Annotated in this window: 43 protein-coding genes (2 of these 43 only partly in view); 20 read left to right on the forward strand and 23 right to left on the reverse strand. The window is 38.1% G+C overall.

Annotated elements, in window-relative coordinates; translation table 11 throughout:
* The 3 genes from pflB to ycaO all read right to left on the reverse strand — a co-directional run.
* Positions 1 to 1,454, reverse strand: the 5' portion of a protein-coding gene (pflB, locus tag HMPREF0693_RS07390) for a formate C-acetyltransferase (protein ID WP_004244576.1). Its footprint begins 829 nt before the window's first position; only the first 1,454 of its 2,283 coding nucleotides appear in the window; it begins with the start codon at positions 1,452 to 1,454; its stop codon lies beyond the left edge, outside the window.
* A 54-nt stretch (positions 1,455 to 1,508) separates the two neighbouring features.
* Positions 1,509 to 2,363 (reverse strand): formate transporter FocA, encoded by an 855-nt coding sequence (focA, locus tag HMPREF0693_RS07395; protein WP_004244577.1) that lies wholly within the window; start codon positions 2,361 to 2,363, stop codon positions 1,509 to 1,511.
* Between the two features lie 670 nt (positions 2,364 to 3,033).
* Positions 3,034 to 4,791 carry a 30S ribosomal protein S12 methylthiotransferase accessory factor YcaO gene (ycaO, locus tag HMPREF0693_RS07400; protein WP_017827047.1) on the reverse strand — a complete coding sequence of 586 codons (1,758 nt, stop codon included), beginning with the start codon at positions 4,789 to 4,791 and terminating at the stop codon, positions 3,034 to 3,036.
* A gap of 227 nt (positions 4,792 to 5,018) precedes the next feature.
* On the opposite strand from ycaO, the gene ansB reads away from it, so the two are divergent.
* Positions 5,019 to 6,056 carry an L-asparaginase 2 gene (gene ansB, locus HMPREF0693_RS07405; protein ID WP_004244579.1) on the forward strand — a complete coding sequence of 346 codons (1,038 nt, stop codon included), beginning with the start codon at positions 5,019 to 5,021 and terminating at the stop codon, positions 6,054 to 6,056.
* A gap of 74 nt (positions 6,057 to 6,130) precedes the next feature.
* Here ansB and HMPREF0693_RS07410 read toward each other — a convergent pair whose 3' ends face one another.
* Together HMPREF0693_RS07410 and HMPREF0693_RS07415 are read right to left on the reverse strand one after the other, a co-directional pair.
* Positions 6,131 to 7,384, reverse strand: a complete 1,254-nt coding sequence (locus tag HMPREF0693_RS07410) for a two-partner secretion domain-containing protein (protein WP_004244580.1) — start codon at positions 7,382 to 7,384, stop codon at positions 6,131 to 6,133.
* A gap of 136 nt (positions 7,385 to 7,520) precedes the next feature.
* Positions 7,521 to 8,951 (reverse strand): MFS transporter, encoded by a 1,431-nt coding sequence (locus HMPREF0693_RS07415; RefSeq protein WP_004244581.1) that lies wholly within the window; start codon positions 8,949 to 8,951, stop codon positions 7,521 to 7,523.
* A gap of 136 nt (positions 8,952 to 9,087) precedes the next feature.
* On the opposite strand from HMPREF0693_RS07415, the gene serC reads away from it, so the two are divergent.
* From serC to kdsB, 11 genes are all read left to right on the forward strand, one after another.
* Positions 9,088 to 10,176, forward strand: coding sequence for a 3-phosphoserine/phosphohydroxythreonine transaminase (serC, locus tag HMPREF0693_RS07420; RefSeq protein WP_004244582.1), 1,089 nt, complete (start codon positions 9,088 to 9,090; stop codon positions 10,174 to 10,176).
* A gap of 196 nt (positions 10,177 to 10,372) precedes the next feature.
* Positions 10,373 to 11,659, forward strand: a complete 1,287-nt coding sequence (gene aroA / locus HMPREF0693_RS07425; RefSeq protein WP_004244584.1) for a 3-phosphoshikimate 1-carboxyvinyltransferase — start codon at positions 10,373 to 10,375, stop codon at positions 11,657 to 11,659.
* Between the two features lie 288 nt (positions 11,660 to 11,947).
* Positions 11,948 to 12,625: a (d)CMP kinase gene (gene cmk / locus HMPREF0693_RS07430; protein WP_004244585.1), complete on the forward strand. Its 678-nt coding sequence runs from the start codon at positions 11,948 to 11,950 to the stop codon at positions 12,623 to 12,625.
* Positions 12,626 to 12,806: 181 nt separating this feature from the next.
* A complete protein-coding gene (rpsA, locus tag HMPREF0693_RS07435; protein WP_004244586.1) occupies positions 12,807 to 14,480 on the forward strand; it encodes a 30S ribosomal protein S1 in 1,674 nt (557 codons plus the stop codon).
* 64 nt (positions 14,481 to 14,544) lie between these two features.
* Entirely contained in the window at positions 14,545 to 14,832 is a 288-nt protein-coding gene (ihfB, locus tag HMPREF0693_RS07440; RefSeq protein WP_004244587.1) for an integration host factor subunit beta, read from the forward strand.
* 431 nt (positions 14,833 to 15,263) lie between these two features.
* The gene (locus HMPREF0693_RS07445; protein ID WP_004244588.1) at positions 15,264 to 17,633 is read left to right on the forward strand and encodes a DNA internalization-related competence protein ComEC/Rec2; all 2,370 of its coding nucleotides are present in this window, start codon (positions 15,264 to 15,266) and stop codon (positions 17,631 to 17,633) included.
* Between the two features lie 36 nt (positions 17,634 to 17,669).
* Complete coding sequence (gene msbA / locus HMPREF0693_RS07450) at positions 17,670 to 19,415, forward strand: lipid A ABC transporter ATP-binding protein/permease MsbA (RefSeq protein WP_004244589.1); 1,746 nt, start codon at positions 17,670 to 17,672, stop codon at positions 19,413 to 19,415.
* Positions 19,412 to 20,413 (forward strand): tetraacyldisaccharide 4'-kinase, encoded by a 1,002-nt coding sequence (gene lpxK / locus HMPREF0693_RS07455; RefSeq protein ID WP_004244590.1) that lies wholly within the window; start codon positions 19,412 to 19,414, stop codon positions 20,411 to 20,413. The genes msbA and lpxK overlap by 4 nt, the downstream gene beginning before the upstream one ends.
* Before the next feature lie 495 nt (positions 20,414 to 20,908).
* Positions 20,909 to 21,124, forward strand: coding sequence for a cold-shock protein (locus tag HMPREF0693_RS07460; RefSeq protein ID WP_004247631.1), 216 nt, complete (start codon positions 20,909 to 20,911; stop codon positions 21,122 to 21,124).
* 414 nt (positions 21,125 to 21,538) lie between these two features.
* Positions 21,539 to 21,718, forward strand: coding sequence for a Trm112 family protein (locus HMPREF0693_RS07465; RefSeq protein ID WP_004244593.1), 180 nt, complete (start codon positions 21,539 to 21,541; stop codon positions 21,716 to 21,718).
* A 4-nt stretch (positions 21,719 to 21,722) separates the two neighbouring features.
* Entirely contained in the window at positions 21,723 to 22,484 is a 762-nt protein-coding gene (kdsB, locus tag HMPREF0693_RS07470) for a 3-deoxy-manno-octulosonate cytidylyltransferase (RefSeq protein ID WP_004244594.1), read from the forward strand.
* 123 nt (positions 22,485 to 22,607) lie between these two features.
* Here kdsB and elyC read toward each other — a convergent pair whose 3' ends face one another.
* The gene (gene elyC / locus HMPREF0693_RS07475) at positions 22,608 to 23,438 is read right to left on the reverse strand and encodes an envelope biogenesis factor ElyC (protein WP_004244595.1); all 831 of its coding nucleotides are present in this window, start codon (positions 23,436 to 23,438) and stop codon (positions 22,608 to 22,610) included.
* Between the two features lie 379 nt (positions 23,439 to 23,817).
* Between elyC and cmoM the strand changes: the two genes are divergently transcribed.
* The 4 genes from cmoM to mukB are packed head-to-tail and all read left to right on the forward strand — an operon-like array spanning position 23,818 to position 31,089.
* Positions 23,818 to 24,591 (forward strand): tRNA uridine 5-oxyacetic acid(34) methyltransferase CmoM, encoded by a 774-nt coding sequence (gene cmoM / locus HMPREF0693_RS07480; protein WP_004244596.1) that lies wholly within the window; start codon positions 23,818 to 23,820, stop codon positions 24,589 to 24,591.
* A gap of 9 nt (positions 24,592 to 24,600) precedes the next feature.
* On the forward strand, positions 24,601 to 25,923 hold the full coding sequence (gene mukF / locus HMPREF0693_RS07485; protein ID WP_004244597.1) for a chromosome partition protein MukF: 1,323 nt from the start codon (positions 24,601 to 24,603) through the stop codon (positions 25,921 to 25,923).
* Positions 25,904 to 26,635, forward strand: a complete 732-nt coding sequence (gene mukE, locus HMPREF0693_RS07490) for a chromosome partition protein MukE (protein ID WP_004244598.1) — start codon at positions 25,904 to 25,906, stop codon at positions 26,633 to 26,635. The genes mukF and mukE overlap by 20 nt, the downstream gene beginning before the upstream one ends.
* A complete protein-coding gene (gene mukB, locus HMPREF0693_RS07495; protein WP_004244600.1) occupies positions 26,632 to 31,089 on the forward strand; it encodes a chromosome partition protein MukB in 4,458 nt (1,485 codons plus the stop codon). Before mukE ends, mukB begins: the two co-directional genes overlap by 4 nt.
* Before the next feature lie 282 nt (positions 31,090 to 31,371).
* On the opposite strand, the gene catA4 is transcribed toward mukB, so the two are convergent.
* Entirely contained in the window at positions 31,372 to 32,025 is a 654-nt protein-coding gene (gene catA4, locus HMPREF0693_RS07500; RefSeq protein WP_004244601.1) for a type A-4 chloramphenicol O-acetyltransferase, read from the reverse strand.
* A gap of 405 nt (positions 32,026 to 32,430) precedes the next feature.
* Here catA4 and aphA point away from each other — a divergent pair, with 405 nt between their 5' ends.
* The 4 genes from aphA (at position 32,431) to HMPREF0693_RS07520 (ending at position 36,782) form a co-directional block, all read left to right on the forward strand.
* Entirely contained in the window at positions 32,431 to 33,144 is a 714-nt protein-coding gene (aphA, locus tag HMPREF0693_RS07505; protein ID WP_004247637.1) for an acid phosphatase AphA, read from the forward strand.
* A 342-nt stretch (positions 33,145 to 33,486) separates the two neighbouring features.
* Positions 33,487 to 35,202 carry a L,D-transpeptidase gene (gene ldtD / locus HMPREF0693_RS07510; protein ID WP_004244603.1) on the forward strand — a complete coding sequence of 572 codons (1,716 nt, stop codon included), beginning with the start codon at positions 33,487 to 33,489 and terminating at the stop codon, positions 35,200 to 35,202.
* 331 nt (positions 35,203 to 35,533) lie between these two features.
* Positions 35,534 to 36,082: a peptidoglycan L,D-endopeptidase MepK gene (gene mepK, locus HMPREF0693_RS07515; RefSeq protein WP_004244605.1), complete on the forward strand. Its 549-nt coding sequence runs from the start codon at positions 35,534 to 35,536 to the stop codon at positions 36,080 to 36,082.
* Between the two features lie 49 nt (positions 36,083 to 36,131).
* A complete protein-coding gene (locus HMPREF0693_RS07520; protein WP_036932274.1) occupies positions 36,132 to 36,782 on the forward strand; it encodes an MBL fold metallo-hydrolase in 651 nt (216 codons plus the stop codon).
* A 92-nt stretch (positions 36,783 to 36,874) separates the two neighbouring features.
* Here HMPREF0693_RS07520 and HMPREF0693_RS07525 read toward each other — a convergent pair whose 3' ends face one another.
* From HMPREF0693_RS07525 to tssC, 16 genes are all read right to left on the reverse strand, one after another.
* Entirely contained in the window at positions 36,875 to 37,348 is a 474-nt protein-coding gene (locus HMPREF0693_RS07525) for an Hcp family type VI secretion system effector (protein WP_004244607.1), read from the reverse strand.
* Positions 37,349 to 37,438: 90 nt separating this feature from the next.
* A complete protein-coding gene (locus tag HMPREF0693_RS07530; protein ID WP_004244608.1) occupies positions 37,439 to 39,175 on the reverse strand; it encodes a type VI secretion system baseplate subunit TssF in 1,737 nt (578 codons plus the stop codon).
* Positions 39,168 to 40,511, reverse strand: coding sequence for a VasL domain-containing protein (locus HMPREF0693_RS07535; RefSeq protein ID WP_223307218.1), 1,344 nt, complete (start codon positions 40,509 to 40,511; stop codon positions 39,168 to 39,170). Before HMPREF0693_RS07535 ends, HMPREF0693_RS07530 begins: the two co-directional genes overlap by 8 nt.
* Positions 40,512 to 40,560: 49 nt before the next feature.
* A complete protein-coding gene (tssM, locus tag HMPREF0693_RS07540) occupies positions 40,561 to 44,109 on the reverse strand; it encodes a type VI secretion system membrane subunit TssM (protein WP_004244610.1) in 3,549 nt (1,182 codons plus the stop codon).
* A gap of 2 nt (positions 44,110 to 44,111) precedes the next feature.
* Positions 44,112 to 45,575 (reverse strand): type VI secretion system protein TssA, encoded by a 1,464-nt coding sequence (tssA, locus tag HMPREF0693_RS07545; protein WP_004244611.1) that lies wholly within the window; start codon positions 45,573 to 45,575, stop codon positions 44,112 to 44,114.
* Between the two features lie 5 nt (positions 45,576 to 45,580).
* Positions 45,581 to 46,231 (reverse strand): type VI secretion system-associated protein VasI, encoded by a 651-nt coding sequence (gene vasI, locus HMPREF0693_RS07550; protein ID WP_004244612.1) that lies wholly within the window; start codon positions 46,229 to 46,231, stop codon positions 45,581 to 45,583.
* 1 nt (position 46,232) lies between these two features.
* Complete coding sequence (locus tag HMPREF0693_RS07555) at positions 46,233 to 47,021, reverse strand: helix-turn-helix domain-containing protein (protein WP_004244614.1); 789 nt, start codon at positions 47,019 to 47,021, stop codon at positions 46,233 to 46,235.
* Between the two features lie 3 nt (positions 47,022 to 47,024).
* A complete protein-coding gene (gene tssH, locus HMPREF0693_RS07560; RefSeq protein ID WP_004244616.1) occupies positions 47,025 to 49,736 on the reverse strand; it encodes a type VI secretion system ATPase TssH in 2,712 nt (903 codons plus the stop codon).
* An 8-nt stretch (positions 49,737 to 49,744) separates the two neighbouring features.
* Entirely contained in the window at positions 49,745 to 50,500 is a 756-nt protein-coding gene (icmH, locus tag HMPREF0693_RS07565) for a type IVB secretion system protein IcmH/DotU (protein WP_004244617.1), read from the reverse strand.
* A complete protein-coding gene (gene tssK, locus HMPREF0693_RS07570) occupies positions 50,493 to 51,851 on the reverse strand; it encodes a type VI secretion system baseplate subunit TssK (RefSeq protein ID WP_026164596.1) in 1,359 nt (452 codons plus the stop codon). Before tssK ends, icmH begins: the two co-directional genes overlap by 8 nt.
* Position 51,852: 1 nt before the next feature.
* On the reverse strand, positions 51,853 to 52,404 hold the full coding sequence (gene tssJ / locus HMPREF0693_RS07575) for a type VI secretion system lipoprotein TssJ (protein WP_004244619.1): 552 nt from the start codon (positions 52,402 to 52,404) through the stop codon (positions 51,853 to 51,855).
* A 1-nt stretch (position 52,405) separates the two neighbouring features.
* Positions 52,406 to 53,674, reverse strand: a complete 1,269-nt coding sequence (gene tagH / locus HMPREF0693_RS07580; RefSeq protein WP_036932298.1) for a type VI secretion system-associated FHA domain protein TagH — start codon at positions 53,672 to 53,674, stop codon at positions 52,406 to 52,408.
* A 4-nt stretch (positions 53,675 to 53,678) separates the two neighbouring features.
* Positions 53,679 to 54,716 carry a type VI secretion system baseplate subunit TssG gene (gene tssG, locus HMPREF0693_RS07585; protein ID WP_004244621.1) on the reverse strand — a complete coding sequence of 346 codons (1,038 nt, stop codon included), beginning with the start codon at positions 54,714 to 54,716 and terminating at the stop codon, positions 53,679 to 53,681.
* Entirely contained in the window at positions 54,680 to 56,455 is a 1,776-nt protein-coding gene (gene tssF / locus HMPREF0693_RS07590; RefSeq protein WP_004244622.1) for a type VI secretion system baseplate subunit TssF, read from the reverse strand. The genes tssG and tssF overlap by 37 nt, the downstream gene beginning before the upstream one ends.
* A gap of 7 nt (positions 56,456 to 56,462) precedes the next feature.
* Positions 56,463 to 56,894 carry a type VI secretion system baseplate subunit TssE gene (gene tssE, locus HMPREF0693_RS07595; RefSeq protein WP_004244624.1) on the reverse strand — a complete coding sequence of 144 codons (432 nt, stop codon included), beginning with the start codon at positions 56,892 to 56,894 and terminating at the stop codon, positions 56,463 to 56,465.
* 5 nt (positions 56,895 to 56,899) lie between these two features.
* Positions 56,900 to 57,671: the 3' portion of a type VI secretion system contractile sheath large subunit gene (gene tssC / locus HMPREF0693_RS07600; protein WP_004247652.1), read on the reverse strand. Its footprint extends 707 nt past the window's final position; 772 of the gene's 1,479 nt are visible here — the last part of the coding sequence; the start codon falls outside the window, past its right edge — the gene reads right to left on this strand; the stop codon is at positions 56,900 to 56,902.

Genomic DNA, 57,671 nt, shown 5'->3' on the forward strand with positions numbered 1-57,671 from the left:
TCCATAAATTGATCCATACGGTTCATCACAGTATCAAAGTCTAACACTTCGTCCATGATAGGTGCGTGTTTTGGACCTACTTGGATTTTCAGTTTCTCATCCACACCACCATTGATGGTATACAGTAAGGTTTTAGCTAAGTTTGCACGAGCACCGAAGAACTGCATTTGTTTACCCACAACCATTGGGCTAACACAACATGCAATTGCATAGTCATCACTGTTGAAGTCAGGACGCATTAAGTCATCATTTTCGTACTGGATTGAAGAAGTATCGATTGAGACTTTAGCTGCATATTTTTTGAAATTAATAGGCAGTTGTTCTGACCATAGGATAGTCATGTTTGGTTCTGGTGAAGGACCCATGGTGTACAGGGTATTTAAGAAACGGAAAGTATTCTTAGTTACCAAAGTACGACCATCTAAACCCATACCACCTAATGATTCTGTTGCCCAGATTGGGTCACCAGAGAATAATTCATCATACTCAGGAGTACGTAAGAAACGAACCATACGTAATTTCATGACTAAGTGGTCAATTAATTCCTGAGCTTGTTCTTCAGTCAACAGACCTGCATCGAGATCACGTTGGATATAGATATCTAAGAAAGTAGATACACGACCGAAGGACATTGCTGCGCCGTTTTGAGATTTAACAGCGGCTAAGTAACCGAAGTAAGTCCATTGTACTGCTTCTTTCGCATTTTGAGCTGGGCGAGAAATATCACAACCATATTTCGCAGCCATTTCTTGGATTTGACCTAATGCAGCGTGCTGCTCTGCGATTTCTTCACGCAGTTGGATAGTCATTTCCAGATCTTCACCTTTTTCCAGTTTTTCTTGTAAAGAGGTGAATTGAGCGAATTTGTCTTTACGTAGGAACTCAATACCGTACAGTGCAACACGACGGTAGTCACCGATGATACGGCCACGACCATAAGCATCTGGCAGACCAGTTAAGATACCTGATTTACGGCATTTTAAGATGTCTGGAGTATAAACATCGAATACACCTTGGTTGTGTGTTTTACGATATTCAGTAAAGATTTTTTTCAGCTCTGGATCTAGCTCACGGTTATAAGCGTGGCAAGAACTTTCAACCATACGGATCCCACCGAATGGGATGATTGCACGTTTTAGAGGTGCATCAGTCTGTAAACCGACGATTTGTTCTAAATCTTTTTCGATATAACCCGCATCGTGTGAAGTGATAGTTGAAGCAACAGAAGTATCAAAATCAACCGGCGCATGAGTGCGGTTTTCAATTTTGATGCCTTCCATAACTTGTTCCCAAAGTGTATCAGTTGCTTTAGTGGAACCTGCTAGGAAAGATTCGTCGCCTTCATATGGAGTATAGTTTTTTTGAATAAAGTCACGAACATTAACATTGTTCTGCCATTCACCTTCAGAAAAACCTTTCCATGCTTCAGCAAATTTTTCATTTAAATCAGACATGATACTTCTACCTTTTTACAATGGAACTTAAGAAATCAGTCATAACTGCACGGATTAATGTTTATCGCCGCGCAGATGCATTAACCAGTATACCAGACCGACTAGGACTGCTCCGCCGATAATATTACCGATAGTGACTGGCAATAAATTATCAACGAGGAAATTTGATACTGTTAGATTTGAAAATTGTTCTGGTGATGCACCTACTGTAGTCCAGAATTCTGCCGGTGCAAAATTCTTAATTACAATACCTAAAGGAATAAGAAACATGTTAGCGATACTGTGCTCAAAGCCACTCGCCACAAACATACCGATAGGTAAAATAAGTGCAAAGAGTTTATCAATTAAAGTTCGACCTGCATAACTCATCCAAACTGCAAGACAAACCATTAAATTAGCTAAAATACCTAAACAAACTGCTTCAATAAAGGTGTGCTCAACTTTATGCTGTGCAGTTTGTAATACATTCAGACCCCATAACCCATTAGCTGCTGCATATTGACCTGCAAACCACATTAAGGCAACAAAGAACAGGGCGCCAATAAAGTTACCAATATAGACATTTATCCAATTAGCGAACATCTTAGCCCAAGAAATACGTCCTGTCGCTTTAGGAATAATGGTGAGTACAGTTGAAGTGAATAAGTCTGCACCACAAACAACCACGAGCATTAAGCCTAAAGAGAAACAAATTCCTCCAACGAGTTTAGCGAGACCAAATGGAACAGATGCGGTGCCTGTAGTCGCTGTAATATAAAAAACAAACGCAATTGAAATAAACATTCCCGCAGTAAAAGCAGATAAGTAAGTTGTTGGGATATGTTTGTTTGCTTTATAACAACATGCATCATCGGCAACTTTTGCCATATCAGCAGGTGATAATAAATTAAAAGGGCTGTCAGCTTTCATACTAACACTCTCTTATATGTTGGAATAATTATAGCACGCAATAATAGTAGCAAAGGGTCTTACTCCTAAAGTTGATATGGATCATAGTCGCTTATGAGAGACGCAATTTTAGTACGTAAAAACCGGCTAAATTAGCTATAATTATTTGATTAATAATAAGAAAAAATTTTTTAAATTTTATCAAAAAATTTTAGCCTGGCTGGATAAACAAAGTAAAAAGTAAATATAACGTATTATTTATTTTTATTAGCGTTAACAGATAAAAATAAAATTTAACGCTCCATTTACTTTTGCGCTAAATATAAACATTACTTTATTTGTGGGTAATCTAATTGATTACGCCAGCCTTAAAACCATTATAAAAATACGGTTTTTAAATTTTTGAGATCTAGGTAAACAATTAGCAATTTAAACTATATTTTTGTGGTTTTTTTAGATTAAAAAGTTAACCTTATCTTTTTGTGTCGTATTTAAAACTTAAAATCGTCACTTTTGACATATTTGACACTTTTGTCATTTGACATAATTGTCATGGTGGCAAAATTGTCGTTATATTTTTTTATATATAATAAAACACTCTACTAATAAGTAGAGTGTTTTGATTTTAAACAAAGCGATTATTAATCAGTTAAAAATAATTATTTAATAAATAACCTTAAATAAAATAATGTTATTTATTCGATTGACGTTTTGCTTGTTGTAATTTTTCATACGCGGCTAATAAAGATTGATGAACAGGCAAATTCGCTAATGATGGAGCTATGGGTTGCAAGCCATAAAAAGGTTGTTTACCTTCAATTGCATTTAATGCAGCTTGCAGTGTTTCCTCGCCATACATACGAGAAAAAGCCTCCATATATTGTGCAGGCTCACGCTCATGCTCTTCACGTAGGAGTAAAAGATTATGCAGGCAACGATAATAATTTTGACGCGCTGGTGTAAATAATGATGCGTTGAAATCTTGTGTCCACTCAACCCAAACTAATGCTTGTTCTAAATCGCCACCAGCGAGTGCTAACATTGATTTTAATTCACCTACACGTAAATGACTCCAACCATTATCTTTACCCGGTGCAATACCAATCATTTCTCTGATACGAGTAAAGTCATCTAAGCCATCTTCATCAAATTGGCCAATAAGTGAGAGGTACTCTTCTTTTGTGCCATGACTTGTTGGTAAAGAAAGAATGGTGTCACGCCAATGGACACCCATAATGTTATTGGCTAGTTGCAGATCTTCAGCAGGATAAATATCGGATAAGCCAGGGACTAAAATACGGCAAGCATAAACCCCTAAATGGTTATAATCCATAATATACACTTCTGCATCACATTGCTGGCACAGTGACATTAATGTGTGGAATTCTTCTTCGGTTGAACCACTGAAATCCCAATCAACAAATGGATAGTCTGCATCTTTTTTAAACAGATCCCAACTAATTAAACCACTAGAGTCGATAAAGTGGGTTTCAAGATTAGTGTGATCACCGACTTCTTCATCATCAAAACTCGGTGGATTGAAAACATCGAGATCTTTAAGGCTACGGCCTTGCAATAACTCAGTAACAGTACGCTCTAATGCCACACCAAAATCGGGATGAGCACCAAAAGAAGCGAAACAAGTCCCATTTTGTGGGTTAAACAGCACGACGCAAATAACGGGGAATTGTCCCCCTAAAGATGCATCAAAACTAAAAATAGGGAAGCCTTCTTTTTCTAATGTCGTAATAGCTTCAATAACAGCAGGATAACGAGCTAAAACTTCATGGGGGATTTTAGGCAAGCTAATTCTTTCGCTGATAATTCTATTTTTGACATAGCGTTCAAACACTTCAGAAAGCCCTTGCACTCGAGCTTCATTTTGCGTATTTCCTGCTGACATACCATTAGATGCATAAAGATTTGCAATGATATTAACAGGTATATATACAGGTGTTTTATCTGATTGGCGAATAAACGGTAAGGCACAAATACCACGTTCTGAATTACTTGATTGTAAATCAACCAGTTCACTGCCACATAGCTCACCTTCAGGATCGTAAAATTGACGTAAACGTGCATCTAATAAGCCTTCAGGTACAGCATCATCATCTGTCAGTGGAAACCATTTTTCATTTGGGTAATGAACAAACTCACCTTCTGCAATATCAGCACCTAGCCAGAAATCAGAAAAGAAATAATTGGTTGAGAGACGTTCAAAATATTCGCCTAATGCTGAAGCCAATGCTGCTTTTTTAGTAGCACCTTTGCCGTTAGTAAAACATAACGGACAATCTTTATCACGAATATGAACAGACCAAACGTTAGGAACAGGATTTAACCATGAAGCTTCTTCAATGTTAAAACCTAACTGAGTTAATTTTTGCTGAAAGCTAGCGATAGAGTCTTCCAGTGCGGCATCTTTGCCGGGAATAAATGTTTGTGACATGGCAGGTTTCATCAATATTTTACGAGTGATAGTTAGGGGCACATGATACTGAAATCGTCGCTAATGCACTAATTATTTCTCGTGTCGGTTGATTTTAAATAACATTCCTTATCATTAATGCACTAATATATTAGTTCTTTTGATAAATTCGTTCTATTTATCACGGAATTACTGATAATAAATCATCATAATTGGACGCGATTTTATAGACTCATAAGGATTAAAAAATGATAAGAAAAACATTGCTAGCCAGCTTATTAACCGTAATTAGTGGTACCGTTTTTGCTTTACCTAATGTGACAATCCTCGCAACTGGGGGAACCATCGCAGGGGGTGGTGACTCTGCCACTTCTTCAAGCTACACCGCAGGAAAATTAGGCATTGATACATTGATTAATGCCGTACCTGAGGCAAAAAAAGTGGCTAACTTAACAGGCGAGCAAGTGGTTAATATTGGTTCGCAAGATATGAACGACCAAGTGTGGTTAAAACTGGCGAATAAAATTAATACGGATTGTGATAAAACAGACGGCTTTGTGATAACCCATGGTACAGATACGATGGAAGAGACCGCCTATTTTCTTGACTTAACCACAGCATGTAAAAAACCGGTGGTGATGGTAGGGGCAATGCGCCCAGCAACAGCATTAGGTGCTGATGGTCCATTAAACCTCTATAATGCCGTGGTGGTGGCAAGTGATAAAGCATCTGAAAATCGTGGTGTATTAGTTACCATGAATAATTCAGTGATCAGTGGTAAAGATGTTGTCAAAATGAATACGACAGAAGTGCAAGCATTCCAGCCGATTAATGCAGGTGCTCAAGGTTATGTTCATGATGGTAAAGTACACTATTACACTGCTGCAACACCGCGCGCTGAGAAAGTTGCCTTTGATGTCAGCAAATTAACCGAATTACCAAAAGTAGGTATTGTTTATAACTATGCTAATGCATCTGATTTACCGGCTAAAGCGTTTATAGATAACCACTTTAAAGGTATTGTTAGTGCAGGTGTCGGCAATGGTAACTTATATTCTGACATCTTAAATACTTTAGCTGATGGTGTAAAAAAAGGTGTTGTTGTGGTTCGTTCAAGTCGTGTTCCGGTTGGATTTACCACACAAAATGGTGAAGTAGATGATGCAAAATATGGCTTTATTGCTTCAGAACGTTTAAATCCACAGAAAGCAAGAGTGTTATTACAGTTATCTTTGACAGAAACACAAGATCCCGCCACGATCCAAGAAAACTTTGAAAAATATTAATTAAATTTTTTGTTTTTTAGTTAAATCAGAAAACCATCTGCTGATAAATAGCAGATGGTTTTCTTTGTTAAATATTATTTAATTTTGCGTAACTTAGTATAAATTTTGATATCTTCTCTATTATTTTGAATATTGCTTATATTCTTATCGCGTGTGTGTAACCGTTCTGTCATGATAATACCATCATTTATCAGATTACTATCCTCACTAATATCTAAAGTTAAGTTTTTCATTTGGCTAATAGTATTTTTGGGTATTAACCCTATGTATGTCTCGCTATAGTTATTGTTATTTTTACCAGTATTAAGCCAATATTGCATGCCAATAGTTCCACTTTCCATATTGTGGAAGAAAGACTTATTTTGCAGATCTAAATATCCGCCTCTGGCGAGAATATATCCATGGTTATTAAATATTGTTTTATTTAGATTAAGTTGTATGGCATTTTTACTACGGTTACTACTTTCTAAACTACCATAATTATAAATAGTAGTATCAGAAGCATTAATAATGATGTTTTTAGAAGAGATTAAACCTTGTTTTTTAGGATCACCATTTTTATCACCTAATATTATCTGATTAGGTAGATTGTTTCTTTTTATATTTGAGCGCATGGCGTATTCTTGTTTTAAGATACTTTCACCTTCTTTAATTATTATATCTCTTTTACCTGAGTAAATACTTATATCTCCTTTAGAAGATATAAAGCCGTTTTCTAATTTAATGTTATTAGATATGATATTAAGTTTATTAAAAGAATGACTAGAACTACGGTCATTTTTGTTACTGAATACAATTTTTCCAATATGTTCAATTGATTTTCCACCCCTATATCCTTTATTTATAGGAGCGATAGCTTTTTCTAAGCGGTAGCCGATTAATTCATCATTATTATTATTGATAACAGGTTTCCCTGTTGTTAACGTTTCTTGTAATGTATTCGAAAAACTACAATTATGGCATTCAATACCATTTGGGTTGGCTATAACAACATGAGCTGCATTGCCAGCTACCGCGATATTCCCCGCTAAGAATGACGTTGCTCCATTAACCACTTCATTAATAATAGTCTCAGCGGCAACCTCTTTATTATTTAAAATAATGCCAGCATCAGTTACATCAAATGTATCATATTTATTATGAGAAATGCCTTTGGGATTTTTTGGTGCTATTAATATTTCTGCTTGTTTAGGATTAATTTCATTAGGTTTAACTATTGTTGAAGAGTCTTGATTAATAGAAATATATTTATAGCTAGTTTGTTCTACGGCCTGGCATATTGATGGTGTGTATATTACACCAATTATTATTGCATTTCTTAATTTCATATGTTTACCCTTGTATATTATTTAGGGCTAATTTAGCGATATTAAAAACATAAATAAAGATAGTCAGGTTTAAAAGGCGTTTATTTATAAAAAATAAAAAGGCTATTTTTTTAATAGCCTTTTGGGTTATATGTTATTAATGTTTTCTTATATTGGAAACAACGATTTTTGCAGTAATAAATGCAATCAGTGGGGTAATAGAAAATACAATAAATAACCAATGGGCTGCATTTTGTGCGCCAGCAATACCTCCGGGGTTGGTTAATCCTGCCATATTTACAACAGTACCTGAAATGGCAGCACCTACAGCGGTTGAAAATAGCTGAATAGTGGTGATTGACGTCGCCGCTTTTTGCGCTTCTTCCCCTTGAGAAACCTGTAATACACGAGTGAGATAATGAGGCCAAGCCATGCCAATTCCTGCACCTGTAAAAAAGAGGGCTAGACAAATAATAATCACTTGCCCATAAGGTAAAAGAAGATAATTTGAAATTAATAAGCCAAGAACAATTATGGCAGTAAAGTTAATGGCAGGGCCGATACGCATAAGACGCTGAGCAATACTGCTTGGTTGAGATGAAGAGATAATAGCCGAAAAAGACCAACCAGCACCGACTAAAGCAGCTAAATAACCGGAAAGTAACGGAGTAATGCCATGGATCATTTGTAAAAAATAGGGCACAAACACTTCTGTCTGAACACTTATTCCTAGCAATGCCATAGTCAGATAAATAGGGGATAGTGGGGCTGAGAAAGAGAATGTTCCTTTAGGAAAAAGCCCATCATGAGATCTCTTATCGATATAAATTAATAATAAGATAAAAATAATTGCTAATAGAAAAGATAAAATATGATATAGCGTAACGTGATACAAGCTACCGATTGAGATAGATAACACTGCTAATATTAATAAGGTAAGTTGTAGGTAGGGAAGTGATGTTTTTTTGTTAGCAATATCAGCACTGTTTTCCTTAGGAAGGATAGTAAACAGTAGAATAGCATAAGGAATGCCTACACAAAGAATAGACCAAAAAGCACCCCGCCAAATATTATATTCTGCAAATATTCCTCCTAATGCGGGACCCAGCAACGTTGATATTCCCCACATACTGGACATTAACGCCATAGCTCGAGACCATAATGGTTGCGGAAACATCACCCTGACCAATGAATAAGCTAAAGCCAGTAACATCCCGCCTCCCGCACCTTGAATAAATCGGCCAACCAACAAGATTGGCATTGAAGGGGCGGTAGCACAGATAATAGAGCCGACTAAAAAGCAGAGTGTGGCAAATAAGTAGCTATTACGTGGCGCGAGCAAAATTAATAAACGAGAAGTTAGCGCCGAAGAGAGAATGGATGCCAAAATAAAAACGGTGGTATTCCATGCATATAAATTAAGCCCCCCGATATCACGAACAATAGAAGGTAGGGTGGTAATGGTGATATAGACATTAATAGCATGTAATGCCACTCCCCCTGCTAAAGCGAGTGATTTTAGACTATTTCGTCCTTTAAGTAGCATTCCCCAGCTCGCATCTTCCTTTTTATACTGACTCCCCGACATAAAATACTCCTAACGATTATTTTTGTGTGCTACACATAATACGTAAGTTTACAAAAGTCATTGCGCCAATTAGAGGAGAATGATACAACCGATAGAGGTCGTTTTGTCAAAACATATTCAGATAGGGTGAATTTGAATGAGTCAGGTATATAACTTTAGTGCAGGTCCGGCCATGTTACCGGCAGAAGTTCTTCGTCGTGCAGAATTAGAATTATGCAACTGGCACGGATTAGGGCGTTCTGTTATGGAGATTAGCCACCGCAGTAAAGAATTTTTGGAGGTTGCCCATCAGGCAGAGCAAGATCTACGGGATCTACTCAATGTACCAGAAAATTATAAAATTCTGTTCTGTCATGGTGGCGCTCGTGGTCATTTTGCGGCATTACCGCTTAATTTATTAGGTGAGAAAACCACCGCTGATTATATCGATGGAGGATATTGGGCTAAAAGTGCTGCCGATGAAGCGGAAAAATATTGTTCACCTAATATCATTAAAATAAAGACAGAAATTGACGGTAAAATCGCGGTTAAACCAATGAAAGAGTGGCAATTAAGTGATAATGCAGCCTATGTGCATTATTGCCCAAATGAGACTATCGATGGGATTGCTATCCACGAAGAGCCGGATTTTGATGATAAAAAAATTGTTATTGCCGACTACTCTTCCGCTATTTTATCTCAGCCACTTGATGTTAGCCGTTTTGGCATGATTTACGCTGGAGCACAAAAAAATATTGGTCCTGCGGGGTTAACATTGGTAATTATTCGCGAAGATTTACTGGGTAAAGCACGTAAAGAAACCCCTTCAGTATTTGATTACACAGTACTGGCTGAAAATGACTCCATGTTTAATACACCGCCGACTTTTGCTTGGTACTTATCAGGCATGGTGTTTAAATGGTTAAAAGAGCAAGGTGGCTTGCAAGAGATAGCAAAACGCAATTATGAGAAAGCGACACTGCTTTATAGTGCGATTGATAACAGTGATTTCTATATTAACCGTATTGCCACAGAAAACCGCTCTTTGATGAACGTACCTTTCCAAATGTCTTCTCCTGCTTTAGATGCGGTTTTCTTAAAAGAAGCTGAAGAGCAAGGATTAGTTGCGCTGAAAGGGCACCGTGTTTCAGGCGGTATGCGTGCATCTATTTATAACGCAATGCCTTTTGCTGGTGTACAAGCATTAGTTGATTTTATGGCTGATTTTGAGCGTCGCCACGCTTAATGGTTACCTTTTCACTGCTGCAAAACCTGCCTTATTGGCAGGTTTTCTGATAATTAAAGCACAGAGAGCCAATAACTGTTATTTCTGTGCCAATATGGCAAATAGATAAATATTAATTACGATAATCATACTATTTGACATTATTACACAGCGTCTCTACCTATTTTGACTTATCTAGCGGAGCTTTTACCTGTTTATGGAATCGTTGACATTACAACCTATCGTACATATTGAAGGCACTATCAATTTACCCGGATCAAAAAGTGTCTCTAACCGTGCACTTTTATTGGCGGCCTTAGCCAAGGGAAAAACGCGTTTAACTAATTTATTAGATAGTGATGATATTCGTCATATGCTCAATGCGCTAACCGCCTTAGGGGTACAATATCAATTATCAAATAATAATACGGTATGTGATATTGAAGGGTTAGCAGGTTCTTTTCATCCCCAGCAGCCACTTGAGCTTTTTTTAGGCAATGCAGGAACAGCGATGCGCCCATTGGCGGCAGCTTTAAGCCTCGGAGAGCACGATATTGTTCTTACAGGTGAGCCTCGTATGAAAGAGCGTCCTATTGGTCATTTAGTGGATGCGTTACGTCAAGGGGGAGCAAAGATTGATTACCTTGAACAAACGGATTATCCGCCGCTACGTGTTTGTGGGGGATTTTCGGGGGGAAGCGTTGATGTTGATGGCTCCGTTTCCAGCCAATTTCTGACCGCATTACTAATGATGGCGCCTTTAGCTCAGCAAGATACCACTATTACCATTAAAGGTGAATTAGTCTCTAAACCTTATATTGATATCACGTTAGCCTTGATTAACACTTTTGGTGGAGAAATTGAAAATCAAAACTATCAGCGTTTTATGATTAAAGGTGGTCAACAATATCAATCTCCGGGTAAATATTTGGTTGAAGGCGATGCATCTTCTGCCTCTTATTTTTTGGCGGCAGCCGCCATTAAAGGAGGGATCGTGCGAGTAACCGGCATTGGTAAAAATAGCTTGCAAGGTGATATCCATTTTGCGTCTGTGCTTGAAAAAATGGGGGCTACAATACGTTGGGGTGACGATTATATAGAGTGTGAACGTGGCAAGTTAAAAGGGATAGATATGGATATGAATACTATTCCTGATGCGGCAATGACGATTGCTACGACAGCGCTCTTTGCTGAGGGTGAAACGACTATCCGTAATATTTATAACTGGCGGGTAAAAGAAACCGACCGTCTATCTGCCATGGCGACAGAATTACGTAAAGTGGGTGCGATGGTTGACGAAGGTCGCGACTACTTAACTGTGATACCGCCTAAACAGTTAACGACGGCTGAAATAAAAACCTATAATGATCACCGGATAGCTATGTGTTTTTCACTGGTGGCATTGTCTAACACGCCGATTACTATTCTTGATCCTGGCTGTACGGCAAAAACATTCCCTGACTATTTTGAAAAACTAGCAAGTATTTCTCATGCAAAAGTTTAATTAAAATAGCATCAATTAAATCGATAGTATTGGCTTTTCTCTAGTACGATACTATCGATTTTCTTAATTTAAGCGTGTTTTTATTCTATAAATAAGTAGATTAATAAAAAATTATCTTTAAAAAGCACAGCTTGTTTTTAACTGCTTGTTTCCTCCTCTAGAGAGTATGCGTATAATGACGCGCAATATATTAATACTGTTTTTCTCTGTTTAGAGCTTATGTTGTAGAACGCCATAGGTTCACGGCAGTAAATATAGAAAAACAGTGCCCATGAAAAGGAGAAACTCATGGCGGTTATCGTCCCTGTAATTACTGTTGATGGGCCTAGCGGAGCAGGTAAAGGAACATTGTGTCAAGCATTAGCAAAAGCCTTTGGTTGGCATTTACTTGATTCCGGTGCTATTTACCGTGTATTAGCATTAGCAGCATTACATCATCATGTGGACATTACATCAGAAGATGCATTAGTGCCTTTAGCGGCGAATTTGGATGTGCGCTTTATTCCTAATGAAAATGGATTAAGTGTTATTCTGGAAGGTGAAGATGTTTCAACCGAAATTCGTACTGAAACCGTTGGCAACACAGCGTCACAAGCAGCAACGTTTCCTCGCGTAAGAGAAGCATTATTACGCCGTCAGCGTGCATTTCGTACTGCACCGGGATTAATTGCTGATGGCCGAGATATGGGCACAATCGTTTTTCCTGATGCGCAAGTAAAAATATTTCTTGATGCCAGTGCGCAAGAGCGTGCACGTCGTCGCATGTTACAGTTGCAGGAGAAAGGCTTTAATGTTAACTTTGAACGCCTTTTATCCGAGATAAAAGAGCGTGATTATCGTGATAGAAATCGCGCAGTAGCGCCTTTGGTTGCGGCAAAAGATGCATTAATTCTCGATTCAACAAGCTTATCTATTGATGAAGTTATTGAAAAATCGTTAGCTTATGCGAAAAAAATCTGCAATTAACAGCGTAATTCGTTTTTATTTCGTTTATACTAGGTAATTATTAAAATCGGGTTGACGTGTTAATGAATACACAATAATGCCCGATGACCTTGTCACAAAGGATGTAACGAGGTATGTGAAACAACCCCATTCGGCCGGATGCTAAATGGACGTTAATTAAATTTACTTGAAGATCATTAACATGACAGAATCTTTTGCTCAACTCTTTGAAGAATCCCTAAAAACAATCGAAACTCGTCCAGGTGCAATCGTTCGTGGCGTTGTTGTTGCTATCGATAAAGACGTTGTTCTGGTTGATGCAGGTCTGAAATCAGAATCTGCGATTCCTGTAGAACAATTCAAAAACGCGCAAGGCGAATTAGAAATCCAAGTGGGTGACGAAATTGACGTTGCTCTGGACGCGGTTGAAGATGGCTTCGGTGAAACCGTTCTGTCTCGTGAGAAAGCTAAACGTCACGAAGCGTGGCTGATGCTGGAAAAAGCTTACGAAGAAAACGAAACTGTTGTTGGTATCATCAACGGTAAAGTTAAAGGTGGTTTCACTGTTGAACTGAACGGCATTCGTGCGTTCTTACCGGGTTCACTGGTAGACGTTCGCCCAGTTCGCGATACAACTCATCTGGAAAACAAAGAGCTTGAGTTCAAAGTCATCAAATTAGACCAAAAACGTAACAACGTTGTTGTGTCTCGTCGTGCGGTTATCGAATCTGAGAACAGCGCAGAACGTGATCAACTGTTAGAAAACCTGCAAGAAGGCATGGAAGTTAAAGGTATCGTTAAGAACCTTACTGACTACGGTGCATTCGTTGATCTGGGCGGTGTTGACGGCTTACTGCACATCACTGATATGGCTTGGAAACGTGTTAAACACCCAAGCGAAATTGTCAATGTTGGCGACGAAATCACTGTTAAAGTCCTGAAATTCGACCGTGAGCGTACTCGCGTATCATTAGGTCTGAAACAACTGGGCGAAGATCCATGGGTAGCTATCGCTAAACGTTATCCAGAAGGTACTAAACTGACTGGTCGTGTAACTAACCTGACTGACTATGGTTGCTTCGTAGAAATCGAAGAAGGCGTTGAAGGTCTGGTACACGTTTCTGAAATGGATTGGACTAACAAAAACATTCACCCATCTAAAGTTGTTAACGTTGGTGATGTTGTTGAAGTTATGGTTCTTGACATCGATGAAGAACGTCGTCGTATTTCACTGGGTCTGAAACAGTGTAAAGCAAATCCATGGCAGCAATTCGCAGAAACTCACAACAAAAACGACCGTGTTGAAGGTAAAATCAAGTCTATCACTGACTTCGGTATCTTCATCGGCTTAGACGGTGGTATTGACGGTCTGGTTCACTTATCTGACATTTCTTGGAATGTTGCAGGTGAAGAAGCTGTTCGTGAGTACAAAAAAGGCGACGAAATCGCTGCAGTAGTACTGCAAGTTGACGCTGAGCGTGAGCGTATCTCTCTGGGCGTTAAACAATTATCAGAAGATCCATTCAATAATTACCTGTCTGCTCACAAAAAAGGTGCTATTGTTTCTGGTAAAGTAACTGCTGTTGATGCTAAAGGCGCAACTGTAGAATTAGCTGACGGCGTTGAAGGTTACCTACGTGCTTCAGAAGCTTCACGTGACCGCGTTGAAGATGCAACTCTGGTTCTGAATGTTGGCGATGCTGTAGAAGCTAAATACACTGGTGTTGACCGTAAAAACCGCGTTATCAACCTGTCTGTTCGTGCTAAAGACGAAGCAGATGAGAAAGACGCTATCGCTTCTGTAAACAACAAAGAAGAAGCTGGTTTTTCAAACAACGCTATGGCTGAAGCTTTCAAAGCAGCTAAAGGCGAATAATTTAAGTTATTAACGGAAGGCAACGAGAGTCGTTGCCTATTTATCGGTAGTCTAGGGAGGTAATATGACCAAGTCTGAGTTAATCGAGAGACTTGCAGGCCTACAATCTCATCTTTCGGCTAAGACGGTTGAAGAAGCTGTAAAAGAAATGCTTGATCATATGGCTGATACTTTGGCTGATGGTGAGCGTATCGAAGTCCGCGGATTCGGCAGTTTTTCTCTACACTACCGTGCGCCGCGTACGGGTCGTAACCCGAAAACTGGTGATAAGGTAGAGCTGGAAGGTAAATACGTTCCACACTTTAAGCCAGGTAAAGAGTTACGTGACCGTGTAAATATTTATACGGAATAATAGTTTCCTATCAAATAGGCATAAAGTTAGTAAACTTTTTCAAAAACGGTGCTTCGGTGCCGTTTTTTATTGGTTATCGGTTGGTATTAAGTTACGTTCTATTCTCTATTCTCTATTCTCTATTCTCTATTCTCTATTCTCTATTCTCTATTCTCTATATTCTTTATCACTTCTCTATATTCTCTTTATTAGCGATTGTTGTAAGACATTGGGCTTACCTTACGTGATCTTTATCTATTTGGCTTGAGTTAATTTTGATATTTGCCGTTATTCCATCACTTTTTAGAACAACTTCGCAAAAAATAGTGTATGCGCTTAAAACGAAAGTTTTTATTAAAAGAGAGTTCGAAAAAAATACGATTTTAACTATCTTAGATAACAATTTAACAGCATGATATTACAAGGAAAAATTAATTATATGGATGTAAAATATGATTTTATTAGCCAAGATAAAATATATTTATAGAAATAAAATAGCGTTAATAAAATGGCATTATCTATATGCTAAATATATTGCAATGCTAGGGCTAAAACCTCTTAATATAGATTATCTTGCCGTTATCATTATATTAAGTTGCTTACCTTTACTCATTCAACGTGAAACACTGAGTTTATCTCTGAGCTATACACTGATTATCGTAGGGGTATTATTATATTTAATTCCTTTTTCATACTTACGTTTTTTGTTGCTATTACTCTGTTTTTGGTGCTATGCAAACAGTACTGCCTCCTCTTTAATGGCCAAAACCTCTCAACTTGCTGACACCATTGCCACAATAGAAAGCGCAATTCTAGAATATCGTCGCTTGCCGGATAGCAATATAATGATTAAAGTTGCTATTCCTAAACAGCATCTCTTTTCTGCTAAGCTCTATGCCAATATATATTGGCGTCATCCGCCTAAAAATGTCGTAGTCGGGCAAACATGGCTGTTTAAAATTCACTTTCGTGTAGTACATGGTTATTTAAATGAGGGAGGATTTGACAGCCAAAAATATGCCGTTTCAGTAAGAGAAACATTGTCAGGAAAAATATTATCAGCCACATTAACGAATTCTCACCTTCCTATTTATACTCAATTTATTCACTATCTTTCATCTCATTGGCAAGCCACAAAAAATAGTGGCGAAATCACAGCATTAGTGTTAGGTGATAAACGAGGTATTTCTGCCGAAAATAAAATACTTTATATGAAAACAGGTATTTCGCACCTTATTGTGATTTCAGGGCTGCATATTGGCCTTGCTGCTCTGTTTGGTTGGCTGATGGCGAGAGGAGTACAATATCTTTTCCCAACGCAATGGATTAACCCACAATTTCCTTTGGTTATTAGTTTAGGTTGTGGTGTTTTTTATGCGGCTTTATCAGGATGGGGGATCCCCGCAACCAGAGCGATAATAGGCCTAACTATTTGGGTTTTACTCCATTGGCGTAGTGGACTTTTTTTACCTTGGCAGTGGGCGATTTGGAGTGCGGCAGTGATTTTATTGCTTGATCCGCTTGCCATATTATCCGCTAGTTTTTGGTTATCCTTTTCTGCGGTATTTGCCATCATTGTTTGGTATTGGCTCTATCCATTAAATAAAAGATTTAGCCAGCAAAAACGTTGGTTTGTTATTAGACTCATTCATTTGCAACTAGGGCTATTGATCATCTTATTACCTTTTCAATACTACTTATTTGGTGGTGGTAATCTTTTTAGCTTGCTTGTTAATTTATGGGCTGTGCCTATTATTTCGTTTATTACCGTACCACTTATTATGTGTGGGCTATTTACTGCCTTTTTACCTGTTCTACAACCTATTATTTGGTCATGGGTTGATCAGTCTATCAATTGGGCATTTTTCTGTGCGCCTTATTTTCTTGCGTATTGGCAACCCTGTGGCGCTGTCCCCTGGTTATTTGCATTAAGCGGTATTATGACTCTTTTAGTTATCAAAATGAGCTGGTGGCGTCATCATGTGATTATTTTGATCACTATTGCTACTTTTTTATATTGTGAACTGTCTTTCTCTAAACGTTATGATTGGCGAATAACCATGTTAGATGTTGGACATGGTTTAGCTATTATTATTGAAAAAGAGGGAGAAGCGGTTATCTATGACACAGGGATACGTTGGAAAAGTGGTGGCACTATTGCTAAAAATGTTATTATTCCCTATCTAACGCATCATCGATTACAGCCTGTTGCCATGATAATTAGCCATGATCACCTTGATCATACCGGTGGTATTGACGACTTATTACGTGCTTATCCCAAGTTAACTATCCGTAGTAGCTTTGACAATCCCCAACATTTACCGTGCTTACAAGGGGGAGTATGGCAATGGAAAGACCTTACTTTCAACGCGCTCTGGCCGCTGACATTATCTCGCTCACCTAAAAATAATGATTCTTGTGTGATTTCATTAACGGATGGTAACAGTGTTATTTTATTAACAGGCGATCTGGAAAAAGAGGGGGAAGCACAATTACTGAGAAGGAAAAAAGCCTATTTAAAAGCGGATATTTTACAAGTTCCTCATCATGGTAGCCAAACATCATCCACATTGGCGTTTATTCAAGCAATATCACCAAAATATGCACTAGTTTCTGCTGCACGTTATAGCCCTTGGCGTTTACCTTCTGATAAAGTACATAACCGTTATAAAAAAGAGGCCATTGATTGGCTAACAACATCGATAAATGGGCAAATTTCTATCGAGTTTAAACACGGAAAGATTGATGTAGTCACCTATAGACGAGATATTTTACCTCGTTGGTATCATCAGTGGTTTGGTGTTTTGACGTTTCCCGAGTAGAATAGCCCGCTATTTATTAAAAGTTTGGTAATATATATGAATGATATAGACCTATCAACGTGGCAAACATTCCGACGCTTATGGCCGATGATTCGGATCTTTAAAGCGGGGTTGTTTGCTGCAGCAGGCGCATTAATCATAAATGCGGGTGTTGATGCATTTATGATCTCTTTATTGAAACCTCTACTTGATGAAGGTTTCGGTAAAGCAAGTAATGATGTATTAAAATGGATGCCTTTAGCCGTTATTGGCCTGATAGTTCTGCGTGGTATATCTAACTTTATTTCTAGTTACTGCCTTTCTTGGGTATCAGGAAAAGTCGTGATGAATATGCGCCGTCGGCTGTTTTCTCATATTATGGGAATGCCGGTGAGCTTTTTTGATCAGCAATCTACAGGTACGTTATTATCACGTATTACCTATGATTCAGAACAGGTCGCTTCATCTTCATCAGGGGCTTTGATCACTGTTGTCCGTGAAGGGGCTTATATCATCGGCTTATTTGGCCTGATGTTCTACTATAGCTGGCAGTTATCACTTATCTTGATTGTGATCGCACCTATTGTGGCGGTGGTGATCAGAATGGTATCAACACGCTTTAGAACCATCAGTAAGCGTATCCAAAATAGTATGGGGCAGGTGACAACAAGTGCTGAACAAATGCTTAAAGGCCATAAAGAAGTCTTAATTTTTAATGGTCAAGAAGTTGAGAATAAGCGCTTTAATCATGTCAGTAACCATATTCGTCGCCAAGGTATGCGTATGGTGGTGGCATCTTCTATATCAGATCCCATTATCCAGCTTATTGCTTCTTTTGCTTTAGCCTTTGTTTTATATGCAGCCAGTTTTCCTGAGATTATGGATACCCTGACTGCAGGGACAATTACGGTGGTCTTCTCTTCAATGGTCGCTTTAATGCGCCCATTAAAATCATTAACTAACGTTAATGCTCAATTCCAACGAGGCATGGCTGCTTGCCAAACATTATTTGCTATCCTTGATATGGAACAAGAGAAAGATACCGGCACCCTTGAGCTGAAAAAACCAACAGGTGATATTGAGTTCCGTAATGTCACTTTCCAATATATCACCAAAGATACACCTGCTTTGAAAAATCTGTCCTTCACTATTCCTGAAGGGAAAACAGTGGCACTAGTAGGGCGTTCAGGCTCAGGTAAATCTACTATTGCAAACCTCCTCACTCGTTTTTATGACGTTAACGAAGGGGAGATTTTGATCAATGGTCACGATATTCGTGATTACACATTAAGATCACTACGTAATCAGGTTGCGTTAGTTTCACAAAATGTGCATCTGTTTAATGAAACGGTAGCAAACAATATTGTTTATGCTTGTGAAGACCAATATACCCGTGAGGATATCGAGAAAGCGGCTAAAATGGCTCATGCTATGGACTTTATCCAAAAATTAGATAATGGTCTCGATACTGAAATTGGTGAAAATGGCGTGTTGTTATCAGGTGGTCAGCGTCAACGTATTGCCATTGCAAGGGCACTATTGCGTGATGCGCCTATTCTTATTTTAGATGAGGCAACTTCAGCATTAGATACTGAGTCAGAGCGGGCAATTCAAGCCGCACTTGATGAACTGCAAAAAAATAGAACATCATTAGTGATTGCTCACCGTCTATCAACCATTGAAAAAGCAGATGAAATTTTAGTGATTGAAGATGGGGAAATTGTTGAACGTGGTGCTCATCTTGATTTAATTGAGCGAAAAGGCGTTTATGCTCAGCTACACAGGATGCAATTTGGCAAATGATTGAGCGGATTTGGTCTGGTAAATCGTGGTGTTACCTTCTTTTATTGCCTTTTTCATGGCTCTATGGGGCGATCAGCCTTTTTAGGCGTTTTGCCTATAAACAAGGCTGGTTATCCTCATGGAAATCCCCCGTACCTGTTGTTGTGGTAGGTAACTTAACGGCGGGAGGTAATGGTAAAACACCAGTGGTGATTTGGCTTGTTGAGCAATTAAAAGCACAAGGCTTTAAACCTGCGGTTGTTTCTCGTGGTTATGGCGGGAAATCAGACCAATATCCTTTATTATTGTCGCCAGAAACACAGCCGGCCGTTGCAGGAGATGAACCGGTTTTAATTTATCATCGCACTGGCGTACCTGTTGCCGTTGCACCTTCTCGCAGTGATGCAGTCAAAGCGCTATTAGCGCAATATGATCTTGATATTATTATTACTGATGATGGATTACAGCATTATGCCCTACAGCGAGATTATGAAATCGTTGTTATTGATGGACAACGGCGTTTTGGTAATGGCTGGTGGTTGCCCGCAGGGCCGATGAGAGAGCGCGCTCATCGTCTTGATTCTGTTAATGCGGTTATTGTCAATGGTGGTGATTGTCAAGCGAATGAAATAGCGATGAGTTTAGAGGGAGAAATCGCGGTAAATCTAAAGACAGGTGAGAAAAAAGCCATTACTGAGTTGGGTAATGCAGTTGCTATGGCAGGGATTGGTCATCCTCCTCGTTTCTTTAATTCCTTGCAAGATAAAGGGGTTAAGTTAATTGCAACTAAAGCCTTTAATGATCATAGTGAATATACCCTACAAGAGTTACAAATACTGACGCCTCACCAAGAGCCTCTGATTATGACAGAAAAAGACGCAGTTAAATGCCAGCATTTTGCGCAAAACAACTGGTGGTATTTGCCTGTCAGTGCGGTATTGAAAGATCTATCTGTGCTAAATCAAGTCAGCCAATTAGTGACAACGCGAAAAAAACTTGTATATGATCTGAAACAATGATATTTATAATGGAAATCAGGATAGCGTTACATAAAGATTACCTACCCACTAATCGCATACCGCTTTTGTCGTAGTTCAATTTAACTCGCTAATACCCTATCTACTCAAAAGCCTTGTGTGGAGAGTTTTTAGATCTTTATTGTAGAGTTAATATTGTTATGCTGTGGATATTATTCATGCTTGATAGTTAAAATGCTTTCGAATAGAAATTACTTTATCATTTATATCAAGCAAGTTTATTGATAGGTACAGGCTACAATATAGAACATGTCATATATTTGTCATGAATATTTTGTAGTTTAGTGTCTGTTCAATAAATAGTTATCTAATTTAGCTATCACGATTTTGAACATTTATATTGAATAATAAAATGCACTACTTAAATTAATGTGTTCAGAATTTAATGGGGTTTTATATAAGAAGACTTAATAAAAAGTAGAATGCATGTGTATAGAAGATAAAAACTATACAAAGAACAAAAGGAGTTTATCTATCATGACATTACAATTAAGAATGGGTCGCGTAAAATGGTTTGACAATAATAAAGGATATGGTCTTATTGTTGCAAAAGATCTTGAACAAGATATTTACGTCAATAAAAAAGCGATTGCCAATACAAAAAATAAAGCACTAACCGAAGGCCAAGACGTTGAGTTTTCTGTTATCAAAACAGCAGCAGGTCTAGAAGCCGCTGATGTTATCGGGTTCTAAATAGTCGACACCTATAATAAATGGGCAAGACCATGTTTTAACCTATTGATTTAATTAAAATCTATCATTACGTTGATGCAAAAAGGATAAAATAAGACGTTATCACTGATTGCTCAAGGTAATATAAAATGGTTGCCACGTTAATTAGAATGCAATAAAGATAATAAAAAGGTTAAATTATTATCAATAAAAGCGGAATGTAATTCTTTATTAATGATGTTGCAGACAAAACGATAAAAGGCCACATTATTGTGGCTTTTTTGTTGCTTATAGTGAAAAAGAAAATAGTAAATTTATTAATAGAGAAAATATTTAGCGAATAATTACCAAACCCGCGGTGTAGAGTATTAACGCTGATCCTTCCTTATGATATCCTTTTATCCTATAACATGATTAACCCTTGTGAGGGACAAAATGGATCACCGCTTACTCGAAATTATTGCTTGCCCAGTTTGCCATGGCAAACTTATCTTTGATAAAGAAAATTCAGAGCTTATCTGCAAAATTGATCATCTCGCTTATCCTGTTCGTGACAATATTCCGGTTCTACTAGAGAATGAAGCCAGAGAGTTGTCATTAGAAGAGGAAAAATAACCTAATGTTTACGGTCATTATCCCAGGTCGATATGCGTCGACTCGGTTACCCGGTAAGCCACTTGCTGATATTCATGGCAAACCGATGATTGTTCGTGTTATGGAACAAGCAAAGCGTTCAGGTGCTAAACGTGTCATTGTTGCAACTGATAACTTAGATGTGGTTCGTGCTGTTGAACAAGCGGGTGGAGAAGCGTGTATGACCCGTGAAGACCACCACTCAGGTACAGAGCGTTTAGCTGAGGTTATCGAAAAATATCAATTCGCAGATGATGAGATAATCGTTAATGTACAAGGCGATGAACCACTTATTCCACCCGCAATTATTACGCAAGTGGCAGAAAATTTAGCTAATTGTGGTGCAGGTATGGCAACTCTTGCTGTGCCTATCGTCGACTCAAAAGAAGCCTTTAATCCTAACGCTGTAAAAGTGGTTATGGATGCGAAAGGTTTTGCACTGTACTTTTCTCGAGCCACTATTCCTTGGGAAAGAGATCGTTTTAATCTCTCTCATGATGAAATAGGCGAGCATTACTTACGTCATATCGGTATTTACGCTTATCGTGCAGGCTTTATTCGTCGTTATATTACTTGGGAGCCAAGCCCATTGGAGTCTATCGAAATGTTAGAGCAGCTGCGTGTATTGTGGTATGGCGAGAAAATCCATGTAGCAAAAGCGCTTGAAGTACCGGGTGTCGGGGTTGATACTCAAGATGACTTAATTGCCGCGAGAGCCGCTTTTCGGGCACTAAACCAAGAGTTCTAATATTTGCAGTATATTGCAAATTAATGTTTAACGGCACTGGTATTCAGTGCCGTTGTTGTTTTCTACCATCGATAAAAAAGAGGATTGATTATTTTTTTACCTAATGATCTCATTCTTCATACGCTATTTTATGCCATTGTCAGCTTCATTTTTATTCTCAACAACCGCCTCTATATTAGATGATTCGCTAGGCTTTATGGTTTGCCAAATCGAGCCGATAAATTCATACCATGCTCGCTCACTATGCTGAAAATAATACGCGGAAGGGGTATATTTTTCCCAAGGATGCAGTGGGGTAGTAATGGCTAGCTGATTAGCAGGTGCAACAATAGGGTGCATACCTCTAGCTAAAAAGAAACGTTCTGCTCGCGCTAAATGGTTTGCTGAGGTCACCAATAAAAAAGGTTGTTTACCGATAAGTTTATCCACTTCATACGCTTCTTCTTCGGTATCTTTAGGTTGAGAAAGGGCGATCGTTTTTTCTGCTGGAACACCTAATGATTGTGCAACTTGTGCAGCCACTTCGGCGCTACTTATTTTATTGACGCCGGCACCACCGGTAAAAATTAAGCTGGCATTAGGATAACGATAATAAAGCCTTACGCCTTCAGCAACACGAAATAAGCTATTATTTAGCAGGTTAGCACTAGGAGCCCATTCAGGATTATAAGTAAAACCGCCCCCTAAAACGACAATGTAGTTAACATCTTGTGGTGAGTTTTCGCGTAATTCATAACGTGCTTGATACGCTTTTTCACTCGGCATCAATAGAGTATCTGCGACAGGTTGCATGCCTAACAGCGTAAGTAACACAATCACGATAGTGAGTACGCTTTTTCCTGTTTTTTGCCAACGAGTAAACCACAGTAAAATAAGCGCAAAAAAAGCAATTATTAATAACAGCGGTAGTGGCATGATTAGGCTACCAAGATATTTTTTGAGCAAAAACAGCATAAATCTTCCTAAGTTGAGTGAAATGTCAGCAACTGAGAGTAAAAATCTAGTGAAAACTAGGGGATTGATAAAGCATTGTGTCAAAATAGCGTATAAGTATAGTTTTTACTAAATGCTAACGAACAGAAATACTCACTAATTTAGAAATTGTAAAACGATAAACGTTTGAGCGTTAATTTTTTCATTAATAAGCGTTATATTTATACTGCGCTTTGCGAATAATCTGATTCATGGCTTATTTTGTGATTGAAAACAGCCAGTATCATCGAACACTGGTAAAATTGTTGTCTTTGTTTACCTTCAGTACAGTGTCTCATATTTTTGAATTTATCAGAATGCAAAGAGCGCAAGTAACAAGTTGTTATCATGAGGCGTTTTAATGTCAGACCGTAATTTTGACGATATTGCTGATAAATTCTCTCGCAATATCTATGGCACAACAAAAGGAAAAATCCGCCAAGCGGTGATTTGGGATGATTTACAACAATTATTAACTCAACTCCCTGATCGTCCGTTGCGTATTTTAGATGCGGGGGGTGGTGAAGGTTATTTTTCCAGACAACTGGCAAAATTAGGGCACCAGATAATTTTATGTGATCTATCACAAGAGATGCTTAACCGCGCACAAGAAGCGGCTATTGATGAAGGTGTTGTCAATCAAATGACGTTTATTTGTTGTGCAGCACAAGAGATAAACCAGCATCTAGATGATGGTGTTGACTTAATTCTATTCCATGCCGTATTAGAGTGGATCACAGATCAGAAAAACGCCATAAATGTCCTTACCGATATGCTACTTCCTAATGGTATCCTATCGTTAATGTTTTACAATGCGAATGGTATTGTCATGAGAAATGCTATTTTGGGAAATTTCCATTTGGCAAATCCGGAAATACCACGCAGAAGAAAACGCTCATTATCCCCACAAAATCCGCTACAACCTGAGGATGTTTATCAATGGTTAGCGTCATTTTCAATGACGATTTTAGGAAAAACGGGAGTGCGTGTTTTTCATGACTATTTGCAAAGTCGTCAGTTGCAAAATAAAGATTTTCCAGCGTTGCTTGCCTTAGAGCAACGCTATTGTCGGCAAGAGCCCTATATCAGTCTGGGGCGTTACATTCATGTCATGGCACAAAAGTGTGTAAATTAAGGATGTACTATGAGTGATTTTACCCAGACCGTTCCTGAGTTAGTGTCTTGGGCGAGAAAAAATGATTTCTCTATTTCACTGCCACCGGAAAGGTTAGCTTTTTTGATGGCAGTTGCTGTATTAAACAGCGAACGCCTTGATGGCGAGATGAGTGAAGGGGAGTTGATTGATGCCTTTCGAGAGGTGTGTAAAGGCTTTGATCAACCCGCAGAATCAATACAAGTTCGTGCTAATAATGCCATTAATGATATGGTCAAGCAGCGGCTTTTTAACCGTTTTACCAGTGAACTGGTAGAAGGTAATGCGATATATCGTTTAACGCCATTAGGTATTGGCATCAGTGATTACTACATTCGTCAACGTGAGTTTTCATCACTACGCTTGTCGATGCAGCTGTCAATTGTGGCAAGTGAGTTAGATTCAGCGGCAAGTGCTGCAGAAGAAGGTGGTGATGCATACCATTGGCATCGTAATGTTTTTGCACCATTAAAATATTCGGTGGCTGAGATATTCGATAGCATCGATTTATCTCAACGCATTATGGATGAACAGCAAAATATCGTTAAAGAAGATATTGCTGCACTATTAAACCAAGATTGGCAAGCTGCCATTTCAAACTGTGAACAATTACTATCTGAAACCTCTGGGACATTAAGAGAGTTACAAGACACACTGGAAGCGGCAGGGGACAAATTACAAGCGAATCTATTACGTATTCAAGAAGCGAATATGAGTTCAGGCCATGTCGACCAAATAGATACTTTAGTTTTTGAGTTACAAAGCAAACTTGACCGTATTATTAGTTGGGGACAGCAATCTATCGATTTATGGATAGGTTACGATAGGCATGTGCATAAATTTATTCGCACGGCGATAGATATGGATAAAAACCGTATTTTTTCACGTCGCCTACGCCAATCCGTACAAAACTATTTCGACAGCCCATGGGCATTAACTTATGCTAATGCGGATAGGCTATTTGATATGCGTGATGAAGAGCTTGTGTTGCGAGATGAAGAAGTGACCGGGGAATTGCCTGAAGAGCTGGAATATCAAATGTTCAGTGAAGTAAATGAACAAATTGCTCAATGGGTTGAACAAGAGCTGGCTGCTTATAAATTAGAACAACGAGCGTTAGATCTCAGTTCAGTATTAGTTGAGTATCTTAATCGTTATCCACAACAGAAGCATTTTGATGTGGCACGGATTGTCATTGATCAAGCGGTACGATTAGGTGTCGCGCAAGCTGAACTTGCAGGATTGCCAGCAAAATGGGCAGAAATTAACGAATATGGAGCTAAGGTACAAGCGCATGTCATCGATACATACTGAACAATTTATACCAGCTAAATTAGCACAGGCATTAGCGAATTCACTTTTTCCTGAACTGGATAGTCAGCTACGTGCAGGTCGACATATTGGTATAGACTCACTAGATAACCATGCTTTTTTGATGGACTTTCAAGATGAGTTAACAGATTTTTATGCGCGTTATAATGTCGAATTAATTCGAGCACCTGAAGGCTTTTTTTACTTACGCCCCCGTTCAACGACGCTTATTCCTCGTTCAGTGCTTTCTGAAATGGATATGTTGGTCGGCAAAATTCTTTGTTATCTCTACCTTAGCCCTGAGCGATTAGCTAATCAGGGGATCTTCACTGTACAAGAATTATTTGATGAATTACGTACACTGGCCGATGAAAGCAAATTGTTACGCTTAGTTAATCAACGCTCAACAGGATCGGATTTAGACCTACAAAAACTGCAAGAGAAAATGAGAACGTCACTTAACCGACTACGTCGTTTAGGGATGATTTCGTTTTTACCCAATGATACGCAACGTTTTTTAATTACTGAATCGGTGTTTCGCTTTGGTGCTGATGTGCGTAGTGGTGACTCTCCTCTTGAAGCGCAAATGCGTATGATCCGCGATGGTGAAGCTATGCCACTAGAGCAAGATAGCGAGCCAAGTGATGACGATGAACAGGAAGATGAGCAATTAGAGTCCAGTGAAGATGATGATGCAGAGGAAGAAAATAAATGATTGAACGAGGAAAATTTCGCTCATTAACATTGATCAACTGGAATGGGTTTTTTGCTCGTACTTTTGATTTAGATGAATTAGTCACGACTTTATCCGGTGGTAACGGAGCGGGTAAATCCACCACCATGGCGGCTTTTATTACCGCGATGATCCCCGATCTGACTTTACTTCATTTTAGAAATACCACTGAAGCCGGTTCAACCAGTGGCTCTCGTGATAAAGGATTATATGGGAAATTACGCCCGGGAGTTTGTTACGCTGTTTTAGATGTGATTAATTCCCGCCATTTACGAGCTGTCGTTGGCGTACGCTTACAACAAGTTGCCGGACGAGATAAAAAGGTTGATATCAAACCTTTTATGATCCAAGGGCTACCTATTGCTGAAAATCCAACAGAAATTTTGACGCAAGCTGTCGATGGACGCCAAGCACGTGTTCTACCACTTAATGAATTAAAAGAAAAAGTAGAAGCGATAGAAGGCGTTGTTTTTAGACAATTTAACTCGATTACTGATTTCCACTCTGTACTCTTTGATTTAGGGGTTATTCCGAAACGTTTACGTTCAGCAAGCGATCGGGCAAAATTCTATCGTCTTATTGAAGCTTCATTATATGGCGGTATTTCAAGTGCCATCACTCGTTCTTTACGCGACTATTTATTACCTGAAAATAGCGGAGTAAGAAAAGCCTTCCAAGATATGGAAGGGGCATTACGTGAAAACCGCATGACCTTAGAAGCTATTCGGGTCACTCAATCCGATCGTGATCTGTTTAAACATTTAGTTACCGAAGCGACCTCTTATGTTGCAGCGGACTATATGCGTCATGCTAATGAAAGACGAGTACACCTTGATCAGGCTCTATCTTTACGTAAAGAGTTGTGGGATCAGCGTAAAGCGATTAACAATGAAGCTTATCGCTTTATTGAAATGGGCAAAGAGTTAGAAGAGCAACAAGCGTTATCGGCTGATTTGGAAACAGATTATCAAGCCGCCAGTGATAGACTTAATCTTGTACAAAATGCGGTGCGCCAACAAGAAAAAATCGATCGCTATGTTGCGGATGTTGAAGAAATCACATTCCGTTTAGAAGAGCAAAGTGAAGTTGTTGAAGAAGCAACATCAAAAAAAGAAGAGTTGGAAGCGCGAGTTGGATCTGCGGAAGAAGAAGTTGATGAACTGAAAAGTCAATTGGCAGATTATCAACAAGCGTTAGATGTTCAACAAACCCGAGCTATTCAATATCGTCAGGCGGTACAAGCATTAGAGCGTGCGAAAGCACAATGTGGCATTGATGATTTAGATGAAACCAATGCCGAGCTATGGGCTGAACGTATTCAAGCAAAAATTCAATCCATCACGCATTCATTACTTTCTATGGAGCAGAAACTCGGTGTTTCTGATGCGGCCAAAACGCAATTTGATCAAGCCTATAAATTGATCACCTCGATTGTTGGGGAAGTTGAGCGTCAAAATGCGTGGAGTGCGGCTAAAAGCGCATTACGTGAATGGTCATCACATCGCCATCAAGCCGATCGTGTTCACCCTATTCGGATGCAATTAGCTGAATTAGAGCAACGTTTACAGCAAAGAAATAATGCTGAACGTCAACTTGCAGAGTTTAATAAACAGTATGGCAAAAATGTTGAGCCTGATGATCTATTTACTCTACAAGAAGAGCTAGAAGCAAAGATTGAAGAGCTGAGCGATTATGTTAGTGATTCAGGCGAACAGCGTATGCAAATGCGCCAAGAGCTTGATCAACTAAAGCAACAAATTGAAAAATTAAGAAAACAAGCGCCAGTTTGGTTTGCTGCACAAGATGCTTTAACGCAACTGTGTGAACAAACGCATCAATCTTTTGAAACAAGCAATCAAGTTACTGAATATATGCAACAGTTACTTGAGAAAGAGCGTGAAGCCACGGTTTTGCGTGATGAAACCGCTGCTCGCAAACAGCAAATTGAAGCTCAAATTGAACGATTAAGTCAGCCTAGTGGGGCTGAAGATAGTCGATTAATTACTTTAGCAGAACGCTTTAACGGGGTTTTATTATCGGAGATTTACGATGATATCACCTTAGATGATGCGCCTTATTTCTCAGCATTATATGGACCTGCGCGCCATGCGATTGTGGTACAAGATCTCAGTGCGATCGAAGAGCAGTTAGCTTCTTTAGAAGATTGCCCGGAAGATCTCTATTTTATTGAAGGTGATCCGCAATCCTTTGATGATAGCGTGTTTAATGCCCAAGAAATGGAAAAAGCGGTACTTATTAAAAGTTCAGATAGGCAGTGGCGCTATTCACGTTATCCAGAAATTCCATTATTTGGCCGTGCAGCACGAGAAAACCAGCTAGAAATATTATCCCGTCAACGAGATGAGCTGTCAGAGCTGTATGCCACACAGGCCTTTGATGTGCAGAAAATTCAACGTGCACACCATGCATTTAGCCAATTTGTTGGGCAACATATTTCAGTGGCATTTGATGCCGATCCTGAAGAAGATATTCGCCAATTAAATCAACGTCGTAATGAATTAGAGCGCGAGTTATCACAATATGAAGAGGGCACTCAGCAACAACGTCAGCATTATGCGCAAGCCAAAGAGTCGCTCAATTTATTAAATAAACTCATTCCTCAAGTCAATTTATTATTGGACGAAACATTAATTGATCGTGTTGAAGAGCTACGTGAAGAGCTTTATAACGCAGAAGAGTCGATGCGTTATTTACAGCGTCATGAGAAAGCATTAACTGCGTTAGAGCCTATAGCCTCGATTTTACAAAGCGACCCACAAGAGCATGCTCAATTAACACAAGATTATCAATACGCAAAAGAAGAGCAGCAACGTTATCAACAACAAGCATTTTTGCTGGTGGAAGTGGTTCAGCGTCGTCCACATTTTAGTTATAGCGATGCGGTTGAAATTGTCAGTGAAAATAACGATCTTAATGAAAAATTACGTCGTCGTTTAGAAATGGCTGAAACAGAGCGAGCGACAGCGAGAGAGTTATATCGTCAACAGCAGGCACAATGTGATCAGTTTAATCAAGTACTAGCCTCACTAAAAAGTTCTTTTGATACCAAATCAGAACTATTAAGAGAGCTTGAGCAAGAGATGAAAGAGACTGGCTTGCAAATTGATGCGGGTGCAGAAGCGCGAGCCAAAGAGTTACGTGATCAACGTTATGCTGCGGTGAGTGCTAACCGTACGCGTATTAGCCAACTTGAGCGTGATATTGCGCTTAGTGAAGCTGAACGTGAAAATATGGCGAAGAAAATTCGCAAATTAGAACGTGATTATGGCCAAATGCGTGAGCACGTCGTCAGCGCTAAAGCCAGTTGGTGTGCTGTTATGCGTTTAGTGAAAGAAAATGGTATGGAGCGCCGTTTACATCGTCGTGACTTTGCCTATCTTTCAGCGGATGAGTTACGTTCAATGTCGGATAAGGCGCTAGGTGCGTTACGTCAGGCTGTGGCGGATAATGAATATTTACGGGATGCATTACGTCGCTCTGAAGACGCAAAATACCCTGATCGTAAAGTCCAATTCTTTATTGCGGTTTACCAACATTTAAGAGAACGCATTCGACAAGATATTATCAAAACCGATGATCCGGTTGATGCTATCGAACAGATGGAAATTGAATTAGCTCGCTTAACCGAAGAGCTAACCAGTCGTGAACAAAAACTGGCGATCAGCTCTCGCAGTGTGGCAAATATTATTCGTAAAACTATCCAACGTGAACAAAATCGCATTCGCATGCTAAATCAGGGCTTACAAGCGGTTTCCTTTGGTCAGGTTCGTGGTGTACGGTTAAACGTTAATATTCGTGAAAGCCATCAAATCTTACTGGATGTATTATCGGAAGAAGAAGATAGCCAATATCAAGATCTATTTAAAAACCAAAACCTAACCTTCTCTGAAGCGATGGCAAAACTGTATCAACGCTTAAATCCACAGGCTGATTTTGGTCAGCGTATGCCACAAACGGTGGGTGAAGAGCTACTTGATTACCGTAACTATCTTGAGATGGAAGTTGAAGTTAATCGTGGGCCAGAAGGTTGGTTAAAAGCAGAAAGTGGTGCGCTATCAACAGGTGAAGCCATTGGTACAGGTATGTCTATCTTAGTGATGGTGGTTCAAAGTTGGGAAGAAGAATCACGACGCTTAAGAGGAAAAGATATTTCGCCTTGTCGTTTGCTCTTCCTTGATGAAGCCGCACGTTTAGATGCGAAATCTATCGCAACCCTATTTGAACTGTGTGAACGACTTGATATGCAACTTATCATTGCCGCACCAGAAAATATTAGTCCAGAAAAAGGCACAACTTATAAATTAGTGCGTAAAGTCTTTAATGGAAGCGAGCATGTTCATGTGGTCGGATTAAAAGGCTTTGGGCAACAAAGTGAAAAAGATAAACATTTATCCGAAAATATTGCAGATAGTTGATGAAGGATCATGATGAGTAAGTGAATAACCTTATAATATAACTTATTGTTTTCATTATTTTATATTTTGGTTATTCATGAGTGTTAATGGCATTTAGTATTTTTATCACCGTTATTAGTACAAATCAGTGTACAAATTTTATAGCGTGACCCCTCAATAAAAAGGGAAATACTAAATGCCTCTCATCAATTTATATCGATGTTAAAATAATCAATAAAAGTGGAAACAGAGGATAGCGACAGGTTTGAGTGGAACAAAAACATGTGCTTTAAGTCCCATTGATTATTTACATCCCTCATCGCAGTATTGCTGTATTTCATTGAGTAATCTGCCTACATGGAAGCCATCACATACGGCATGATGCACTTGAATTGCTAGTGGCATCAGAACTTTATCTCCTTGCGTATAATATTTACCTATTGTAAATACAGGGGCAAAGAAATTGTTTATATTCGCCACATTCAAGTTAAAACTGGTGAAACTTACCCAAGGATTTGCTGACACAAAAAACATATTTTCGATAAATTCTTTTGGAAAATAGGCTAGATCGTCACCGTATTGTGCTATATCTTCTGAATAAGTTTTCAAAAAATGATTGATATCTTTGTGGTAGTAACTCCATAAAGATGAAAATGTTTCGGTCTGTTCATGAAAGATAGTGTACCCAGGGTTAACACTATCCCATATCACCAATTCCCCGTCTTTCATTGCCATGCGGAATTCTGCATGTTTATTTACCAATAGGCTAATGATGTATATAAATGTCGGATAGAATTTGTACCCATTTTGCTTTACGGTTTTTAATAATGAAGTAATATCCAGTTGAACGGTCTGGCTAAAGGTGCATTGAGCAAAAGACTGAAATGCTTCAAAGTGTTCTTTTCGTCCCCATTGGGATAGATCAACAACAGTATATCCCACGCGCTTTGTGTCCATATTAGCTTTCCTATTTTCTAATCCAAATTTAAATTAATTGTATATTACTTATAAATTATTAAAACAATTTCGAACCTCTATCTGTAGATAAACCCATAACCTATGATAGGTAATAGGTTTTTCTTGGCTAATTTTAAAATGTTTATTTTTTACCAAAAAATGTTTCAAAAATAACAGAGTCATTGATGTGTTCATTTGGGAACGACTTAGATAATAACGGCGCTATCTGCTTTCGTAGATAGTGCTTTCTTTTTTCAAAGTGTTAGATAGATCAAAAAATGAAAGTAAACTAACAAAAGAGTACCAGCCTAAATAAAATAACGTGCGCTATATCTCATTTAAATGTAATTATGATGTTTATTATTATCACCTTCTGTGATTAATATAAAAATTAAAGGAAAGAGAATGCGTAAAGTCACACTTACTCTTAGTGCAATTGCGTTGGCGTTAAGTTTAAATGGCGCAGCAATGGCAAAAGTTCATATGCCAGAAGTTGTTAGCCCAGGGGTTACTGTTACTGAACTTGCACATCAGCAACCAATTAAATGGGTTTCTGTTGCAGAAATTGAAAAAAGCTTAGAAGGCCAAGCACCAATGGCGGTAGGTTTTGATATTGATGACACCGTTCTGTTCTCAAGCCCAGGCTTTTATCGTGGTAAACTGGAATATTCTCCAAACGATTTCAGTTATCTGAAAAACCCAGAATTCTGGGAAAAAATGAACAACGAATGGGATAAATTCAGTATGCCTAAACAAGTCGGTATCGATCTTGTTCAGATGCACTTAAAACGCGGTGATACTGTTTATTTCATTACCGGTCGTACACAGACTAAAACAGAGACTGTGACTAAATATGTTCAAGAAGGTTTAAATATTCCTGCAGACAAAATGCAACCTGTTATTTTTGCCGGTGACCAACCTGGCGCAAATAACAAAGTAAGCTGGATGCGCGATCACAAACTGAAAATTTACTACGGTGATGCAGATGCTGATATCGCAGCAGCTGATGAGCTAAATATCCGTGGGATCCGTATCTTACGTGCTGCTAACTCTTCTTACCAGCCGTTACCTAAAGCGGGACAATTTGGTGAAGAAGTGGTTATCAATTCAGAGTACTAATCTGTCTCTGTGCTGTTGACCTTTATTTGTTAGGCGTAGGAAACTACGCCTTTTTTATTTTGGGTTTCTTTATAAAACAAAATAGAACCATATGATAGATTAAATCTATATACTTTCTATTTGAATATTTATTGTGCACGGCATTGTGAGTATTTAGTATTTATACTCTTATTTAATATAAAAAGTGTATTAAACATCTTTTTATGATGATTTAAGTGCCTATTGTTGAAAAGATTTTATAAAACTTTACAAATATTAGTTTATTCCTATAAAACTCTTTGTCTAACTCATCTAATATTTTACGATAGCAAAATAATAACAAGGGATGAGGCACTGAGGACTATGGCGCAACAAGCAATTAAAAGAGCAATAACGTATTCGGTCGTAATAGGTACACTTCTCTCAGGGCATAATGTTATTGCCTCAGAAAGTGAAACACCACCGCTATTCACATCAGAAACACCTGCATTAGTACCCGCATTCACAGAAGATGTGGCAACACAAGATACATTAAATTCACCATCAGTGAGTAAGCAGGAAGTTAGCACTAAACTACAATCTTGGTTACCAAGCGAATATAAACCACTTTACTTTAAGCAACTCGTGGATGTTTATCAAAGCAATGATTTAGCACTGATTTGGCAAGATGAACAAATTACAAAACAACTAGAGCAGCAACTGGCAGAGGTTGCCTTAACTGGAATTCAACCACAATTTGGACGTTGGTTAACGCTATTAGAAACAGCACAATTAACGCCAGAAGCACGAGATATTATTTTATCTGACGCTTTTTTAGGTTATATCAGCTTTGTTGAACAGATTAATCAATCAGGAACAACACTGTTATATCGCGCTGCGATACAAGCATTACCGGCACCAACTGTGCAAGCTGTCGAGCATTTCCAACTCAATCTACAACAAAATACCTTAGGGCGCTTTGTCGTCTCCTTTGCACCCTCACACCCTTACTATCCATTAATGAAAGAGGAAGTGCGCAAACAGCTTCATCAAGAGGTTATTTGGCCCGTCATGGAAGGGAAAAATTCATTAAAGCCAAACCAATCGGCAGAAGAAGTTATTGCATTAAGACAAATATTGCGTAACTTAAATTTACTGCCTCAATTGGCTGAAAATGAGCAAGAAGTAGCAACAACGATTTATGATGAGCCTTTAATTGCTGCTGTAAAATCGTTTCAAGCGGCCCATGGATTAGAAACTGACGGTATTATTGGTAGACAGACGCGTAATTGGTTAAATATGACACCAATACAGCGTGCTGGAATTATGGCATTAAATATACAGCGGTTACGTTTAACCCCACCTATTGGTGACACTGGAATTTGGGTCAATATTCCTGATTACTCCCTCTATTTTTATGCTAATAATCAACTGATTTTAGATTCAAAAGTGATTGTTGGTCGACCAGATAGAAAAACCCCCATTATGAGTAGTGCGCTTAATAATGTTGTGGTTAATCCGCCTTGGAATGTACCTACGAGTATGACGCGTAAAGATATTGTTCCAAAAGGAAAGGCTGATCCTAGTTATTTTAGCCGTAAAGGTTATACGATTTATTCAGGGTGGGGGAATGACGCTTATCCAATCAATCCTTACGATATAGATTGGGAAAACATCTCTGCGGCTAATTTTCCATATCGCATTTGGCAAGCCCCTGGGCCAACTAACTCCCTAGGCCGATATAAATTTAATATGCCAAACTCTGAAGCGATTTATCTGCATGACACACCAAACCACAATTTATTTACTAAAAATATGCGAGCAATTAGTTCAGGTTGTATTCGTGTGAATAAAGCGGCGCAATTAGCGACGATATTATTAGGTGATGCAGGATGGAAACAAGATAGAATTGATGCAGCCTTAAAACGAGGTTCAACACAATATGCACCAATTCCTGAACGTATCCCTGTCTATTTATATTATCAAACAGCTTGGGTAGCAGAAGAAAATGCCCCTCAATATCGAGCAGATATTTATAATTATGACCAAAGCATTAATAATGCAACCTCTTTTTTAGAGAATATTAAGAAATATTTGTAATAGAATAGATGGCTAACAACAATAAAGAGTAAGCATTATGCTTGCTCTTTATTTTTTATAAAAATCAGTGAGATAAAATAATTTCATTCAGTTTTATTAATAAATTTTAAAAAATAGCTATTATTTTTAATCTATTTTTAGAAATAACATTAATATTAATAAAATGTTAATTGCTAACACGGCTATTATTAATAATAAAACATAAACTTTTATAAAATAATATCAATGATATGTTTACAAATCTATACAAACAATAAGCAACAATTCAAGAAAAATATTGTCATAATAAAGGTCTGTTCTTCCTTCTATCATTATTTTGAGTGTAGCTATCATGGATATTGTTGATTCACATCGTCGTAAGTGGTTAGGCCTTGGTATGGCTGCTGTTGGTTTAGGTTTACTTCCCTCACATGCATTTGCATCATTAGCAACTCCCCGACCGAAAATTCTTCGCTTTAATAATTTAAATACAGGTGAAACTATTAAAGCCGAGTTTTTTGATGGTAAACGTTATAATAAACAAGAGCTTGCTAGACTAAATCATCTTTTTAGAGATCACCGTCAAAATAAAGTTAAAACTATCGATCCAGCCTTATTTGATCAAATCTATCTGTTACAGGTGATGTTAAACAACAATAAAGCCGTTGAACTTATTTCGGGTTATCGTTCACTCGCGACTAATAACCATCTACGTCAACACACCAGCGGTGTTGCGAAAAAAAGCTATCATACCCGTGGTCAAGCAATGGATTTCCGTTTAGTAGGTACTGATTTATCTAAAGTACGCCAAGTAGCACTAAGAATGAAAGCGGGAGGAGTGGGTTATTATCCACGAAGTAATTTTGTTCATATCGATACAGGACCCGTGCGCTCATGGTAATCTATGTAATAAATAAATAGATATAGATTAAGAAAGCGCGGAGTAAGCTATGATGTATCACATTATACCTGTGACAAATTATATGCAAAATTGCACCCTTATCTGGTGTGATGATAGCAAAGAAGCGGCCATTGTTGATCCCGGTGGTGATGTCGAAACATTAATTGCAGAAATTGAACAACGTCAATTAAAGTTGACTAAAGTGCTATTAACTCATGGTCATTTTGATCACGTAGCAGGAACAGCTCAAATTGTTGAGCATTTTCATGTGCCTGTTTATGGGCCACATAAAGATGATAACTTCCTTATTGAAGATTTAGAACAACAGTGTCGTATGTTTAACTTCCCCAGTGGAAAATCTTTTACGCCTGATCAATGGTTAAATGAAGGGGATACTGTCACTATTGGTAAAACCATTAATTTGTCGGTTTTACATTGTCCGGGCCATACACCTGGCCATATTATTTTTGTTAATCACCAAAATAAACTTATCTCGATGGGAGATGTATTATTTCGTGAAAGTATTGGTCGTACTGATTTCCCTCGTGGTAATCATGCCGATCTGATTGCTTCTATCAAAAATAAAGTATTACCACTAGGTGATGATTATCTATTTATCCCCGGTCATGGCCCTATGTCTAATTTAGGTCATGAGCGTCAATATAATCCTTTCTTACAAGATGAAATGCCCATTTGGTAATTTAAAATAAAGCAAACTCTTTAAGCCCTTTATATTAAAGGGCTTTTTTATAGATAAAAAATTAAAAATGATATCGCTCATCGTCGGTAAAATTAAATATTTTTGCTGATACTATAACCTGATGTTCCTGCACAAATATGGTTCCAAGAGATACTTTCATATCGAATAGTAATATCTTCATAAGGCTGGGCATCTGCATGCGTCAGTGAATTAGGGTAATGTGCTGATATATTGGTAATGCTGGCTTTTGTTAGCTTAATGGTATAAAACTTTTCTTGATTGCCGTTTGAACTTGTTCTATAGAATTCTAGCTCGCACTCTAATAATTCATTATTTGTTATTGCAACCCCAAGTAAGGGTGAAGATTTATCTATAGGTTTTGAAATTACCACAGGGGAATGATTTAAATTTTGTGCTCGAGTTAAATCATAATCAAATGAATACACAAATATCTGATCTTCATGTCCGTGCTGATATTTATTGCCTATAGATCCTAAAGTAGAGCACCCTTTAGATATATCACCTTGAGATTTCCCTATTATCTTTAAATATATTGAATTAGCCATTATTTATAACTCCTTTTTGATATTTTTTCATATGATATTATCAACTTTATAAACACTTTTATTATGTGCCATAGTTAATACTGCTAATTATTAAATCATTGATTTATAGCCCCTTAGTGGTGAGGGAGATAAATACCAAGTGGTGTTTTTCTGATCATTGAGTGTAACTGACATTTCCAATAACATATTTTCAGATAAACAGAACGGGAAAAAATGGTAAAGATGTGTAGTAAAGACAAAAGCTTCACCTCTATTTTCATATTGTGTTTCGTCAATGAATAGCGATAAAGATAAACAACGATAGGGTTTACCTTTTAAAATATAGTCATATAAATGTGTTTTTAGTTCAACGAGTCCATTTAATAATCGCTCACATTTTCGAGTGATCTGCCTATCAGTATCTCGGTAAAGAATATAATCAGAAATCATATGTTTAATAGTATCTAATGACATTAACATTGAACCATTAGCACTGTAATGAGATAACAATTTCCAAAAATGGTGATTATTTACAATAGGTGGATAACAAGATGATAATAATGTGATATTTCCCGTTTTTACTGCATCAGGCATTTTTTCGCTGTGTTTATTTAATAGACCTAACTCATTTCTTTTATATTGTTCAAAGCCAATATAAACACATGCAAAATGTAAACTAGGCGGTGTGACCATAGGATCACCTTTATTATCAAAGAAATTCAAATAATAAAGTGTATGCCCAGTAATATTTTTCTCCATTGTTAATGAATAGAAAATGGCTTTATGAAATTGGGGCATTAAACGAGAGGCGGCGGTTAATTCTGTCGTAGGATAAAAATGACAGTATATGCCACGCGCTAGCTCATGAGGCTCTAGTGATAACTCAATTTTATCAAGATCGGCCAAATAGTGATGGGTTGGAATAGGGAGTAAATAACTTGATTTATTCTTTTTAAAATCAATTAAAAGTGTATGTTTTGCTTCACTATCAATCGCTGGAGCACAGTTTAAAAAAAAGCTCTGATTACACTCTTCTTGAGTTAAAGGAAGTTGCTGACTGAAATAGATATTCACAACAAACCGCTGCTGTTGTTTCCAATCTAATTGAGTCACTATTTGTGGTATATCTAACTCAATAAAATGGTGAACATGGGGTAAATAAAGACCTTCTAATAAACGTTGTGGCGCAGAAAATGAGTTATTTTTCTGTGGGAAGATTTTATAGTCATTGCCAATTTTGGGTTCAAAAGCATAATTAAGAGGATCGCCTTCATAACGTTCACCGTTATGTACCACCTCAATTTTTTCAAAATATTGACTAAATGCGAGTAATAAAATGTCTGAGGTGGTTTTATTTTCCCCTAAAAAAACATTAAGTGCATTTGTTTGAGTTAATTCCACATCACCACGATATAATATTTCAAGAGAGATACAAGAGTGGTTTGGATGCTGAGTAATTTTTCTATCCAAAATGCTATAAGGCATGATGGTGAAATTATGGCAGAAACTAAATTGTGCCCCGTTGTCGCCAATCACCAAATGTTTTTCATTAATCTCCATGGGATAGGGGAGAATTTCACTTTGGTCAATTTGGATAATTGTTGTTGATGGTAGGCCTTTAATGGCTTGGGAATTTAGTCGTTGCAGTAGGGGTAATGTGATCTCAGGAAAAGCATCATCAATTTTATCTTGTAAACGAGCAGATAAAAAAGCAAAGCCTTCTAAGAGATAACTTGTTTGTGGATCTTGAGGATCAAGTACGCTCGCTAAATGTGGCGCTTTATCTGCATACTCACTGAACAGTTTTTGTAAGTACTGCTTTTCTTTAATATATTTAATTTCACTCATGATCTAATCCAAAAGATGAATATGAGCCGGGTTTTAAACCTTGTTGTTCAGCTTGTTTTTGTAAATCATAATAACGAGCTAATAACCCATTAATTTTATTATCAATATTATTGAGAGTTGCAGGAGAAATAGGTTGCCCTGTTTCAATTTGTACAGCGAGTTGTCGCAGTTTTTCTTCGATTGGCTCAACTTTATTGTGCTGTTTTTGAATATCATAAATTGCCGTTTTTAGATAAGAGAGTGTAAAACTGCCTCTATTTCGTTCTTGCTGAACTATTTTATTAGAAAGTTGTTGTAATAATGTCGCGGTTTCAGACCAGCTATCATTAATTGGCATATTCTCTAAGCGCGTTTGATAAAGATTTTGCCAATTACGTGTAAAATAAATTTGCTCTGCATCTGTAGGCCAAGCGTTTTTGGCTTTTTCTTGCATCGTATCAATTAGCCGTAAATTAGAAAGAGGAGAACGTTTTTCTAATAATGCTAAATGATATTCGTAGCTATTTAACTGTGGTTTAAACAACCATTTGGCAGCCGCACCTTCAGGTATTGAAGTAATCGCATTCATCTCTTGTTTTAAATAGAGATGTACACCAAATCCAACGGCTAAAAACAGTATGCAACTGAGCACACAGCCCCATATAAAACCTCGGGTCGCACTCATTTTTTTTGCTACTACAGTGAAAGAAGAGGCGGGTTGAGGCGTTTCAATCACAAAAGTGGGGGCTGCTTTGTCCGTTGTTTTCGACGGTTGTTGAATACAGACTAATGGCGGTACGCTAACGGGTTCGGCACTATCTTGTTGCGTCTGTTTTTCTTGCTTTTCAATTTGTTTGGCTAAGTTTTGGAAAAACCACAGTAAGTTTTCAATTTTAGGCAGTTTTTCCCAAGTTGTTTTAGCCAGTTTATCGATTATTAACTGTAACGCGCGCTCTGAACGATAGATTAATCGTAGATCTTTTGCTTGATAGGATTGTTGTCTTAATAAAGCGCTGGCTTTGGTATTAAACCAGTTTAATACCTCTGTACGTTGATTTGGCTTTTCCGGCCACAGGCTATCCCAATAAGTCACAATAACATTTGCTAATAACTCACATCCTTCAGTAAAACCGCTTAAACCATGCTGTTGTAATCTTGCAATGGTATAGTAAGCACCGCTTTGTAGGTCGATACCATGATTTTTAAATAGGGATAAGCAAAGTGACTCAATAAGTGTCCAACTTATTTCTGGTCGAGCAGGGTGGCTCAATTTATTAAATTCGGTTTTCAGGGCAATAAATTCAGGGGTATCAAGTGGAGATCCCCCAATTTTAATCACTAAACTTTCTGATTTCATCGCACTCAACATCCTTTTATTCCCCCACTATAAAGTGGGGGAAATCACATTAATAAAGCGTTTCAGGTAAACGGAATTTTGTGAATAATCCACCGAAGAAAGGATTATTAGATTCATCAACTATAACTCGATAAGTCATATCACCACCGTCGATTGTGAAGCGAATATCGAATGAGTTAGATTTGATATTGATGAGTTTTGCATTATCAACTAATCGCATTTGTGCCCATGGCCCAGAGAAACTGATTGAACGTGGCGATTTATCACCGGAAAGAGGCACTAAAGTCAGTTTACTTTCAATATTGGAACGCATTGAGTTTGGCCATACCAAGTGTGTCACATGGCTGCGACTATGAGCGTAATCAATCAATTGTCCATCAAGATTTAAGATGCTACGACGCTTATTACCACTTAATGACAGTGGCTCAATAGCATATTGTGCTTCTAAATTACCTTGGGCATTAAAGAAGGTTTCTCTAATACGATTGGCTATTTCAATTTGTGCTAATACATCAGCGCGGATCAATGATTGGCTATCACTATCGTTGACTAAGTTATTCTCAACGAATAAACGCAGATTTTGTTGATAGAAGCTATCTAATGTTCCATTTGGTTTGAAGAAACGTTCAAATTCACTTAAAGGAACATCTTGTTTAGCTGCTGGGTTAAATGGATAGCGACCGGCAATATAAGTATTGTATTGTTTGACAACATTTTCATTCCATTCAACTTCCATATAACGAATAGCTTCTTTTTGGACCACATTCCATGCTTGTACGGATAACTCATCGACCCAGCGGTTAAGCGGCTCTGGTAATGTTTTCGCCATTTGTGATAGCTCAAAAATAGCATCGCGATTATTATCGTTTAAGCGCATCGAAACTGCTTTAAGCGCCGCTTTCCCCGGCACTGGAGAGTTTTGGATCCCCAATAGGTAACGATGTAAGTCATTTAGTTTTTGATTCAGATTCTGTAAATTTTCCCCTTGGTTACTGACTAATATCTCAGTTTGAGGAGTAAATTCGCGATCTAAGCGGGTTAATAAACGGTAAGATGGCTCAGCCATCAGTGTTTTTTGTTCATCAAGTGGTAAATTTTCATCAATAGTTGGAATAACCGTGTTATCACGTAGAACTTGTAACGCTCGGCGTAATGGTTGTTCACCACTAATAATTTGCTCAAGAGCGGTAATTTCATCTTGTATTGAATCAAATTGACGAATTTCTAAATTGCTCATGGCATTACGCCATTGAGCCGTATAGTCACTAAGATATTGTTCACTGATTTGACGCTGAATTTCTTTACGATCACTTTCACTATATTGTGTGTTGGTGGTTAGATTAAGAACCCAAGCATCAAGTAATGTTAGCTCGACCAATTTATCATTTTGGCGGATAAAATAGTTTAATAACCCTGAGCGCGTTAAGAATTGTGGAATTTCTAATTTATCATCATCAATAGCCGTAAAGACCGTATTAAAACTTGGGCCAATTTGATGTTGTAAATTTAAAGGCGCTGAAAGCTCTTGATTAGCCTTTAAGCGTAAGGCTTGATATACACGCTGATAAAGTGACAATACACTTAACTCTGCTTGTGCATTTTTTATAGGTCCAGCAAAAGGCATAAAGGCTTTAGTGGCTGAAACAAATCCTTTTTCACGCTCTTGTTTCCAATCTGTGTGCTCAAGGGCATAGCGCAAATGGGCTTTTAGTTGCAGTTGTTTTTCACGTTGACCAGTGAACAGTTGGCTCCAATAATCAGCCATAAAATCTTCTACCATGCCATTATTACGGCCACTTTTATCTTCTAACATGCGCATAATACGCAATATCTCTAACTTATCTTCACTTCCTTTATCGGCACTGTTAAGTTCATTTAACAACCCAGACATAACCGCAGGTAAAAAGCGATCGGTGAGTAGTTGTAAATAGACTTGTTCAACTTGTGGGCCAACTTTTTGACCTTGGTAAAGACCCATATCAGAAAAGAGCACATTTTTATCACGATGATTACCATAAGCTAAGGTTGCTTCACGTAATGGATTGAGCACCGGTAATTGTAGGCTACCATCAGTATCTTTTTGAGCATTGTTCTCAATAGCACGGAATGCTTTTACCTCATTAAGAACGTTTTCTCCAGCACGATAGTTTTTGTCGTAATAGTGGCTCCAACCATTCCAAATTGCGATTAAGCCGACAAAGCTAACAGCAGTGGTGACTAATAGGCGAGTCCGATGTTTTTTAACCCAATAATGGTTTTCTGCTGCAATATTAGGCTCACTAAATAGCACTTGACTAAATAATTGGGTAGTAAAATAAGGGTGGCTATCATTAATTGGCCATGTAGTAAGAGGTGCTGTCGGTAAATGATATTGTTCGGACGCTGTTTGGCTAAACACATCATCGATTTGACCGATTTGCAATGCAGAAGTTAAATAAACCCCTCTTAAACAGATATTATGTTGCTCATTATTGATGAGCAATGCATCAATTAATGTGCATACAGAATGTTGTAACCCTTCAATTTGGCGCACGAAACTAAATAGATCACTACGCTGGTTACCTTCTGCTCTTTGTAGCATCATTTCTGGTAATGCGCTGTTCATTTGGCCTACCCATTGTGACCAAAAATGATTTAATTCCTTTTTCCAATTACTTTTTGCTTTTTGGTTGAAAGAAACACCTAATACTTCATTACGTTGTTGAACATCTAATGATTGATACATTGAGTCAAAACCACGTAATAGATCTAGCTTGGTTAAGACGATATATAAAGGCAAGCGACTATTAAATGTCATGCGTATTTCTTCAATACGCATTTGTAAATCAGCAAGTAGCTGACTATTTTGCTCCTTACTATTGGTTAATAACGATAGGGTATCGACAGTTAAGACGATGCCATTCATTGGTTGTCTTGGGCGATTAGTTTTGATCCAATTGAGTAAATCGCCCCACAAACGGTGATAAAGTTGAGGTTTATCAGCCTGATTTGCCGGTTGGGTTAATAGATCACCATTAGGGACAAAAAGTACAGCATTGTCGGTTAATAGACATTGAATATTTAATGCAATATTTTGTTCGTTAACAATATTGTCGCTAGGCGCAATATCTAATGGGTTTACCGTATTTTTTAATAAGCTATGCTTTCCACTTTGGTTAGCTCCTAAAACAAAATACCAAGGGCGTAAATAAACCGCTTTAGTATGACCATTTAAGTGACGAATAAATTGTGATTTCCAATAGTTTAAATAACGTTTTTGAAAATCAAGATCTTGTCTTACCGGATCAACTACAGCCAATTCGACATCAAGTTTTAATGCTTCCAATTTTTTAACTCGACGCCATGTTGCTAGACCAATCCAACTCACAACAAGCAATACAATAACGACGGTTGCTAACCAACGTGTGGTGACCTCGCTAAACGGTATGGAATCTTGATAACGAAATGTTGGCCCCCACCACCAGATCCAAATAATGAGCAAAGCGGGAAGTAATGCCAATAAAAATAGCAAAAAGGAGGCAATTTTAGATTTATCAGCAAAAAAGAGTTTTTTTACCGAACTCGTAATGTTTGAAATGGAGAAAACCGGTAATTTCATTATTATTGATCCCTATCCATAGTCATTGTTATTTCTGTCTTTTTGTCTATTTTTTGCATGAGTTGTCGTATTAAGTTGGGTTCCCAATCTGCAAGTGAATAATGTGAGGCAGAGGTATTAAGTTGTTGGTATAACTGTGTAGCCATATAATCCATACCTGACAATTCAAATAGTTGTGCAGACAATAATTGTCCATAAAATCTATCTCTAGGCTCTGATCTGCTAGCAAGGTTTAATTCAATAAGCTTCAGGGCTGCTTCAAGACCTTGTTGTTCATAACATTGCAAGACTTCTTGCTCTAGGATCGCAGTATTTGTATTCGATGGTGGCAATTGACCGTTTTCAGTTTGGTTATATTGCTCTAACCACTGTTGTACACTTTCAGGAAAGAAGGGTGTCATATCCGAAAAGTGCAAGTTAACAAGTTCAGGAAGACGCGCTAAAAAAATACGTAACTCTTCAATAATGCCACTTTCTACTTCCCCATAACCTAATTTAGCTGCTACTTGTGCAGCTAACATATGGCCTTCTAACCAGTAAGGAGAGAGTGAGAGACTCTGTTCAATATTGTTTAATAGCGTAATGGACGCTTGAGTCAGTTGAGCTTTGTAATCCATTACACGGTCAATTGATACGGGGGCTAAAGGCGTTTTACCTTGAGCATTAGCTTGAGGTAAGACCGTAATAGCGTGCCAAATTGCATAACGCCGTATACGATATCCTACTGAACTTTCAGGGGCTTGTTGGCAGATAACATCAGCTACTTGAAGTAATGTTTGTTTCCATTGTCTTTCATCTTGATGGTTAACGTTAATAGTTGGTGTTAAGCTATTTTTTGTCGGTGTTTCTATAGACTCGCTAACCGGCGGAGTCTGTACTTTTTCTTCTTTCTCGGCAGGTGAAGCAACAATAATCGGCGCATCGTTATTTTCAATACGATTATAATCTCTGCTTAAATCATCAATTTGTTCTGCAAGTGCCGGGCTTTGTTCATGCCAAAATTGCGCTAGAAAGGCGAACGAGCCTAGAATATCATCACGCATCGCACTGTTGGCTGCATGACAAAAACTCTCACTCGCTGTTTCAAAACGTTTCAAAACTTGATTGGCTAAACGTGATTTCAATTTCATATTGGTTGGGTAGCAACTTTGCCAATATTGACGATTAAAATCAGTTAGGATCTGTGCTGCTAATACTAATTCTTTTGGCTCTCCAGCATGCTGTAAAGTACGTAATAAATGGACTAAGATCCGAAAATCTTTAGTCTGCGTTTCAAATAGGTGTAAACAGCGACGCTGGATCTCTTTAATATCTAATTGACCATGACTGAGTGAGCCGAACTTTATCATTTCACTGTCAATATATTCCCAATCGGCATCATTATCATTGACAGCACTACTGACTTGCTGTTCATCAAGCGCTGTCAGTAGCTGTTGTTTCCATGCATAAGAAGTATTGTTCATCATGATTTCTACCAGTGGCAAGCCGCTCTTAAAGGGATTATTTGTTGTGAAATACCTGAAATATTGAAGGTGAGTTTTTCGTTATTAGATAATTTCAACGTCAATCTTTCAGCATTTAACAAGCGTTTAATTTCATCTATGCCCGGTATACCGCGGCTTGATTCCAATACATAACCGTTTTCACGTAAAAACCATTCTGCAGTAAATTGTGTTTTATCCGTTGAAACCATCACACTGCCAGCATCTTGTTTTGTTGGCAGGATAATTTGCATCCGAGTAATGTTATCAATACAGCTCAGCATTAAGATGGGGCGAGGCGGTTGAAAGCCAATCGCTGGAATGGTCATTAATACGGGATAATCACCGGTTTCTGGTACTGAGACGAGAAAACCTGCACTGTTTCCCGTCCGTTTCATTTCATGCTCTGTTGCTTGGCGCCATGTTTTACCCATTTGAGTAACATCAGGCAGTGCATTGGAGGAAGATGTTGAAGAAAGCGCAATTTTGTCATAACAATCTAAACGAATTAGCTGAGATGATTCCAAACGGCATTGAGTTAATTCCTCAATCATTTTCTGATTAAGATTATTTTCGGCCTTTCCCGGTGAAGTGAAGAGTAAAGGGAGTAATGTGCAGAAAAAGATTTTCAATACGTTCATTTTATACTCCGTATTTCTTCAATTTATATATTAACGCTCGTTTAGAAATACTAAGCTGTTCTGCCATGGCGTTAATATCTCCTTTCAATTCTTGCTGTTTATCTAATAAAATTTCTTTTTCATAATTTTCTATAGCAACTTCTAAATCATTAACTCCTTTGATTTGTATGGTAGGAAGTGCAATAGTCGCTACAGATGCGGTTAATTTATCTAACGTTTCATTAAGCGTGGTTTCTTTTTCCCTTTGTAATTGATTGATATATTGCAAGTAAGAGATTTTTTGTTGCATATTTGATAATTCAAAAAGATGCTTTAATTGATGATTAAATAGTTCACAATAAATAGGGAAAATACCTTGCTCGATATTTTCTAGCTCTTCAGCTTGCCCTAAAAGAATAATCGTGCCACATGCTTTATGGTTAACATCATAGATAGGCAAACTATACAATCCTGTGTTCACCGGAAGCTGTGAAATAAAACCGCGCATAGCAGCATTATTAATATAACTACCTTGTTGTAAGTTTTGCCAAAATACAGGTTCACCCTTAAATAGCAGTTGAATTAAAGGGTGATCTGCATCGGTAATATCGGTATCTAAAAAATGGCTTTGCACTTGAAGTGTTAAGTCGATATTCCAACTTTCCAATTTATTTTCAGCTTTATTCATTAACGAAATAATTAACCCACTCAGTGAGCTACGAAAAAAGCTATATTTTAGAAATTGAACAGCTAGCGTCTCTACATCATGACATTCTAGTAGTGCAAGCGCATTTTTTAGTCTCGCTTTCATTGCTTAATTAACCTCCGCAATAAACTCATCATTTTCAGTCGCTAAGCGGATATGAGAGATAGCTTCATTACGTGCACTATATTGTAGAAGTAATAAAGAAAGAGGCGGCAATAACGCACCATCAATAATAGATTCCAAAATACGCGCACCATTTTCAGCACGAGAAGCTCTGCGTAAAATTTCCGTAGCAACACTCTCTTCTACATTGATTTCTGCGTTGAAACGCTGTTTTAACAGGTTAATAAGACGGGCTAATTTGCCATCAACAATTTGTCGTAAAACCTCTGCAGGCAACGGTAAATAAGGGATCACTTCCATTCGAGCAAGTAATGCCGGTTTAAAGAAAGTTGTTAATTCAGGGTAGAGTGCATCTTCTAGTTCGTCCGGTTTATCCGCGTAAGCAGTAATGACATGGTCACCTAAATTAGAGGTGAGGAAAAATGCGATATTTTTACAATCAATGACTCGTCCTTCTCCATCGGCTATCTCTCCTTTATCAAAAGCTTGATAAAATAGATTTAGCACATCAGGATGCGCTTTCTCTACTTCGTCGAGTAAAACAACTGAGTAAGGTCTTTTACGAATAGCTTCTGTTAAGATCCCTCCTTCACCATATCCCACATAACCGGGAGGTGAACCGATAAGGCGAGAAACAGTATGTTTTTCTTGAAACTCAGACATATTAATAGTCGTGAGATATTGTGTGCCACCGAACATTAATTGGGCAATTTGGATAACCGTTTCTGTTTTACCCACGCCACTAGGACCTGCTAATAAGAACGCCCCCAGCGGTCGACCCGGTCGACGTAAATCAGCCCGCGCTGTAAGTAAATGTTTGTGTAAACATTGAATGGCTAATGATTGGCCTTTGATACTCTCTTCCAAGTAGGTAGGCAACTCAGTGACAATTGATAATGCATCTTGTGATAATCGATTTAATGGTACTCCGGTCCATTCAGCAATTACCGCCGCAATTTGTTTTTTATCGACGTGAGGCGAAACCAGTAAATGCGTGTCGTGTAACTGAGCAAGTTGTTTATCTAATTGTTGTAACTGTTGCTTTAATTCTTCAGATGAGCAGGGGGGCTGTGTTGCTATTTTTTCATCATTATCTTCAGCATCTTCTGCTTCACTATAAGTTCTTATATCACTTACCACTTCATTATTTGCAACATCATTTGCGACATCGTCATTAGTCGCTTCGGTAGCATTATTAAGTAATGTTGCTCGTAAGGTAATAATTTGAGATACAAGCTCTTTTTGTTGCTCCCATGCTTGCTGTAAATCAGTTGCTTGTTGCTCAATAGCACTTGCTTGTGAGGCTAACGTTTCAAGACGCTCAGAATGATCATCTAAACCTAAATAGTGTTCTCTTTGTAATACATCCATTTCCATATTGATTTGGTGGAGTTCTGTTTTCAAAGAGGATAATGCCTTTGGTGGCGAAGATAGATTAATCGTGGCTCTTGCACAGGCTGTATCTAATACATCAATGGCTTTGTCTGGTAATTGACGTCCAGAGATATAACGTTCACTTAATTCAGCACTGGCTCGTAGTGCTTCATCATCAATAAAGACATGGTGGGATTTTTCATAGATACTACGTAAGCCACGCATAATGATAATGGCTTCTGCAGATGATGGCTCTTTGACTTGCACTAATTGGAAACGGCGCGCTAACGCGGCATCTTTTTCAAAATATTTTTTGTATTCGCTCCAAGTCGTTGCTGCGATAGTTCGTAGTTCTCCACGCGCCAAAGCCGGTTTTAATAAATTAGAAACATCTAAGCCACCTTGCTGGTTACCTGCACCAATGAGGGTGTGTGCTTCATCAATAAATAGAATGATAGGGTGAGGAGATTGAGTGACTTCTTGCATAATGCCTTTAAAGCGTTTTTCAAATTCGCCTTTGACTGCAGCACCTGCTTGTAATGCGCCTAAATCAAGAGTAAGAAGTTCACAACCTCTTAATTTATCAGGAATATCTCCGGCAATAATACGTAGTGCTAGTCCTTCAATTAACGCACTTTTACCCACTCCAGGCTCTCCGACTACCACAGGATTGTTTTTACGGCGACGGCACAGAATATCAATCATTAAGTCGATTTCATTATCGCGACATAAGACCGGATCTAACTCACCATTTCGCGCTTGTTCAGTCATGTTATGAGTAAATTTCGCTAACAATGAATCAGCAGCAAGGTTACCTTTTTCTGATACTGTTTTTTCGTCAAAAGGCGATTCAGCAGAGCCTTCAGTCCATTGATCAAAATTGAGTTTTAATTGGTCGCGGTTAATCTGCGCAAGCATATCGGCAACAGGTTTCGCAAGATAACGCAAAGGCATTTGTAGTAAAGTTAAAAACAATGCACCAGAGCGAAGTTCACTGTGATTTAGTTCAGTTGACGCTAATAGCCAGCTATCTTTCATCCATTCAACTAATAAGGGTGAAAAACTAGGATAACTTTGTGTAATAACTTGATGTGGCGGAATGTCGATATCTAATAACTCTGATAACGCATTAATATCTAATGCGCTTTTTTGACTGATCATACGAATGTCAGTTAATGGCATTTCTATCAGTTTTTGTAGAAACTGAGCAATCGTAATTTCAGGTTGCTGGTGGCTTACACAGTAAGCGGCTGCACTTTCTAAGGCATGCTTAGCTATTGGGTGTAATCGATTAACGAGAGTAGAGAGATCAATTTGGATCATAATGCGTCCTAGCCAAGTAAAGTATTAAGTTGTTCCACAATACTGAGTGTTTGATAATTCAGTCTGGATGAATAAATGCTATAAATAATCAACGCGAATACCGCTGTACCTATAAGAATATAGCGAGCCCCTAAACGCTTACCTAAACGATAACGGCTTTGTTGGTTATCACCTTTTTCAAATAGAACTATTGGCTTAGCGTTACCTCTTAGCTGTTGGATCTGTTTTTGTAAGCGTCTTAATAAATGATTAAATTCATCATTTTGTCCCGCAGAGACTTTGTAGCGCCCGCGGTATCCTAGGCATAAACAAAGGTAGATAAATTCAATCAGATCGAGGTAACGTTTAGGTTCACCTAATAATCTTTCAATTAAGACAAAGACTTTTTCACCACCCCATGATTCATTATGAAAATGAACCAGTAATGATTGTTTTACCCAACCATTATCTTGATCCCAGCCTAATCCAAGGGCGGTTTCATCAATAAAAGTACATAGCACATAACGAAATGAAACAATGGCACCTGGCTCGTAACCTTGGATCTGTAATTGTTGCTCAATAGAGGTAATATCCATGACAACTTGTTGGTACAGCTTTTCTGAAAGTGGGGTTTCAGACATCGCTTTCATGCGCAATACCATGCCTAATAAAGGTGTAGCAGCATCTATCATTGGATTGATGTTGTTTCCTCTTAGTGGCAGTTGGTAATTTTTCTTTGTAATGCGCTCTTCATCATCATGATTCAGTAAAATATCATCAGTCATAGAGTGCTCCATCTCTTATTGCCCATAACTGAATATCAAGATCGGGGAAGTTTCCTGAAACGTGGAATGCGATGTTGCCATCCTGCTGGATCCCTTTCCATTCATTGCCTTGTTGATCAAAATGGAAATAGTTATATCCCGAGTGATAAGGTAATTGTCTTGGTGCAGCCGAAAGTGGTGATAAAGGAACACCCGGTATTTGCACACTAACCAAGCTGCGAATGTTATTGATTGTTGTCACCTTAGTTTGTTGTGGGAATTGGCGACGTAGTTGCTCTTGCGGCATTTGTGATTTCACTGCAATAATAAATTCAGCACGTTGTAGTAGTTGTTTGTCATGAATGGTTGCGACACGAATACCATGCTCTTGAATTTGTAGCGGGATTGGGATCGCTCTTGGTGTTAAGACAACACTGAGTGCTTCGCGGATACTGGCTATTAATGGAATATAACTTTCTGTTAATTTAGCATGTTGATATTTGGCAATATTTTCAGGTAAACGTGAAGTATTCGTGAATGTTTGTAGTTCACCACAAAGCTCTAATAAATCTCGAAATAGTTTTTCAGGATGGATCACCGGCTCTTGAGCATAATGCGAATAGAGTGGATAAGTGCGATTAAGCACTTGTAACATCATAAATTCTGCCACATCCGCAACACCTTGCTGACCTGGGGCACCAATGCGAGAGGCAATTTGTTTTCCTCTTTCATATAGCGTTCCTTCAAGCTCGGTGAGAAATTGGCTCAATAATGTTGAGGCACGGATATTTAATAGGCTGGGAATATAATCATTATCTAGCGTTAAATTACCATTAGCATTACGCTCTCTAATACGACAGATAGGTAAAGCAACATAGGCATCTAAACCATGTTTACCTTGTTTGAGTATTGGTGTGAGCTGTGCAACATGAATAGCACTGATATCACCATTTTCAGTATGTAAATCACGAATATTTTCGGTGCTTTCGCTGTAGCGAGAAAGTAAACGACTACCGTTATGTTCAGTGGAAATTTCACTGACATTCTCGTTCATTAAAGGAAAAGCTAGATAAATAATACTGCTGTCACTATCAGTAATATTCGTTATATCAATAGGCTGTGGTAGTAAATCTTGGTTTGGTATAGAGAAAATGGTGCCGTCTGGCATAACACCAGAAGCTTCTTTAATACCAATACGACCTAAAGCATATAAATCGTCACTCAATTTTAAGGTACTAAATCCCCAAAAGTGTGAAAAAAAGTTATTTAAAATACTCACCGTCATATAATCTTGATGACGTTGTTGTTGTTGAAAATGTTGAGGTTTGATAAATAGCCCTTCACGCCAGATCACTCTATTTTTAGTTGACATATTAATCATCCTCTTCTTGTCTAAATTCGATTTCATTTTCCCTAATGTGCACTAATAGGAAGTAGTGGCGTCCTTTACCACGCGCTTTGACTATTTTCTTCCATTCTGCTTTATCAGGATCTGAGTAATAGGCAATAATGCCAATGTAACGGTTAGATGGGTCTAACGTCATAGTAGGGAAGGGTTTATATTGGCCAGGTAAAATGGTGTAGTCTTGATGGTCAATATAATTTTTCTTTAGAACTTTCTCTAAGTCACCCTCTTTTGCATCTATCTGATCATGATCAACAGAGCCAAATACTGAATCTTCGTTAAGATAAACAACTTGGATATTTATCGGCGCAGCTTCACCTTCCTGATTAGGATTAATATAGGGCTCCGCAAGGATGGTTAATGCAACGGTAGAGGGCTGATCTTTCGGTTGCCCAACAGGAGTTGAGGGATCTAATAAGATTTTCCCCATTTTACCCGCGGCTTCAAAAGGTTTACTACATCCACTCAATATTAAAAAAGAGCTAAATAACAGTAATATTGAGAAAGTTCTAAGCTGCATATTAAGCTTCCTCTATTCCTTTTCTCAGCGCTCTGTCATAAGCGTGGCTGTATACTTCATAGAATAATTTTTCAAAACCCTGTTGCCGAGATGAAGAGAGTTCTTTGTAATAGTTGTTGTACATTTCCCAAGCCCAGCCATCATTCATTGGTGTGTTATCTGAAGCTCGTCGATACTGAGAAAAGCGGTTTAATAAATGTTCAGGAGAGAATGCTGCCAACATGGTTGATAGTGCGGTTGAAATAGCTTCTTGATTCGCTTGATAATGCAATTGGATGTTGTGCAAGCTTTCTGTTACTGCCGCAGGTGCTGAAAGATGTACAGGGCTACGTTCATCGGTAAACATCAACTTCATTGTCTCTTCATAGCCACTATTAAGACGTAGAGGATTATCTTCAATTGGGCGTAATTGCTTATCTTGTAAGCTTTCTTGTTGTTGTTGCAAAATCAGTAAACCTTCAATAGCCGCTTTGACGGTTTTACCCAGTTCAACAAGAAAATCATTAGCATGCTGTGTATTTGTTAAATTAAGGTGGATACCTAATCCCTTCATCAGAGGGTTAACCGCCACATGATCGACATCGGTCATATGTTCGTTTTCATTAGGTGTGATTTTAGGTAAATCAATAAATTCTTGGACCATAGTATTCTCTTGATAATCTGATGTCGGAAAGGCAGATGAATACGAGTGGGGGTCACTCAATAAAGGATCGTCTGAAGTAGCTTGTGTGTTTTTAGAAATTAAGCTTAGATTTTCGTTTTCTAAAGCCTGTAGTGGGTCTGTTGTTAATGAACCCTGAACGGTTGGTACAAACGGAGGCTCTTTCCGCTCATTTTTGACTGTTGTATCAACATCAAATAATGAATCTAGCGGATTATGATCTTTTGCGATAATAGACTGAGGCGTCATCGCCATCATATTTTGTACCGGCTCTCCGGTAAGACTAATATTGGTGGCAATAACTAATTTACCCACTTTTATCTGATCACCTTGGGTCAGTCTAACGGCATCAAGATGCAATGGAATAATCGCATTATTAATGTAAACAGGACCTGAATTTACTTTTAAGCAAAAGTGTTGATCTTTCCAAAACACCGTACATTGCCGATCGGCAATAGCACCTTCATTATCTTGGATTTTCCAGTCACATTGATTGCCACTACCAATCTGTCCGCCACTTTGAGTTAAAGTCGCATTTGGCAGATAACCACTTTCTAGCTGTTCACTATTTTTGATGCTAAAAGAAATTGTTGGCTGATATTTATCCATCTCTTTATTCCAATACCGTAATGGTGACATCCGGTTTCTTTGCGGGTTGACCTAAAAAGCTTTGCCAGCCTAATTGGTTGTGTTGTTGGTGACCCAAACGGAACCCTTCGGCTTGCTTTTCAGCAATGCTAAGACGTAAATCCCAAGCTAATTGCTCATGAAAAATGTAAGAAACAAAGGCAACTAATGGTGCGAAATCACTGCCGTTAGGTAAAAAACGCATATAGCGTTCTAAACTTAATTCACTGATTTCGATGGTGCATTTTCCATTGCAGTCATATATGTGTGAGCCCAGACTAAAATTTTCCCCTAATAACATTCGTGGGCGAGATTTTTGTCCGGATTGATGAGAAATCGTACCTAACTTGTTTTGTTGTGATTCAGGAATAGGAACACGGCGTGTCTCCCAACCAATTACTTTTACATTTTCTAAGTCGAAACAGTGAGATATAAGACTACTAATCACATCAGAAGAGCGACTTGGACTCGCCAAAAGACCAGCATAAGCGAGCATTTTGCTATGGTTGATTTTGATCCGACCGCGATTAGCTCCATTACCTAATCCAACGAGAGAAAACATATATTGTGAAAATGAATCCTGTCCTTCATTTTCAAAGCAAATGTAGTAACGATATTTGCGCCAGATCCGATAAAGTAACGCTATCAGACGATGATTGAAGATATCGAGAAAAGCGGAGATACCTTCTATCTGTTGTGCATCTTCCCAAGCAAACTCATCCAGATAATAGCCTGGTAGGGGGGACTGACTTCCTTGTAAGCCCAAAAAAGCGACTTCTAATTCATATTGTTCGACATTATTTTTTTCAATGGAAATGACATCTCGCGTCGGAAATGCAATATTTGAATAAGATTTAAAGCGAAGAATACCGCTGTCATCCTCCATCGAGTTGACATCTTGATGAATTATTTTATTTAACAATTCAACGAGTTGATAAAAATTATACTCTGTTACCGATGAGCCAGCTTGTTCCAGCCAACGATCGATTACTTCAGTATGTGCTGGTTGATTTGTGCTGGCCATCGATAAACTTCCTTATTATCAAGGTTAATAACTTCCAACTCATGAAACATATTAATGCTGGTATATAAGGTGAAAAATTGAGCGATAACGGTACAAAATAGGAATAAACTTCCTTCTGAAAGAAACGCATTTTGATGAACAACTAACGTTGTCTTCAGACCGCGAACAGGAAGGCCTTTGTAGATATGCTCAATATGCTCTGAATGTAAATCAACTAATGCATCTAGGCGTTTTTGTGATTGCCTTGCAACCTGTGTGTTATAAACAGACGGTAAATCATAGAGTTGTAATATTTTTTTTAATGAATCAAGATTGAGCAAAGACTGATAATTTAAAGATAAATTAGTTAATTCAGACCAATATAATGTTTTATCTAATAATGGATATAAAGGCAGTGTTGGTGCGAATAAATTCTTAGCAGATAAAGCCCCATAAGGAATTGATGCACTATCTAAATCGATAGAACGCGTCGATAACTGGGAAGCGATATAGCGGTTAGTACAGTTGAGTGCAACAGAAACGGTTTCTTCACACTGTTGTAACTGAGGCTCTTGCTGACGAACAAAAGAAAGTCGATGGGAATAGCCGTATAACTGTTCATTTTGACTTATCTTTAAACTGTAATAGCCATGATTTTGAGTCTGATGGTTTTGATGATAAAAACTTTCAAATGCTGTATAGGTGATCGGATAAGGTTTAGCATCATTAGGATAACGTAACCCTCTAACCTCATTAATCGAAAAAATATCAAAACATTCAGTAAGTTGGTAATTAGGACTTAAAACATACTCCTCACTTTTCCCCGTCAAATTTATTGCTTCACTATCAATAGGAAATAAATTCACAATAGGGGTGCAATTAAGTTTAATACTGTCGTCGTAAAGAATAACGCCATCAGGAATTTCTAGATCAAAATTGATCACCAGTTTGAATTGCTCTGCTTCGATAGCCAAAGGAATGTCATCCAAACCATGAATATCTAGAAAGAGAAAGGCTTCAGGAAAACAGAAAAACTCTTGCAGTATACGATAGCCATCATAGCTATTTTTCGGGTATGGAAGTAAGGCATCCTGCTTTTGAAAACCAACAGGCGTAACTGAAAAGTGAGTAAGAGGTAGTGTATGTACATCTGTGACTAAAGAGGCACTCTGCACATGCTGGCTTAATAAAAAATAGAGCTGATTTGTAGTAAATGGCGCACCATTTAAGTAAAAACACAATTTATCTAAGCCAATATTGGCAAGTGGCTGTTTTGTTGCTAACTCAAATGTTATTTCAATGGCGGTTGTTTGCTGCAAAATGTTACTGATTTTTGTCGGCATTAACCAGAGGTCGCGACTTTGACTAAATCGACATTGAAATAACGTCTCGTGGTTTGTTTCCTCACTTTGCACATAAAGTGGAGTGGCACTAAAAGGTTGTCCTGCTGAAATTTTTGTTGCGTGTTGGCACTGAGCATAATTAGGATGATATTCAACAATCGTCATGCTTGGCACAGGGCGTGCGTAGTTTGGCCAAAGCATATTGGCTAAACTATTAGTTAATTCAGGAAATTGTCTATCTATTTGCTGGCGTAAATTACCCGATAAATAAGATAGCCCATCCATAATCCGCGAAGTATCAGGATCTTTAACATTGTGCGAAAGCAAATTAACAAGTTGCGGTTTTTCTTTGGCAACTTGCTCAGTCAGCTCATTTAAGTATTCTGATTCATTGGTAAAGTAGGATTTTGATGACATATTAATGCTATTTAAGCTGATATCTACGGTTATTATCTAAATACACATTAAATTCAATAAGTTGCTGCTTATTTTCTAAATCAATAAAAGCATTAATATTAAATTGTAAAGATAAACTATCTGCATCTTCTTCAAGAAATTTCACTACAACTTTGCTGATCCGTGGTTCATACGCAATAATGCAACTACTAATGCTATCTTCTAGGTGAGATTTAAAATCAACCGTAGATTGAGTCGCATCATTTAAATCAGGGATCCCTAAGGGTGGCGTTCCTTGGCAACCATCAGGTCTAGCATTTAAGATGTAATTTAAATTCTGTTTTATTGATTCAATGAGTGTATTTGTTCGCGAACGATGGGAAAAACCTAAGTTTTTCCCTCGGATCCGTTCAAATAAGCTGGCGCCAGCATTAGCCTGCCAGCCATAATTGGATGCCATCACCGTTACTCTTTATCAAGACGACCAACAAGTGATAATTCAAAGTTTGCACCCATATATTTAAAATGTGGGCGAACTTGAATAGCGACTTGGTACCAACCTGGATCGCCATCAACATCAAGTACTTTGATTTCAGCTGAACGCAATGGACGTTTACTACGAACATCTGCTGGTGGGTTTTCTTGATCTGCGACATATTGCTTAAGCCAAATATTGAGTTCACGCTCCAGATCTTGACGCTCTTTCCATGAGCCAATCTGTTCACGTTGCAATACTTTTATATAATGAGCTAAGCGATTGATAATAAACATGTATGGCAATTGAGTTCCTAACTTATAGTTAGTCTCTGCCAATTTGCCTTCAGGAGTATTTGGGAAGACTTTTGGTTTTTGAACCGAGTTTGCGGAGAAGAATGCAGCATTATCACTGCCTTTACGCATGGTCAGCGTGATAAAGCCTTCTTCTGCTAGTTCAAATTCTCTACGATCGGTAACTAAAACTTCAGTTGGGATCTTAGTTTGTAATTCACCCATCGCTTCAAAAATATGCACAGGAAGATCATTAACTGTACCGCCACTTTGTGGGCCAATAATGTTTGGACACCAACGATATTTTGCAAAACTATCATTAATACAGCTTGCTAATAAGAATGCGGTATTACCCCATAAATAGTGCTCATGGTCTTGTTTAACATTTTCTGAATAGTTAAACATTTTTACAGGGTTTTCTGTTGGAGAGTATGGCAAACGTAATAAGAAACGCGGTGCTGTTAATCCT

Source organism: Proteus mirabilis ATCC 29906 (genome assembly GCF_000160755.1).
GTDB classification, from domain to species: domain Bacteria; phylum Pseudomonadota; class Gammaproteobacteria; order Enterobacterales; family Enterobacteriaceae; genus Proteus; species Proteus mirabilis.

Bases quoted from the DNA above. Each gene is read 5' to 3' on its own strand.
- focA (WP_004244577.1), bottom strand. From the start codon at position 2,363: ATGAAAGCTGACAGCCCTTTTAATTTATTATCACCTGCTGATATGGCA.
- ycaO (WP_017827047.1), bottom strand. From the start codon at position 4,791: ATGTCACAAACATTTATTCCCGGCAAAGATGCCGCACTGGAAGACTCT.
- ansB (WP_004244579.1), top strand. From the start codon at position 5,019: ATGATAAGAAAAACATTGCTAGCCAGCTTATTAACCGTAATTAGTGGT.
- HMPREF0693_RS07410 (WP_004244580.1), bottom strand. From the start codon at position 7,384: ATGAAATTAAGAAATGCAATAATAATTGGTGTAATATACACACCATCA.
- HMPREF0693_RS07415 (WP_004244581.1), bottom strand. From the start codon at position 8,951: ATGTCGGGGAGTCAGTATAAAAAGGAAGATGCGAGCTGGGGAATGCTA.
- serC (WP_004244582.1), top strand. From the start codon at position 9,088: ATGAGTCAGGTATATAACTTTAGTGCAGGTCCGGCCATGTTACCGGCA.
- aroA (WP_004244584.1), top strand. From the start codon at position 10,373: ATGGAATCGTTGACATTACAACCTATCGTACATATTGAAGGCACTATC.
- cmk (WP_004244585.1), top strand. From the start codon at position 11,948: ATGGCGGTTATCGTCCCTGTAATTACTGTTGATGGGCCTAGCGGAGCA.
- rpsA (WP_004244586.1), top strand. From the start codon at position 12,807: ATGACAGAATCTTTTGCTCAACTCTTTGAAGAATCCCTAAAAACAATC.
- ihfB (WP_004244587.1), top strand. From the start codon at position 14,545: ATGACCAAGTCTGAGTTAATCGAGAGACTTGCAGGCCTACAATCTCAT.
- HMPREF0693_RS07445 (WP_004244588.1), top strand. From the start codon at position 15,264: ATGATTTTATTAGCCAAGATAAAATATATTTATAGAAATAAAATAGCG.
- msbA (WP_004244589.1), top strand. From the start codon at position 17,670: ATGAATGATATAGACCTATCAACGTGGCAAACATTCCGACGCTTATGG.
- lpxK (WP_004244590.1), top strand. From the start codon at position 19,412: ATGATTGAGCGGATTTGGTCTGGTAAATCGTGGTGTTACCTTCTTTTA.
- HMPREF0693_RS07460 (WP_004247631.1), top strand. From the start codon at position 20,909: ATGACATTACAATTAAGAATGGGTCGCGTAAAATGGTTTGACAATAAT.
- HMPREF0693_RS07465 (WP_004244593.1), top strand. From the start codon at position 21,539: ATGGATCACCGCTTACTCGAAATTATTGCTTGCCCAGTTTGCCATGGC.
- kdsB (WP_004244594.1), top strand. From the start codon at position 21,723: ATGTTTACGGTCATTATCCCAGGTCGATATGCGTCGACTCGGTTACCC.
- elyC (WP_004244595.1), bottom strand. From the start codon at position 23,438: ATGCTGTTTTTGCTCAAAAAATATCTTGGTAGCCTAATCATGCCACTA.
- cmoM (WP_004244596.1), top strand. From the start codon at position 23,818: ATGTCAGACCGTAATTTTGACGATATTGCTGATAAATTCTCTCGCAAT.
- mukF (WP_004244597.1), top strand. From the start codon at position 24,601: ATGAGTGATTTTACCCAGACCGTTCCTGAGTTAGTGTCTTGGGCGAGA.
- mukE (WP_004244598.1), top strand. From the start codon at position 25,904: ATGTCATCGATACATACTGAACAATTTATACCAGCTAAATTAGCACAG.
- mukB (WP_004244600.1), top strand. From the start codon at position 26,632: ATGATTGAACGAGGAAAATTTCGCTCATTAACATTGATCAACTGGAAT.
- catA4 (WP_004244601.1), bottom strand. From the start codon at position 32,025: ATGGACACAAAGCGCGTGGGATATACTGTTGTTGATCTATCCCAATGG.
- aphA (WP_004247637.1), top strand. From the start codon at position 32,431: ATGCGTAAAGTCACACTTACTCTTAGTGCAATTGCGTTGGCGTTAAGT.
- ldtD (WP_004244603.1), top strand. From the start codon at position 33,487: ATGGCGCAACAAGCAATTAAAAGAGCAATAACGTATTCGGTCGTAATA.
- mepK (WP_004244605.1), top strand. From the start codon at position 35,534: ATGGATATTGTTGATTCACATCGTCGTAAGTGGTTAGGCCTTGGTATG.
- HMPREF0693_RS07520 (WP_036932274.1), top strand. From the start codon at position 36,132: ATGATGTATCACATTATACCTGTGACAAATTATATGCAAAATTGCACC.
- HMPREF0693_RS07525 (WP_004244607.1), bottom strand. From the start codon at position 37,348: ATGGCTAATTCAATATATTTAAAGATAATAGGGAAATCTCAAGGTGAT.
- HMPREF0693_RS07530 (WP_004244608.1), bottom strand. From the start codon at position 39,175: ATGAGTGAAATTAAATATATTAAAGAAAAGCAGTACTTACAAAAACTG.
- HMPREF0693_RS07535 (WP_223307218.1), bottom strand. From the start codon at position 40,511: ATGAAATCAGAAAGTTTAGTGATTAAAATTGGGGGATCTCCACTTGAT.
- tssM (WP_004244610.1), bottom strand. From the start codon at position 44,109: ATGAAATTACCGGTTTTCTCCATTTCAAACATTACGAGTTCGGTAAAA.
- tssA (WP_004244611.1), bottom strand. From the start codon at position 45,575: ATGATGAACAATACTTCTTATGCATGGAAACAACAGCTACTGACAGCG.
- vasI (WP_004244612.1), bottom strand. From the start codon at position 46,231: ATGAACGTATTGAAAATCTTTTTCTGCACATTACTCCCTTTACTCTTC.
- HMPREF0693_RS07555 (WP_004244614.1), bottom strand. From the start codon at position 47,021: ATGAAAGCGAGACTAAAAAATGCGCTTGCACTACTAGAATGTCATGAT.
- tssH (WP_004244616.1), bottom strand. From the start codon at position 49,736: ATGATCCAAATTGATCTCTCTACTCTCGTTAATCGATTACACCCAATA.
- icmH (WP_004244617.1), bottom strand. From the start codon at position 50,500: ATGACTGATGATATTTTACTGAATCATGATGATGAAGAGCGCATTACA.
- tssK (WP_026164596.1), bottom strand. From the start codon at position 51,851: ATGTCAACTAAAAATAGAGTGATCTGGCGTGAAGGGCTATTTATCAAA.
- tssJ (WP_004244619.1), bottom strand. From the start codon at position 52,404: ATGCAGCTTAGAACTTTCTCAATATTACTGTTATTTAGCTCTTTTTTA.
- tagH (WP_036932298.1), bottom strand. From the start codon at position 53,674: ATGGATAAATATCAGCCAACAATTTCTTTTAGCATCAAAAATAGTGAA.
- tssG (WP_004244621.1), bottom strand. From the start codon at position 54,716: ATGGCCAGCACAAATCAACCAGCACATACTGAAGTAATCGATCGTTGG.
- tssF (WP_004244622.1), bottom strand. From the start codon at position 56,455: ATGTCATCAAAATCCTACTTTACCAATGAATCAGAATACTTAAATGAG.
- tssE (WP_004244624.1), bottom strand. From the start codon at position 56,894: ATGGCATCCAATTATGGCTGGCAGGCTAATGCTGGCGCCAGCTTATTT.